The organism is Pseudoflavonifractor sp. HNCC25GI2 (assembly GCF_058136395.1).
On the sequence record NZ_JBYUOW010000003.1, the window covers coordinates 282,960 to 335,632 of the forward strand.

At 57.8% G+C, this 52,673-nt stretch carries 63 protein-coding genes and 2 pseudogenes (2 of these 65 cut by a window edge); 15 read left to right on the top strand and 50 right to left on the bottom strand.

The window, feature by feature from the left end; all coding sequences use genetic code 11:
• The 3 genes in view from AC3YUO_RS06210 to AC3YUO_RS06220 are tightly spaced (at most 13 nt apart) and all read right to left on the bottom strand, a layout consistent with a single transcriptional unit that may run on beyond the window.
• Positions 1-785, bottom strand: the 5' portion of a protein-coding gene (locus AC3YUO_RS06210; protein ID WP_489962164.1) for an alpha/beta hydrolase. 190 nt of this gene lie to the left of the window's left edge; only the first 785 of its 975 coding nucleotides appear in the window; its start codon is at positions 783-785; its stop codon lies beyond the left edge, outside the window.
• 13 nt (positions 786-798) lie between these two features.
• Positions 799-1,338 (bottom strand): flavodoxin family protein, encoded by a 540-nt coding sequence (locus tag AC3YUO_RS06215; protein ID WP_489962165.1) that lies wholly within the window; start codon positions 1,336-1,338, stop codon positions 799-801.
• Positions 1,335-1,916 (bottom strand): sugar O-acetyltransferase, encoded by a 582-nt coding sequence (locus AC3YUO_RS06220; RefSeq protein WP_489962166.1) that lies wholly within the window; start codon positions 1,914-1,916, stop codon positions 1,335-1,337. Before AC3YUO_RS06220 ends, AC3YUO_RS06215 begins: the two co-directional genes overlap by 4 nt.
• A 141-nt stretch (positions 1,917-2,057) precedes the next feature.
• On the opposite strand from AC3YUO_RS06220, the gene AC3YUO_RS06225 reads away from it, so the two are divergent.
• Positions 2,058-2,954, top strand: a complete 897-nt coding sequence (locus AC3YUO_RS06225; RefSeq protein WP_489962167.1) for a LysR family transcriptional regulator — start codon at positions 2,058-2,060, stop codon at positions 2,952-2,954.
• A gap of 115 nt (positions 2,955-3,069) precedes the next feature.
• Here the strand turns inward: AC3YUO_RS06225 and AC3YUO_RS06230 are convergent, their stop codons facing one another.
• A complete protein-coding gene (locus AC3YUO_RS06230) occupies positions 3,070-3,831 on the bottom strand; it encodes an EFR1 family ferrodoxin (RefSeq protein WP_489962168.1) in 762 nt (253 codons plus the stop codon).
• A 200-nt stretch (positions 3,832-4,031) separates the two neighbouring features.
• On the opposite strand from AC3YUO_RS06230, the gene AC3YUO_RS06235 reads away from it, so the two are divergent.
• Entirely contained in the window at positions 4,032-4,484 is a 453-nt protein-coding gene (locus AC3YUO_RS06235) for an Rrf2 family transcriptional regulator (RefSeq protein WP_489962169.1), read from the top strand.
• A 96-nt stretch (positions 4,485-4,580) separates the two neighbouring features.
• Here AC3YUO_RS06235 and AC3YUO_RS06240 read toward each other — a convergent pair whose 3' ends face one another.
• The 8 genes and pseudogenes from AC3YUO_RS06240 to AC3YUO_RS06275 all read right to left on the bottom strand — a co-directional run bounded on the left by AC3YUO_RS06240 (position 4,581) and on the right by AC3YUO_RS06275 (position 14,303).
• Complete coding sequence (locus AC3YUO_RS06240; RefSeq protein ID WP_489962170.1) at positions 4,581-5,459, bottom strand: DUF4261 domain-containing protein; 879 nt, start codon at positions 5,457-5,459, stop codon at positions 4,581-4,583.
• 15 nt (positions 5,460-5,474) lie between these two features.
• The gene (locus tag AC3YUO_RS06245) at positions 5,475-6,518 is read right to left on the bottom strand and encodes a suppressor of fused domain protein (RefSeq protein ID WP_489962171.1); all 1,044 of its coding nucleotides are present in this window, start codon (positions 6,516-6,518) and stop codon (positions 5,475-5,477) included.
• 290 nt (positions 6,519-6,808) lie between these two features.
• Positions 6,809-10,066 (bottom strand): annotated as a pseudogene (locus AC3YUO_RS06250) (DUF4253 domain-containing protein); the annotation flags it as partial.
• Between the two features lie 117 nt (positions 10,067-10,183).
• A complete protein-coding gene (locus tag AC3YUO_RS06255) occupies positions 10,184-10,633 on the bottom strand; it encodes a C-GCAxxG-C-C family protein (protein ID WP_489962172.1) in 450 nt (149 codons plus the stop codon).
• A 503-nt stretch (positions 10,634-11,136) separates the two neighbouring features.
• Positions 11,137-12,207 (bottom strand): FUSC family protein, encoded by a 1,071-nt coding sequence (locus tag AC3YUO_RS06260; protein ID WP_489962173.1) that lies wholly within the window; start codon positions 12,205-12,207, stop codon positions 11,137-11,139.
• Positions 12,188-12,634 (bottom strand): transcriptional regulator, SarA/Rot family, encoded by a 447-nt coding sequence (locus AC3YUO_RS06265; RefSeq protein WP_489962174.1) that lies wholly within the window; start codon positions 12,632-12,634, stop codon positions 12,188-12,190. Before AC3YUO_RS06265 ends, AC3YUO_RS06260 begins: the two co-directional genes overlap by 20 nt.
• 208 nt (positions 12,635-12,842) lie before the next feature.
• Complete coding sequence (locus tag AC3YUO_RS06270) at positions 12,843-13,796, bottom strand: S1C family serine protease (protein WP_489962175.1); 954 nt, start codon at positions 13,794-13,796, stop codon at positions 12,843-12,845.
• Positions 13,797-13,991: 195 nt separating this feature from the next.
• A complete protein-coding gene (locus tag AC3YUO_RS06275) occupies positions 13,992-14,303 on the bottom strand; it encodes a sensor histidine kinase (RefSeq protein WP_489962232.1) in 312 nt (103 codons plus the stop codon).
• Here AC3YUO_RS06275 and AC3YUO_RS06280 point away from each other — a divergent pair.
• Both AC3YUO_RS06280 and AC3YUO_RS06285 read left to right on the top strand, forming a co-directional pair.
• On the top strand, positions 14,206-14,862 hold the full coding sequence (locus AC3YUO_RS06280; protein WP_489962176.1) for a response regulator transcription factor: 657 nt from the start codon (positions 14,206-14,208) through the stop codon (positions 14,860-14,862). The genes AC3YUO_RS06275 and AC3YUO_RS06280 overlap by 98 nt on opposite strands.
• Positions 14,859-15,986, top strand: a complete 1,128-nt coding sequence (locus AC3YUO_RS06285; RefSeq protein ID WP_489962177.1) for a sensor histidine kinase — start codon at positions 14,859-14,861, stop codon at positions 15,984-15,986. The genes AC3YUO_RS06280 and AC3YUO_RS06285 overlap by 4 nt, the downstream gene beginning before the upstream one ends.
• 101 nt (positions 15,987-16,087) lie before the next feature.
• Here AC3YUO_RS06285 and AC3YUO_RS06290 read toward each other — a convergent pair whose 3' ends face one another.
• The 4 genes from AC3YUO_RS06290 to AC3YUO_RS06305 form a co-directional block, all read right to left on the bottom strand.
• Entirely contained in the window at positions 16,088-16,507 is a 420-nt protein-coding gene (locus AC3YUO_RS06290; protein ID WP_489962178.1) for a DUF2871 domain-containing protein, read from the bottom strand.
• A gap of 13 nt (positions 16,508-16,520) precedes the next feature.
• Entirely contained in the window at positions 16,521-17,186 is a 666-nt protein-coding gene (locus tag AC3YUO_RS06295; protein WP_489962179.1) for a hypothetical protein, read from the bottom strand.
• A 14-nt stretch (positions 17,187-17,200) separates the two neighbouring features.
• Entirely contained in the window at positions 17,201-17,641 is a 441-nt protein-coding gene (locus AC3YUO_RS06300) for a hypothetical protein (RefSeq protein WP_489962180.1), read from the bottom strand.
• A 69-nt stretch (positions 17,642-17,710) separates the two neighbouring features.
• Positions 17,711-18,268, bottom strand: a complete 558-nt coding sequence (locus tag AC3YUO_RS06305; protein WP_489962181.1) for a TetR/AcrR family transcriptional regulator — start codon at positions 18,266-18,268, stop codon at positions 17,711-17,713.
• Positions 18,269-18,505: 237 nt separating this feature from the next.
• Between AC3YUO_RS06305 and AC3YUO_RS06310 the strand changes: the two genes are divergently transcribed.
• Positions 18,506-18,856, top strand: coding sequence for a DUF2200 domain-containing protein (locus tag AC3YUO_RS06310; protein WP_489962182.1), 351 nt, complete (start codon positions 18,506-18,508; stop codon positions 18,854-18,856).
• Between the two features lie 69 nt (positions 18,857-18,925).
• Here the strand turns inward: AC3YUO_RS06310 and AC3YUO_RS06315 are convergent, their stop codons facing one another.
• The gene (locus AC3YUO_RS06315) at positions 18,926-19,375 is read right to left on the bottom strand and encodes a helix-turn-helix transcriptional regulator (protein ID WP_489962183.1); all 450 of its coding nucleotides are present in this window, start codon (positions 19,373-19,375) and stop codon (positions 18,926-18,928) included.
• A 154-nt stretch (positions 19,376-19,529) separates the two neighbouring features.
• On the opposite strand from AC3YUO_RS06315, the gene AC3YUO_RS06320 reads away from it, so the two are divergent.
• Genes AC3YUO_RS06320 through AC3YUO_RS06330 form a run of 3 tightly spaced genes read left to right on the top strand, consistent with a single transcriptional unit; the run spans position 19,530 to position 21,093 of the window.
• Positions 19,530-20,048 (top strand): pyridoxamine 5'-phosphate oxidase family protein, encoded by a 519-nt coding sequence (locus tag AC3YUO_RS06320; protein WP_489962184.1) that lies wholly within the window; start codon positions 19,530-19,532, stop codon positions 20,046-20,048.
• A gap of 37 nt (positions 20,049-20,085) precedes the next feature.
• Complete coding sequence (locus AC3YUO_RS06325; RefSeq protein ID WP_489962185.1) at positions 20,086-20,862, top strand: hypothetical protein; 777 nt, start codon at positions 20,086-20,088, stop codon at positions 20,860-20,862.
• Between the two features lie 24 nt (positions 20,863-20,886).
• The gene (locus AC3YUO_RS06330; RefSeq protein WP_489962186.1) at positions 20,887-21,093 is read left to right on the top strand and encodes a hypothetical protein; all 207 of its coding nucleotides are present in this window, start codon (positions 20,887-20,889) and stop codon (positions 21,091-21,093) included.
• 53 nt (positions 21,094-21,146) lie between these two features.
• Here AC3YUO_RS06330 and AC3YUO_RS06335 read toward each other — a convergent pair whose 3' ends face one another.
• The 17 genes and pseudogenes from AC3YUO_RS06335 to AC3YUO_RS06415 all read right to left on the bottom strand — a co-directional run bounded on the left by AC3YUO_RS06335 (position 21,147) and on the right by AC3YUO_RS06415 (position 37,244).
• The gene (locus AC3YUO_RS06335) at positions 21,147-21,590 is read right to left on the bottom strand and encodes an arsenate reductase ArsC (protein ID WP_489962233.1); all 444 of its coding nucleotides are present in this window, start codon (positions 21,588-21,590) and stop codon (positions 21,147-21,149) included.
• Positions 21,582-22,265 (bottom strand): annotated as a pseudogene (locus AC3YUO_RS06340) (DUF5714 domain-containing protein); the annotation flags it as partial. The pseudogene AC3YUO_RS06340 and the gene AC3YUO_RS06335, both read right to left, overlap by 9 nt.
• Positions 22,244-22,933 (bottom strand): alpha/beta hydrolase, encoded by a 690-nt coding sequence (locus tag AC3YUO_RS06345; protein ID WP_489962187.1) that lies wholly within the window; start codon positions 22,931-22,933, stop codon positions 22,244-22,246. The pseudogene AC3YUO_RS06340 and the gene AC3YUO_RS06345, both read right to left, overlap by 22 nt.
• Positions 22,930-23,448: a DUF6933 domain-containing protein gene (locus tag AC3YUO_RS06350; RefSeq protein WP_489962188.1), complete on the bottom strand. Its 519-nt coding sequence runs from the start codon at positions 23,446-23,448 to the stop codon at positions 22,930-22,932. Before AC3YUO_RS06350 ends, AC3YUO_RS06345 begins: the two co-directional genes overlap by 4 nt.
• Positions 23,448-23,906: a metallophosphoesterase family protein gene (locus AC3YUO_RS06355; protein ID WP_489962189.1), complete on the bottom strand. Its 459-nt coding sequence runs from the start codon at positions 23,904-23,906 to the stop codon at positions 23,448-23,450. Before AC3YUO_RS06355 ends, AC3YUO_RS06350 begins: the two co-directional genes overlap by 1 nt.
• The gene (locus AC3YUO_RS06360) at positions 23,903-24,370 is read right to left on the bottom strand and encodes a flavodoxin family protein (protein ID WP_489962190.1); all 468 of its coding nucleotides are present in this window, start codon (positions 24,368-24,370) and stop codon (positions 23,903-23,905) included. Before AC3YUO_RS06360 ends, AC3YUO_RS06355 begins: the two co-directional genes overlap by 4 nt.
• The gene (locus AC3YUO_RS06365) at positions 24,367-25,080 is read right to left on the bottom strand and encodes an SDR family oxidoreductase (protein WP_489962191.1); all 714 of its coding nucleotides are present in this window, start codon (positions 25,078-25,080) and stop codon (positions 24,367-24,369) included. Before AC3YUO_RS06365 ends, AC3YUO_RS06360 begins: the two co-directional genes overlap by 4 nt.
• Positions 25,081-25,092: 12 nt before the next feature.
• A complete protein-coding gene (locus AC3YUO_RS06370; protein WP_110440847.1) occupies positions 25,093-25,407 on the bottom strand; it encodes a TIGR04076 family protein in 315 nt (104 codons plus the stop codon).
• On the bottom strand, positions 25,404-25,814 hold the full coding sequence (locus tag AC3YUO_RS06375; protein ID WP_489962192.1) for a peptide deformylase: 411 nt from the start codon (positions 25,812-25,814) through the stop codon (positions 25,404-25,406). The genes AC3YUO_RS06370 and AC3YUO_RS06375 overlap by 4 nt, the downstream gene beginning before the upstream one ends.
• Positions 25,811-26,383 carry an SGNH/GDSL hydrolase family protein gene (locus AC3YUO_RS06380; protein ID WP_489962193.1) on the bottom strand — a complete coding sequence of 191 codons (573 nt, stop codon included), beginning with the start codon at positions 26,381-26,383 and terminating at the stop codon, positions 25,811-25,813. The genes AC3YUO_RS06375 and AC3YUO_RS06380 overlap by 4 nt, the downstream gene beginning before the upstream one ends.
• A gap of 13 nt (positions 26,384-26,396) precedes the next feature.
• The gene (locus AC3YUO_RS06385) at positions 26,397-27,128 is read right to left on the bottom strand and encodes an AlkZ-related protein (RefSeq protein WP_489962194.1); all 732 of its coding nucleotides are present in this window, start codon (positions 27,126-27,128) and stop codon (positions 26,397-26,399) included.
• 220 nt (positions 27,129-27,348) lie between these two features.
• Entirely contained in the window at positions 27,349-27,516 is a 168-nt protein-coding gene (locus AC3YUO_RS06390; protein ID WP_489962195.1) for a hypothetical protein, read from the bottom strand.
• 18 nt (positions 27,517-27,534) lie between these two features.
• Entirely contained in the window at positions 27,535-30,300 is a 2,766-nt protein-coding gene (gene mgtA, locus AC3YUO_RS06395) for a magnesium-translocating P-type ATPase (RefSeq protein WP_489962196.1), read from the bottom strand.
• A gap of 211 nt (positions 30,301-30,511) precedes the next feature.
• Positions 30,512-31,006 carry a winged helix-turn-helix domain-containing protein gene (locus AC3YUO_RS06400; RefSeq protein WP_489962197.1) on the bottom strand — a complete coding sequence of 165 codons (495 nt, stop codon included), beginning with the start codon at positions 31,004-31,006 and terminating at the stop codon, positions 30,512-30,514.
• Between the two features lie 17 nt (positions 31,007-31,023).
• Positions 31,024-33,678: a magnesium-translocating P-type ATPase gene (gene mgtA, locus AC3YUO_RS06405; RefSeq protein ID WP_489962198.1), complete on the bottom strand. Its 2,655-nt coding sequence runs from the start codon at positions 33,676-33,678 to the stop codon at positions 31,024-31,026.
• 229 nt (positions 33,679-33,907) lie between these two features.
• Entirely contained in the window at positions 33,908-36,562 is a 2,655-nt protein-coding gene (locus tag AC3YUO_RS06410; protein ID WP_489962199.1) for an ABC transporter permease, read from the bottom strand.
• A gap of 13 nt (positions 36,563-36,575) precedes the next feature.
• Positions 36,576-37,244, bottom strand: a complete 669-nt coding sequence (locus AC3YUO_RS06415; RefSeq protein ID WP_489962200.1) for an ABC transporter ATP-binding protein — start codon at positions 37,242-37,244, stop codon at positions 36,576-36,578.
• 202 nt (positions 37,245-37,446) lie between these two features.
• Between AC3YUO_RS06415 and AC3YUO_RS06420 the strand changes: the two genes are divergently transcribed.
• On the top strand, positions 37,447-37,815 hold the full coding sequence (locus tag AC3YUO_RS06420; RefSeq protein WP_489962234.1) for a PadR family transcriptional regulator: 369 nt from the start codon (positions 37,447-37,449) through the stop codon (positions 37,813-37,815).
• Entirely contained in the window at positions 37,778-38,425 is a 648-nt protein-coding gene (locus tag AC3YUO_RS06425; RefSeq protein WP_489962201.1) for a hypothetical protein, read from the top strand. Before AC3YUO_RS06420 ends, AC3YUO_RS06425 begins: the two co-directional genes overlap by 38 nt.
• A gap of 71 nt (positions 38,426-38,496) precedes the next feature.
• On the opposite strand, the gene AC3YUO_RS06430 is transcribed toward AC3YUO_RS06425, so the two are convergent.
• Together AC3YUO_RS06430 and AC3YUO_RS06435 are read right to left on the bottom strand one after the other, a co-directional pair.
• Complete coding sequence (locus AC3YUO_RS06430) at positions 38,497-39,402, bottom strand: sensor histidine kinase (protein ID WP_489962202.1); 906 nt, start codon at positions 39,400-39,402, stop codon at positions 38,497-38,499.
• Entirely contained in the window at positions 39,399-40,082 is a 684-nt protein-coding gene (locus tag AC3YUO_RS06435) for a response regulator transcription factor (protein WP_489962203.1), read from the bottom strand. The genes AC3YUO_RS06430 and AC3YUO_RS06435 overlap by 4 nt, the downstream gene beginning before the upstream one ends.
• Before the next feature lie 182 nt (positions 40,083-40,264).
• On the opposite strand from AC3YUO_RS06435, the gene AC3YUO_RS06440 reads away from it, so the two are divergent.
• Positions 40,265-40,882 carry a CatA-like O-acetyltransferase, family 2 gene (locus AC3YUO_RS06440; RefSeq protein ID WP_489962204.1) on the top strand — a complete coding sequence of 206 codons (618 nt, stop codon included), beginning with the start codon at positions 40,265-40,267 and terminating at the stop codon, positions 40,880-40,882.
• A gap of 59 nt (positions 40,883-40,941) precedes the next feature.
• Positions 40,942-41,700 (top strand): MerR family transcriptional regulator, encoded by a 759-nt coding sequence (locus tag AC3YUO_RS06445; protein ID WP_489962205.1) that lies wholly within the window; start codon positions 40,942-40,944, stop codon positions 41,698-41,700.
• A gap of 97 nt (positions 41,701-41,797) precedes the next feature.
• Here AC3YUO_RS06445 and AC3YUO_RS06450 read toward each other — a convergent pair whose 3' ends face one another.
• The 9 genes from AC3YUO_RS06450 to AC3YUO_RS06490 form a co-directional block, all read right to left on the bottom strand.
• Complete coding sequence (locus tag AC3YUO_RS06450) at positions 41,798-42,163, bottom strand: hypothetical protein (RefSeq protein WP_489962206.1); 366 nt, start codon at positions 42,161-42,163, stop codon at positions 41,798-41,800.
• A 322-nt stretch (positions 42,164-42,485) separates the two neighbouring features.
• Entirely contained in the window at positions 42,486-43,085 is a 600-nt protein-coding gene (locus AC3YUO_RS06455) for a TetR/AcrR family transcriptional regulator (protein WP_489962207.1), read from the bottom strand.
• 19 nt (positions 43,086-43,104) lie between these two features.
• Complete coding sequence (locus AC3YUO_RS06460; protein ID WP_489962208.1) at positions 43,105-43,464, bottom strand: dihydropteridine reductase; 360 nt, start codon at positions 43,462-43,464, stop codon at positions 43,105-43,107.
• A 102-nt stretch (positions 43,465-43,566) separates the two neighbouring features.
• Positions 43,567-44,082, bottom strand: a complete 516-nt coding sequence (locus tag AC3YUO_RS06465) for a helix-turn-helix domain-containing protein (protein WP_489962209.1) — start codon at positions 44,080-44,082, stop codon at positions 43,567-43,569.
• Between the two features lie 83 nt (positions 44,083-44,165).
• Positions 44,166-44,561, bottom strand: coding sequence for an SRPBCC family protein (locus tag AC3YUO_RS06470; protein ID WP_489962210.1), 396 nt, complete (start codon positions 44,559-44,561; stop codon positions 44,166-44,168).
• 4 nt (positions 44,562-44,565) lie between these two features.
• Positions 44,566-45,123 (bottom strand): DUF3795 domain-containing protein, encoded by a 558-nt coding sequence (locus tag AC3YUO_RS06475; RefSeq protein WP_489962211.1) that lies wholly within the window; start codon positions 45,121-45,123, stop codon positions 44,566-44,568.
• Positions 45,120-45,755: a GyrI-like domain-containing protein gene (locus tag AC3YUO_RS06480; RefSeq protein WP_489962212.1), complete on the bottom strand. Its 636-nt coding sequence runs from the start codon at positions 45,753-45,755 to the stop codon at positions 45,120-45,122. Before AC3YUO_RS06480 ends, AC3YUO_RS06475 begins: the two co-directional genes overlap by 4 nt.
• A gap of 2 nt (positions 45,756-45,757) precedes the next feature.
• Positions 45,758-46,078 carry a TfoX/Sxy family protein gene (locus AC3YUO_RS06485; protein ID WP_489962213.1) on the bottom strand — a complete coding sequence of 107 codons (321 nt, stop codon included), beginning with the start codon at positions 46,076-46,078 and terminating at the stop codon, positions 45,758-45,760.
• 1 nt (position 46,079) lies between these two features.
• Positions 46,080-46,988 (bottom strand): helix-turn-helix transcriptional regulator, encoded by a 909-nt coding sequence (locus AC3YUO_RS06490; protein WP_489962235.1) that lies wholly within the window; start codon positions 46,986-46,988, stop codon positions 46,080-46,082.
• Positions 46,989-47,117: 129 nt separating this feature from the next.
• Between AC3YUO_RS06490 and AC3YUO_RS06495 the strand changes: the two genes are divergently transcribed.
• Genes AC3YUO_RS06495 through AC3YUO_RS06505 form a run of 3 tightly spaced genes read left to right on the top strand, consistent with a single transcriptional unit; the run spans position 47,118 to position 48,857 of the window.
• Entirely contained in the window at positions 47,118-47,648 is a 531-nt protein-coding gene (locus AC3YUO_RS06495) for a dihydrofolate reductase family protein (protein ID WP_489962214.1), read from the top strand.
• A 6-nt stretch (positions 47,649-47,654) separates the two neighbouring features.
• A complete protein-coding gene (locus AC3YUO_RS06500; protein WP_489962215.1) occupies positions 47,655-48,404 on the top strand; it encodes a GNAT family N-acetyltransferase in 750 nt (249 codons plus the stop codon).
• A gap of 9 nt (positions 48,405-48,413) precedes the next feature.
• On the top strand, positions 48,414-48,857 hold the full coding sequence (locus tag AC3YUO_RS06505) for a GNAT family N-acetyltransferase (protein WP_489962216.1): 444 nt from the start codon (positions 48,414-48,416) through the stop codon (positions 48,855-48,857).
• Positions 48,858-48,900: 43 nt separating this feature from the next.
• On the opposite strand, the gene AC3YUO_RS06510 is transcribed toward AC3YUO_RS06505, so the two are convergent.
• The 5 genes from AC3YUO_RS06510 to AC3YUO_RS06530 all read right to left on the bottom strand — a co-directional run.
• Complete coding sequence (locus AC3YUO_RS06510; protein ID WP_489962217.1) at positions 48,901-49,620, bottom strand: alpha/beta fold hydrolase; 720 nt, start codon at positions 49,618-49,620, stop codon at positions 48,901-48,903.
• Positions 49,617-50,063, bottom strand: a complete 447-nt coding sequence (locus tag AC3YUO_RS06515) for a hypothetical protein (RefSeq protein ID WP_489962218.1) — start codon at positions 50,061-50,063, stop codon at positions 49,617-49,619. The genes AC3YUO_RS06510 and AC3YUO_RS06515 overlap by 4 nt, the downstream gene beginning before the upstream one ends.
• A gap of 13 nt (positions 50,064-50,076) precedes the next feature.
• Positions 50,077-50,820, bottom strand: coding sequence for an EFR1 family ferrodoxin (locus AC3YUO_RS06520; protein WP_489962219.1), 744 nt, complete (start codon positions 50,818-50,820; stop codon positions 50,077-50,079).
• 265 nt (positions 50,821-51,085) lie between these two features.
• Positions 51,086-51,928, bottom strand: coding sequence for a PhnE/PtxC family ABC transporter permease (locus AC3YUO_RS06525; RefSeq protein WP_489962220.1), 843 nt, complete (start codon positions 51,926-51,928; stop codon positions 51,086-51,088).
• Positions 51,925-52,673, bottom strand: the 3' portion of a protein-coding gene (locus tag AC3YUO_RS06530; RefSeq protein WP_118642100.1) for a PhnE/PtxC family ABC transporter permease. The gene runs 52 nt beyond the window's last position; 749 of the gene's 801 nt are visible here — the last part of the coding sequence; the start codon falls outside the window, past its right edge; its stop codon occupies positions 51,925-51,927. Before AC3YUO_RS06530 ends, AC3YUO_RS06525 begins: the two co-directional genes overlap by 4 nt.

Consider the following 52,673-nt stretch of genomic DNA (forward strand, 5'->3'; position numbering starts at 1 on the left):
ATGACCAGCACAGCACTGCGAATCTCGTTGCTGTAATGGAGAATGGGCATGTTGAGGAAGGACAGGGAGGAGGTGGTGTTCCAGCCGTCGTTGGAGTTGAGGGAGCGCTCGGTATAGCCCCGCTCCGTCTTATAGTAGTCATAGTAGTCCTTCACAAAGAAGGGGACGTCCTCGGGCAGGGGGTCCACCACACCGCCGGCCCGGGCGTAGGTGCCTGCTTTGTAGTCCTCGGTCCGCTGGGCGTTGAGGGCCTTCTTTGTCTCATACCGGGCGTCGGTGTTGTCGGCAGAGTCAAAGTAACCTTTGGCGTTCACCCGGGTCATGTCATACATGGTGGAGGTGACGGTGGCCTTGATGCGGGTGTCCATGGCGGCCGCGTTGAGGGCCATGCCGCCCCAGCCGCAGATGCCCAGAATCCCCACCTTCTCCGGGTCCACAAAGTCCCGGGTGGAGAGATAGTCCACAGCGGCGGAGAAGTCCTCGGTGTTGATGTCGGGGGAGGCCACATTCCGGGCCTCGCCGCCGCTCTCTCCGGTGAAGGAGGGGTCAAAGGCCAGTGCGGCAAAGCCGCGGGAGGCCAGCTCCTCGGCGTAGAGCCCGGAGCACTGCTCCTTCACGGCGCCGAAGGGGCCGGACACGGCCACGGCGGCCAGTTTGCCGGAGGCTCCCTTGGGCAGGTACAGGTCGCCGGCCAGCTGGATGCCGTAGCGGTTGTGGAAGCGCACCTTCTCCCGGGTGACCGTGTCCTGCAGAGGGAAGGAATAGCCGTTGTATCTGGATTTCATAGGGGAATCCTCCTTACATCTGTTTGCCCATTTCGTAGGCCTGCTTCAAAGCGGGATGTCCCTGGATTTCGCCCACGGAGGTCACGCCGCCGGCAAACACCGTTCCGGCCAGACGGGCCTTTTCAAAGCAGTCAATCCAGCCCTGCAGGCCGGCGACGGCGCCGTCCGGGGTGTGTTCGTCCTCCTCGGCCGCCGCGGTGAGCAGGTAGATGTCCCGGAACCGGTAGTCGGCGGAGTAGAGGGGATTGGCGCGGTCCAGCATGGTTTTCATCTGGCCGCTCATGCCGTAGTAGTAGATGGGGGTGGCAAAGACGAGAACGTCGGCGTTCAGCATCTTTTGGGCAATGGTGTCGGCGTCGTCGTGGATGACGCAGCGCTGGGTGCTCTGACAGGTGAGGCACCCCTTGCAGAACCTGATGGTTTTATCGTACAGCGTGACCTTTTCCACGTCGTTCCCGGCCTCGCGGGCGCCGCGGATCAGTTCCTCCGCCAGCATATCCGAGTTTCCGCCCTTCCGGGGGCTGGTGGAGATGACCAGAATCTGTTTGCTCATTGCAGTTCCTCCTTGCTTAAGTGTCGGATGATCTTTGCGGGCGTACCGCCCACAATCGTGTTTTCCGGGACGTCCCGGGTCACAACCGCCCCAGCGGCCACAATGGCGCCGTCGCCGATGGTCACGCCGGGCAGTACCGTGGCGTTGGAACCAATCCAGACGTTTTTGCCGATGTGGATGGGAGCGGGAATCATGCTGTTGCGATCCCGGGGAGACCGGGCGTGATTCAGAGTAGCCAGCACCACGTTGTGGCCAATGAGAGCTCCGTCGTCAATGTAAATACCGCCCTGATCCTGGAACTTGCAGCCCATGTTAATGAAAACATGTTTTCCAATGTGAATGTTTTTTCCGCAGTCGGAATAAAAGGGCGGGAACAGTCCAAAGCTCTCGTCCACCGGCTGGCCGATCAATTGGGAAAAGAGGGCGCGCAGCTCGGGCGGTTCATGGTAGCTGCCGTTGATCTCCACCGTAATGCGCAGTGCCTCCTGGCTCACTCCGTGCATGAACAAGTGGGGCTCGCTGCCGCCCTGTACCGTTTTTCCGCTGTTCAAATGCTCCAGAAATGTTTCTAACTCCATTGCTTGCTCCTGATACATAAAATTTACAGCCTTATTCTATCACCTTGAATTTTGGATAACAAATACCTATATAGAATAATTTACTATGCTTGAAATCTATATCTGGGCTGTGGTATCATCAGCCTGACCGGAGGTGGCAGGATGGAATTGAGAGTGCTTCAGTATTTTCTGGCGGTGGCGCGGGAGCAGAATATTTCGGCAGCGGCCCAGTCCCTGCATCTGACCCAGCCCACCCTCTCCCGGCAGCTCAAGGAGCTGGAGGAGGAGCTGGGCAAGCAGCTGATGGTTCGGGGGAGCCGGAAGATCACCCTTACGGAGGACGGCATGCTGCTGCGCAAACGGGCGGAAGAGATTCTGGAGCTGGTGGATCGGACGGAAAAAGAGGTTATGCAGTCCGACGAGGCCATCAGCGGAGACGTCTACATCGGGACCGGGGAGACGGATGGGGTGCGTCAGCTGGCCAGAGCCGCAACTAGGCTTCAGACGCACTATCCCGCCATCCGCTTTCATATTGCCAGCGGAGATGCCACAGATGTGTGCGAGCGCCTGGACAAGGGGCTGCTGGATTTCGGGGTCCTGCTGGGTGACATCGATAAGACCAAGTACCACTATATCGAGCTGCCCATGAAGGACATCTGGGGTGTTTTGATGCGGCGGGACAGTCCCCTGGCGCGGCAGGAATCTGTCAGCCCCCGGGATCTCTGGGACAAGCCGCTCATTCTCTCCCGGCAGGTGAATAACAAGAGCGGGCTGTACCGCTGGCTGCAGAGAGAGCCCTCTCAGCTCCACACCGCGGCGACCTACAACCTTATTTACAACGCCTCCCTGATGGTGGAGGAGGGGATGGGCTATGCCTTTGGACTGGACAAGCTGGTGAATACCACCGGCAGTGCCCTCTGCTTCCGGCCCCTGAAGCCGAAGCTGGAGGCGGAGATGTATCTGGTGTGGAAAAAGTCCCGGATCTTCTCCAAGGCCGCGGAGCTGTTTCTGGAGTACCTGCAGGAGCATCTGTCTACGCTCCAGGAAAAGCAGGGGTGAGCCGGGCTTGCTGTGCCCGGAAGTCCGTCCGGATCTGCGAACAGAGAACAGCATCATAAAAGGCAGAAAAAGCCTGAGACCATCGTTGGCCTCAGGCTTTTTAGATTCAGAGATTTTAGAGATAGAGCTCTCCTTCCTTGCGGTCGGAGCATACTTTTTTCAGTGCCACATCAATTGCAGCCAACCGCAGCGAGTCTACCTTCCGGGCAGAGTGGGGACAGACCGAGACACACCGCATACAGAAGATGCACTTGTCCTCGTCCGTATGCTTGGGGTCTTTAGGGTCAATGGCCTGGACGGGGCACTTGGCCGCGCACAGACCACAGCTGACGCAATTCTTGGTGGGCTTGGGCATCATACTGATGACGCCGAACTTCTTGTAGGGGCGGTTTCCGGGGATGGTGGGCTGGGTGGTGTCTCCGGCGGCCAGCTTTTCCTGGATTTTTGCAGCAAAATCCAGAAGCTGCCGCTCATCTTCAGCGTCAGGCCGTCCGGCGGCATATTTGTGGGCGATGGAGTGCTCGGCGATGGCGGCCACAGCGGCCACCACGCGGAACCCCGCCGCCTTGGCGGCGTCCTCCAGCTCCACCAGGGTGTCCTCATAGGCCCGGTTGCCGTATACACATACCAGAACCGCCCGGGCGCTGCCGCCCTTCACGGCACTCAGCCGCTGGACCGCAATTCCCGGTACCCGTCCGCCGTAGGAGGGGACGGCAATGACCGCAACATCCTCCTCGGTAAGGGCCACGGCGGAAAAGTCCGCCTGACTGTCCGTCAAATCCACGGCCACCGGCTCGCCTTCCAGACCTCGGATCAGCCGGTCGGCGACCTTTTGAGTGCCGCCGGTGGGGCTGAAGGTGATCGCATAAAGTTTCATGTCAGAGTACCTCCTCATAAAGCTGTGATGCTTTCGTTCCTGCCCCGGGATGTCTGGTTAGGCTTGCGTTTGGGCGGGAAGAACGGTAAAATAGAGATGTAACGTTTTACATTACAGGCTGAAACCAGTGTACCACCTGCTAGTTGTAATGTCAAGAGTTACAACGAAGATGATTGATTAAACCGGAAAGGACCATGACTATGCAGCTGAGTATGAAATGCTCTGTGGCCGTCCACTGCCTGATTTTTATTCATGAGGCCAGGGGAACAGCCAAAGTGACCAGTACCCTTCTGGCCCAGAGCACCGGTGCCAATCCGGTGGTCATCCGGAACATTCTCAGTTCCTTGAAGAAGGCGGGGATTATCACAGTAGCCCGGGGGACCGGAGGGGCAGAGCTGTGTCGGGAGCCGGAAGAGATTACCCTGTATCAGATTTACAGCGCCCTGGAACCAAAGGGGCTCACCTCTTTAATTGGAATTCATCCCTGCGGCCAGCGGCCCTGTGCCGTGGCCCGGAACATCCAAAAGGTGCTGAAGGGGCCCTACCACAACATTGAGAATGCCATTCGCACGGCCATGGAGGAAGTTACGCTGGCGTCCATGCTGGAGGAGTTCCACCGGTGTCTGGAGGAACATTCAACACAGAAGGAATAAGCAAGAGGGGGATGCGCGGTTGGCGTCATCCCCCTTTTATGTTGCTGCCGATTGCGAGAAAAAGCGGCCCTTATCTATCTGGAGATTGTCATTGTGTCAGCGTTGGCCGGAAGAAAATTCGCCCATGTTGATGTCCAGAACCGCTCTGGGTGGCTGAATCAGTGCGTCCTCGTACTGACATTTCCATTGAATGTCCCGGCTCATCCTGCCGTTTTCTATGCCGTCTATGGTCTCATCGTCCTGAATGGGATTGTCGTGTTCCAGAATGTAAGAGGCGACATTGTAGGCATGGTTCACCACCCAGTTGGGGTCCATTCCGTGGAAGTGGTACTGGAGGTCCGGAAGGAACAGAGTGCTCATGCCCACCGTGTCGATAAGCATATCCTCGGTGCCCTGAATGTTGAAGAAACGGACGTTGACTCCAAAGCGAATAAACCGGTCCGGCCCTTTGATTTGATGTGTGCGTACGTCCTCTGCTAGAAACAGCTTTCCGCAGTTCTGAAAGTAGAAGGCCTCGCAGGTAGGATACAGCTCCGCCAGAGCATCCAGAAAGTCCGCATCCAGATTTGCCCGTTCCAGAGCGGGGAGCGCCGCCGCCAGCATATCGATGGCCACCACCTGGTATTGGCACTCCCGGAAGATCCGCTCCCGATCCTCCTGGCAGTCCCACATCTGGCTTATCAGAAAGGCGTCGAATCCCTCGCCTTCAAAGCTGGTACACCCCATCACCATGAGCTGTACCGGGGCCTTGCCGTCCTTGAATTCCGCGATGTGATCCAGAGCGGCGAAGCCCGCCGTCTTATCATCGTGGCAGAAGCAGTCCACGGCTCCGACGTGCCTCTGAATTACCGCGGTCATTGTCGCTTGATCCGGCATGGCCACCGGCTCTTTGAACAGCATCTGAATCAGAAAGGGACCGCCGGGCCAGGGGCCGTCTTCATCCGTTCGATTTTGCTGAAATACCTCTTCACCCATGGCTTGTCCTCCTGTCTATTCGATCACATTTACCACATTCCCGTCCCCATCGGTAATTCGGGTGGGCACCAGCTCCACGGTCAGAGGGAAGGAAGTCAGCGGGCAGATTTCGGCGTGGGGCTGGAGCATTGAGCACAGTTCCTCCAGAGCCTTCGTCTGCAGAGTCAGAGTTGGAACGCCATCCTCTTCTCCCATCCCAGCCTGTTCGCCCGGCCGGAACAGGACCGCCTGATTGCTGCCCTGAAGGAACAAGCTGCGCCCCTGTCCCACTCTGGCCCGAAGCATGCGGGACAACGTCTGGCTGTGTCCTGCGCCTAAGCGGAGGAAGGCGTGGTTGTTTTCCAACCGGATCCCCAGTTCGTCCATATAGAGAAAGCTGGTGGATGAGCCGTCCCGTTCCATGCCCTCCTGCCAGACTTGGCGGAAGGCGGGGCGCTCCATCATGGAGGAGCGGGAAAGGTCAGTGATGCACAGGGGGAGCTGCTGTTCCAAGGCGGCCAGGAATTTTTCTCCGTTCCAACACATCATGGCCTCCATTTCATCCTCGGTAAGGCCCACCACCTGCAGAAAGGTGAACTGTCCGTTGGGAGAATCCAGTTTGCCCAGCTCCGGGTCAATCCGGAACCCCAGGGCGGTGAGCCGGGTGTCTGTCTCCAGCGCGATGGGGCCGTTGGCGTTCATGTGGTGGCCGGGGCCGAAGACATTTCCGGTGGAAAAGACATAGCGGGCCAGATTCTGCAGCAGGCTGATGGGCCAGACGGGAGGCTGATCCTCGTCTCCCCGCTTAAGCCGGAAGGTCAGCTCAAACCCGTAACCGCTCTCTGCCGGGTTGTCGCTCTCTTTTTCATAGAGCTCAGTAAATCCATATGTAACGTAGTGCCAGTGGGGGACACCGCGCTCGCTTTTCCATATCTCCACACCGTCCAGGGGGTCATTTCCGCCCAGGGCGTAGGGAATGATGGTGCCGTAGTAGAGACCCTCCTGATTTGGGTAGAGCTGCTTCATAGCATGGGAAATAGCATCGAAGCCGGCCTGGGTCACTTCCGTTTCATCGTGCATGATTCATTCTCCTTTTCGTGGTAATGGGCAATCTGTAATCCAATCACACGGGCACCTGCTGCTCCTGTGCAAACCGTATGGCCTGCAGAACATGGAGAAGGCAAGCTTGGCCGGGGATGGGGTGCCGTACCGGGTGTGCCACGGAGTGTCCGCGTTGCTGCTTTTTTATCCGGCCCGATGACGCCGTCCATGGGGTGTCTTTGCTTTTGCAGGACAGGAGGTCAGCTTATCCGGCAATTCATCCCAGTATTTCTGGCCCTTCATGGAAAACAAGCCCATCCCTTCACATATCAGTCCCACCAGAAATACCAGACGGTAGACTGCCACAAGACATCCGCCAGGCTGCCCACAGTGGCATTCTCCGGCTCTTGATCCACAATATCGGGGCAGAACCCGTACTGTTCCGCAGCTGCCTCCATGGCGTTCTCCTTGGAGACCGGGGAGGGAAGCTCGAATTCCAGTTCGTCGTGGCTCATGGCCCCAGGGATTGCTCCGTACTGCTCGAACCAGTATTTGGCTACTGCCATCAGGCTCGGGGTGTCGGGGCATTCGTTCCAGTTGCCGAAGGGCAGGTGTGCAAAGATGTCCCAGGGATTCTGCACCGGGATTTTTGCCAGAATGAGGGGATAGGTCATCCCCGTGTCATGGTTCCAGTAGCTGGAAAAGCGGTCATTGTCATAGCCGCCTTCCATCTCGCCCAGAATGTCGTCCTCCCAGTCCAGATCGTCGTCCTCGGCCTCTGCTTTGCGCTGGCCTGTCAGTTCTGCCAGGATCGCTTTTCCGTCCTTCACGGGGGCGGAAAGTATGTTCCTGCGGTACTCCGCCACCTGCGCCGGGTCAAAGGTGTAGTCATCAGCACCGTCGCTGTCCGGGTCGGAATTCATCACGAGGCATTCCCACAGGGTTTCATCCACCTTGACGAGTACCGGAACATAGCCCTCGTGAGTGCCGTCCCGCCTGGCGCAGCGGTACGCCGACATGATGGGATCGTCATCCTTCATGGAGGGGAAATAGGTGCATTCGCAGTCCAGGTAGTCCATCATGACCTGGGCCAGTTGGGAGGGCTCCAGGGTATCCTCATCAAAGACCTGATCCTCAACAGAGTAGGCTTCCAGCTGCCCGGTGCTCTCCTCACCCTGGGCATCCAGGCCGCCGTCTAACGGTTCCCAGGAGATTTTCAGGGTCATCTGCTCCTCCGGCAGGGCCACGCCCTTACTGCGGGTGATGGTGTGCTTGTCCTCCTCCGAGAAACCGATGGTCTCTCCGTCGTGGAGTTCCACATCGTTCTCCAGTACGTAGGAGACAAGGCTGGCCAAGAAGTCCCGCAGGTCGCCCGGCTGGGCATTGGTGTTCAGTACCTCCATCTCGTCCTTGCCGAACACATCCATACCGTAAGTGTAGGCACTCATTCCGCCCTCATCCTGGTACAGGCCGAACCAGATCCAGTTGAAGATAGGCAGCGCGTCCGACTTCATCATGTCGGCAAAGCCCTCATAGAACCGAGGCTCAAATACCACGCCGCTGGTGTAGACGCCGGAGGCATATTTCTGGCGGCAGCAGGCGGCTACCAGCTTGGTGTAGAGCTTGCCCCGTTCCAGAATGGTTTCCTCCTTGCCCAGCACCGCCACCATAATGTGGGCGCTGTGCTCCTTGGCCGCCTTCACGGCACCCGGCCACATGTAGTTGTTTTCCGCGTTCAATTCGGCCTCGCCGTCGGGAATGGGGTAGGGCATCAGGCTGACGGCGGCAATCAAATCGCCCACTTGGAACACCACCGCGTCGTCGCGCTTGTCCTCGTCGTCCTCTTCCACGGTAATGTCCCACTTTTCCTTCATATCCCGGATGAACTGCTCCTTGTCCCACTGCCCCTTGGACAGAAGAACAAAGCCGGCGAAGGTGCCCTTGTGGTCTGCCTGGTCATCCTCTTCGTCATCCGAGACCTCCTCGCTGTACTTGGTGCCCTCCTCATGGGTCCGGAGCACTGTGGGGGCGCTTTCATCCTCAGGTTCCTCGCTATCCGACGCATCATCCTCCGGCTTTTTCAGACAAACTGAGCCGGCCTCCCGGCGGAACACATGGAAGTTGGCCCAGGGAATATCGCTGTCCTCAAAGAATTCCTTTGCCAGGTTAAGTGCCGTGCCGAGGTCCCAGGCGATAAAGTCCACATAGCCGCAGTAGAGGCCGGTGGCCCCTCCGGTGAGGGTGAGGGCCTCGGGGCCGTCCCCGGCGGTGAGTGCTTCCTCCAGCTTGTCCCGAAAGTCAAAGAGCTTCTGGCTGCCTTCCTCCTCACGCAGAGTATCCAGAGGGTAGCAGAAAAAGCCCGCTACCGCGCCGTCGGCGTGGAGGTCATCCATGTAGTCGTTGTCATTGCCCAGATAGCTGTTCATGAGGGGCGGGCAGCAGGTGGAGCCGACAATGGTGTCCAGCCGCCAGTCGGCCTCCGGATCCTCGTTGGGCTCCATTTGATAGCCGGTGTAGCTCTCCAGATAGGCGTCCGGGTCCGTGGAGAGATCCAGCCCCATGTCCTTCAGTTTATCGGGCAGCGTTGAGAGGAGAATGGGCGATGCCTCCTTGGGTGCCTCCAGCACGTCGAAGGAGTCGATGTACCGCATGTGGGGAATCTCGCCCAGCACCTGGTCAGTGAGGGTGGTGAGCATCCACCAGGCCCGGCCTTCCTCCTCCCGCAGCAGGGGAAGCAGCTTTTCGCAGTAGGCAGACAGGCCAAAGCTATTCTTGTCCAGCTCTTCCACCCAAATCTGCACATCGTCGCCGGAAACCTCCCAGCGGTCTGAGCGCAGGCCGATATTCTCAACTGGCTGGCGGCCCACCAGAATATTCCAGTGCTCCAGTACCTTCTGGGGTGCGTGCTTTTGGAAATAGACCAGCTCAAACAGACGGACCTTGTCCCCCTCCGGCGTGAGGACCAGCTCATACTTTTCTCCGTTATAGCCCATCTCGAAGGAGACGCTGTCAAAGGCCAGGTTGAGGATGGCCTCACACTGCCCGATCAGCTCTTCGCCCCGCTCGTGGTTTTTGTCCTCGTCCATCGTACGGCGCAGTGCGGCCTCTTGCTCTGCAAAGGCTTCCCATGCCGTCTCCGTCCGCTCCTGGAAGCACTCGGCAAACCGGGGAAGCGAGGTGCGCCGTGTGCAGTCCTCCAGCAACTCTTCAATATCCTGCCGGGAGTTGAGCTTGGGATCGTCGCCGGGGTGAAGCTCCAGTGCCTTGCGGAGATAGGGGATAGCCCGTCCCTCCTGATCCAGGTAGTACCAGGCGTACCCCATGCGGAAGTTCCAGGAATAGGTTTCCTTCAGCTCCTCCTCATGGGTCTGCATGAGCTCGATGGCGTGCTTGAGCATCCGCCGCCCCTCTGGCTCGCCGGGAGCCCCCAGATTGTTATAAGCGCGGGCCAGCTCCATGTCGATGTCCGCTGTATGCGCCTCCTGGGGAATCGCCTCCAGGGTGTCAATGATTTTCTGGTGTTCATTATTTTCGTGCCACTTCTGGCACTGCTGCAGAATGTCCATGGTTACGTCCTCCTCTTTCTGGCCTTCCAAAATGCCGTAAGGTTCAAGCGTTGCCTGTGGATATACCCGTATGTACCTCCGTTTATCCCGGTCAACCCTTGCTGGACCGGGGAATGGAGAATATCTGCAATTTGCGTCTCAGGAGCTGAAACGGCCCGCCTTTACCGGGGGAAAGGCGCTGTGCTTGGAGAGCAGGTCCTCCAGCTTTTTTGCCAACGCCTCGACAATGGCATGGCAGGGGTTCTCATATCCCACGACCTCCAGGCGCTGCAGCTCAACACAGTGGAGCGTCCCATAGAATCCAAGCATGAACTCGGTCAATTCCGCGATCATCCGATAGCCTTCCATGTTGTTTGCATCGGTCTGGTTTTCCTTCGCGGTCATCAGTCCGATGATGCCAACTGCCACCGTGAAGGCACCGCAGCAGGACTGCTCCGTCTGCATGCCCAGACCCATCACAGAGAACATCTTTCGCGTCTCTTCGGAGAGATTCAGATGATAATATTCGTTGCATGCCAAAAACATCGCCTCGGCGCAGGTCAGCTCGGTGCCGACGTGATAGTGGTTTACCAGTTCGTAAAGTCTCATGTGGCCCATACTGTACTCCAATCACACATTCTTTCGTCTTCGGTAACACGGTCCAGTGGTGCGTGGATGGTGCTCTGTGCAAGAAAAAAGCCTTGCGTCATCCTGCCATTTGGGCAGGCTGGCGCAAGGCGTGAAAAGGCCGTGAAGAAACGCCACATCTGTACTTGGATGTGGTTTCTTTCCCAGAAAAACCATACTTTTTACATAGAAACGCGGTAATTATAGTCTGCTTTTTTCTTTTTGCACTCATTCCAACTTCAGTTTGTTCTGCACCTGCTTCTCCTCGGAACGGTACGTCTGTTATACCATGACTGGCCCCGGGCGGAGCTCTGCTCTGTATCAGCACCGGAGCGTGTCCATGGCACTACCGTTCTTTACCATGATACCGAATTCAATGGAGATGATCAACTGAAATTTTGTGCGTTTTTTCTCGTGAGACAGTGGGGCATGGAGCGGGGATTTGATACCGGCTGGAATATGGTGTTTGGGCAGAAGGTATGCCTTTACTCGCCCTCCGGATTGGGCAGGAGGCGGACCGCCGCCAGATGGTGAAATACGGCGGCAAAGACCAGGGCAAACGCTACGCCCAGGAAGGTATCCACGATACGCAGCAGTACCGCCCCATGGAGCCCATAAATTCCGGTGCCCAGCATCAGAGCCCCGAAACAATTCATAGCTGTCTTATACCGGTAGTCGGTGCAAAAGCCCAGACACAGTCCGCCTAAGGGCCCCATGAAGGAATGGAACGCCTCCGGCGTCACCAGATAGAGAACAAAAAATGCGCCGCAGCCTGCCACGGCCCCTACGATCCGCTGCCAGAAGCGGGAGACGGTATTTCCGGAGTATGGATATTCAGACAGCAGCGAGGCGCAGGCAAATCCCATCCACATAAAGCGCTCCACACCGAATACCTGCCCTGCGGTCAGGACCAGGCTGACACCAAGGGCCATGCGCAGCTGCCACAGATGGACCGGGGTGGAGGGATCAAACCTCCGCACGACATGGTGAAACCGGGTTGTGCGGTGCTGGCCCCGGTGTTTGGCAATCAGAATCCCACCGCAGATCAGATACCCTACCAAAGCCAGAAGACCGCGGCGAATAAGAGCCTCACCCAAGACGGGGTTACCGGTCAGATAGACATAGGCGAAACTGTATAGGCCGCCGTTGCCCATTTCGGGCCGCTGGGTAGTCATATAGAGCAGGGCAAAAAAGGCTGCGAAATGAAGCGGAACTAAAAAAACGGAAGGGAGTACTGCAGCTGCACTGGGGACCAGTACCAGAATAGCCAGCACCGCGGCCAGGGTTATCAGAGAATCCCCAATGCAGTATTCGAAATTGACAAAGCGGATGCCCAGCATCATGCAGAACAGCGCTACGGCCAAAGGGGTGTTGGCCGCGCCGAACAGGCCGGACAAGAGGCTGATGAATATAATTGCAAAGGCGACAATCAGCGCAGAGCGCACCGCCATGGCGATCCAGTAATATGCCTTCTCCTGCCTGGTGTCACAGGCGGCGATCTTTCGTTTCAAAATGGCGGGGTCCATCTGCAGTGCGTCATAGAACTTCGTGGTCACGGGTCGTTTCCTGTCCTTTCTCAATGTGCGCGGCGAGCTTATCCGCGTAATACATAAATGCCTCAAAATCTGCGCCGGAGCTGCGCCACAGATCGTAGAAGGGCTGCAATATGCTCTCGTATCCCTTCTTCAGCTCGGCAAGTCCGGTTTCTGTGATAAAGAGCTGATAGCTGCGCTCATCCGACGTCTGCCGCTGCTTCCGGATGCAGTTTTTTTCATAGAGGGATTTCAGACAGCGGCTCACAGCCTCTTTTTTCATGCCGCTGCCCTGGCTGAGCAATATAGGCGTATTTTGCTCCGGCTGCAGATACAGATGTGCCAGGAGCTCGCATTCACTGGCCGTCAGCAACGATTTTCGTACGGGCAGCAGGGAGCGCATGACTTTCTGCATCTGCTGCTGGTAGTGCATCATGTCCGTCCATTCCATAGTAAGTTCATTCCTTGTCTATATAGTTAACAACGTTAAGTATATGCTGGAATGTGGTACCTGTCAAGCACTGCACAGTTGAGCAGCTGTAAGACTTTTGCAGGAGTGGCTGAAAACGGGGTTTGAGGCAACAAACAAAAGGCGGACCACCTTGAGGTGGTCCGCCTTTTGTTTGACCAAAGCGATTCCATAGAGAAATTTAACGGTGTTATGCCCGGGCCTGACCGCCTCCCCAGCCTGGGATGACGGTTCCGGATGACTGGGTGGTGCTGGAATTTGTCTGGGACAGATCGGTGGTCTGGGTCATGAGCTCGGCGATCCGGTCAATTACATCGGAAATGGGAATGGCGTACCCCATGCCCTCCACATCGGTGTCGGACAGCTTGGCGGTGTTGATTCCAATGAGTTCTCCGTCCAGATTGAGCAGGGCCCCGCCGCTGTTGCCCGGGTTGATGGCCGCATCAGTCTGGATATAGGTGGAGGTGGTGCCGCTTTCATTGGTGATGCTGCGGTCCAGGGCGCTGACGATACCGGTGGTTACCGACTGACCATAGCCCAGGGCGTTCCCGATAGCCACCACCTGTTCTCCAACCTCAAGGGCGTCGGAGTCTCCCACAGTGATGACTGCAATCTGGGAGAGCGTGTCATCAGTCAGGTCGGAGACTGCGACCTTGAGTACAGCCAGGTCGATATCCGTGTCGGTGCCGCATAGCTGAGCCTCATAGACGGAGTTGTCCACAAAGCTGACGGAGAGGGTGGTTGCATCCTCTACCACGTGTGCGTTGGTTACGATATACAGATAAGTGCCGTCATTGGCGATGATAATGCCGGAGCCGCAGCTGGTGGTCTCCTGCAGTTCGGTTTGACCAGAACCGTTTGGTCCGAAGCGGTGGAAAAAGCTGGTCACTTCCTGAACGGAGATGTTGGTAATGGCAACGACACTGGGCAGGGCGGCGGCCGCGATGTCAGAGACGTCCATACCATACCGGACGCCGGAATAGGTGGTGCTGGCCAGGCTGGTTAGGACGGCACCGGAGGACTCTGCGACGGAAGTCCCTTGGTCCTCCTGGGGCAGGAGCTGATTCACACCATAAAAGGTTCCGGCTGACACGGTTCCAAACAAGACCGCGCTCAGCGTCAGTGAGGTCAGCCTCCGCAGCATGCCCTGTCTTTTTGAACGGGGCTGCTGCGCCGGGTCGGAATTTGTACTTGCTGTGCGGGATAACAGTTTACTCCAAATCGATTTATAATTCATATTCTTCATATGGCAGGCTCCTTTTCTTAGCGGTGTTCCCTGATTTCTGGTTCCTGCCATAAGGATATAAAACGAACCATAATTGAAGTTAAAAATAGCAAATTAAGTTGGAAGTGTGACGATTACCGACAGGGACATGCCGTCCGGACTTTCCGCCCGGATCTTTCCCTTGTGGGCCAGTACGATGCTTTTGGCAATGGACAGCCCCAAACCATAGCCGCCGGTTGAGCTGTTCCGGGATTGGTCTGTGCGATAAAAGCGATCAAAGAGATGGGGCAGCTTGTCCCGATCCATGGGCTGAACCGTGGTGTTGGACATGGTGAGAAGAACGGTCCGTCCCTGTTTTTCCAGGCGCAGCTCCAGATGCCCTCCGGCGGGGGAGTATGACGGAGCTGAGGCGTACGAGCAGCTGATTGCGGAGCCCTATGACTTGCTGATTCTGGATTTGAACCTTCCGGGAATGGACGGCCTGGAATTGCTGCGGCGCGTCCGGACGGAGCGGCCGGAACTGCGGGTGCTGATTCTGTCTGCCCGAGCCGGAATGTCAGACAAGGTAACAGGGCTGGATCTGGGGGCGGATGACTATCTGACCAAGCCCTTCGCATTGGAGGAGCTGGAGGCCAGGGTGCGTACCCTGCTGCGCCGGGAGTTTGTCCGCCGGGAATCTGTGGTGCGGGCGGGGGAATTGGCGCTGGACACCATCACGCGGGAGATTTCCGTGGCCGGCGAACCCCTTTCCCTGACACCCAGAGAATTTGAAATTTTGGAGCACCTGATGCTTGCACAGGGACGGTGGCTCAGCCAGGAAGCGCTGATGGAACATATCTGGGAGGCGGATGCCAATCCCTTCAGCAACGTCATTCGGATGCACATCTCGTCCCTGCGGAAAAAGCTGCGGGAGCGGCTGGGCTACGACCCCATTCAAACCAAGGTGGGCCAAGGCTATCGCCTGGCCGGGGAGAGAACGCGATGAAACGAACTGTATCTCTGCGACTGCAGGTCACGCTGGTGTGCGCGGCTCTGCTTGCCGTGTGCTGCCTGCTGCTTACCCTGACCAACGGCCTGTCCGCCATGCGGATGGCGGACAGCATCCAGGCTCTGCCTGTCCAGCCGGCACAGACTGTGCAGGAGGACAGCAATCTGCCCATGGTGGATCTGGAAGGAAGTGAACCCGTGCTCCAGGCGCGGCAGACCTTTCATGTTCAGAGTGTTCTGGCCGCTGCGGCCGTAGTGGCTGTGGGAGTTATACTGATCTATCTCCTGGTGGGGCGAACCCTCGCCCCGCTGGAAGCGCTGACCCGGCAGATTCGGGAACGAACCGCAGAGGACTTGGACAAGCCGCTGGAAATCTCCGGCAGCAGCGGCGAGGTGGTGGAACTGGCCCAGGCCTTCAACCAAATGTCCCGTCGGTTGGACCAGGTCTTCATCATGCAGAAAAACTTCTCCCACAATGCAGCCCATGAATTCCGCACCCCGCTGGCGGTGTTAAAAACCAGAATCGGCCTGTTTCGCAAGAAGGGGGACATGGGTCCGCAGGCAGTTCAGAAGTTTGTCCGGACCGTTGAGGGAGAGGTGGATCGCCTCTCTGCCATTGTGGGCAGCCTGCTGGAACTGACCAATCTGGAACAGAATGGGCATGAGGAACAGGTCACGGCCGATGGGCTGCTTCGGGAGGCCGTGGAGGAGATGGCCGTGCAGGCCAGAGCGCGGCGAATCTCCCTTTGCCTTGCGGTGGAGCCCTGCGAAGTAACGGGCGACCGGGCACTGCTCCGGCAGGCCGTGTCCAACCTGGTGGAAAATGTCGTCAAATATAGCCCGGATGGCAGCGAAGTGCAGCTCATCGCCCGCCGGGGAGAGGACTGTGTCATATTGGAGGTGACGGACCAGGGGCCTGGTATCCCGGAGGAATTGCAGGAGAGAGTGTTTGAGCCGTTCTTTCGGGTGGACGATGCCCGCTCCCGCCAACAGGGTGGTGCGGGACTGGGGCTTGCGCTGGTGCGGGCCATTGTGGAGGCGCATGGCGGTACGGTGTGTGTGGAAGAGAACGACGGGGGAGGAAGCCGGTTTGTGGTGAAGCTTCCAGCTGCCTGGAAATGATGGATTCGGCAGAGCCCGTCCGCAAGCGGCCCGCCAGAGCAGAAACACAAAGAAAGGGCAGGTACTGCAGCGCAGTACCTGCCCTTCCTGTTTCCTTTCTTTTATTCCTGCGCCGCTGCCACACGTTTCCTGATTTGCAGAAGCAGCAGTACCAGGCTGACGCCCAGCAGAATGTGTCCGATTCCGGCCATGCCGGAAATGGCTGCGCTCATGCCGGAGGACAGCGGAGTGCCCAGAACCTGAGTTATCCCCCGCACCACCAGCATCACAGCAGTCAGGTTCAGTCCCAGATGATAGAGAAACAGCACCCGGCCCGTTGTTGTTCCGGTGAAGGAAAGATTCTTCTCCAGCACAAGCAACAGCAGAAAGAACACCATACCCAGCAGGAAGTAATGGGTATGTACCACTGAGAGGGTGGTTTTGGCGGTAAAGCCGCTGAATTTGGTGAATTCCCGGTAGAATACGCCGCCTGCCATGGCGAGGATGGCATACAGCAGCGCGGCGTTGATATAGCGCTTCATGTGGGTTCCTCTCCTATCTGCATTCGTTCTTCATGGCGAAATATCCGATGAGCACCGTCCAGACGTAGGCGCAGGTCTTGGGAATCATCAGCATGCCGATGGGGGGAACAGCGTCCGCCCACAGCACCACCGGAATGTAAAAGCCAAAGCTCAATACGATGGTCAGCCACATCCAGCGGAACGCCCTGTCCCCATGCTCCCTGGCGCTGCGGTAAAACAGCACAATGACAAGAAGGCCCAGCAGGGCGAAGGGAATGTTGCGGTAGATGCCCCAGGAGAGGGGGGCGTCGGCGCTGAGCCACTGATTTTGCGGCATCATGCACAGCAGGATCCGCAGACCGGCCAGAATGTAGACTGCGGCGGTCAGGCCGCTTTGACCCTTGACGCGGTACCGCTGCCGCCACACATAGTAGAGCAGCACGTAGAAAATGGTCATGGTGACAGAGGTAATCCATTTCCCGAGCCCCAAGGCAGCGGTGTAGTGTTCCAGGCCTGTGGTGCAAAGAGCCACCGCCCGGGGGACCAGATGAAACGCGTCGCCCGCGCCCAGTACTACCGCCATAAGGCCGAACAAACGGAACTGCCGGTTTCCTTTGCTGCCCCGAATCATCCGGATTCCGATGGTAATGACGGTGATCAGATAGACCGCATCAAACAGAGTTTCCATAATTGCCTGCATGATTTACACTCCTTTTACTCCATTTTTGATTGGGTTGTGGCTGCGGCGAAAGCTGCCTTGCCGTAGTTCCGGCCAAACAGCAGCCCGGCCAGCAGAAGCGAAGCGCCCAGCCCGGTATAGAAGACGGCGATAAAACGATCCGGCGCAAATCCGCTTGCCCGCAGGCCGATACCGCCCGTCATCATGACGGCCATAATGGCAAAGGCCTTTTGGTCAAAGAATTTCAGAAAAAAGTGCCGTTCCTCCAAATAGTCGTGGATTCTGGCTGTATGCTTTTTCACCAGCTTTCCAAAAATAAACCGCTGAAACACAGCGAAAACCAGGATAGACAGCAGCGTGTTCAGCACCGTGAGATAGGCCGGGTAGGCCATCAAACCAATGCGGAGGATGTTGAACCCCGCTGCGCTCCACACCAGACAGGCCAGAAGCAGCAGGGTATTCCGTTTTACTTTCATTGTTTTGCTCCTTTAAGTGAACGATGTTCAATTTCTGGGGTATAAAATTCCCACAGCTTGGTGGGAATTTTAATAGAGGGTCCTGCGGACAATCTCCAGTACGGCCGAGGGGTCATAATCCTGCCGCAGCAGCGCGGACAGCATCAGGGAGAACAGGAGATCCGCAAATTTTTCCGCGGTAAATTGCTGGGTAAAGGCATCCAGCCGGACTTTGGTATCCCGCTGTAAAACAGAGCACAGCCCATCTAAAATGTGCTGCCAGGTCTGCTGCATCTTCTGTCTCCCGTCCGATTTGTCCTCCCCCAGGAAGCCCAGGGAGTGGAGGGTAAAAAAGCCGGGATACTGTTTGCAGCCGTATTCCATCCGTTCGTACAGCCAGGTAATACAGGCCTGGGTGTCCTGAAACACGGACCCATCCTCCGGGCGGTGGAAAATCTCACACCAGACGCTTTCCACCGTGGCGCTCATCAAAGCAGCTTTGGAATCAAAATAGTTATAGATGGAGCCCACCGAAACCCCGCAGGCCGCCGCCACCGAGCGGATATTGACAGCCGACCAGCCCTCCCGCTGGATCAGTTCCCGGCTGGTCTTCAGAATTTCCTCTTTGGATGTGACAATGGTATTCATCTGATCACCTCAATATGAACATTGTTCATTATAGGGATTTGTGTCTTCTTGTCAAGTGCTTTGTCAGTTTTGTGTTTCGGCAAACCGAGGATGTCTGTAACCTTTGGGGCGAAGAAGGCGTTCCTCCATGCGGCGCTCTTTGATTGTCAGATGGGGGTGTTTGTGATAGGATAAAGCCATGAAGAAACCCAATGAAGCAGAGCCGCCAGACGGGTCTGGCTTGGAAAGGAGAGCTATATGCCCCGTACAGACGTGACGCAGATGCCGTTTGCCAAACTCTACCCGCTGCTGGTGAACAAAGCCGGGAAAAAGGGCCGCAGCAGGGAAGAGGTGGACCAGGTGACCGCCTGGCTCACGGGTTACACCTCGGAGGACATTGCCCGGATGGAGCAGTCCGACCTCAGCTACGGGGACTTCTTCCGCAATGCCCCGGCCATGAATCCCAACCGGATGCGCATCACCGGCAAGGTATGTGGCGTCCGGGTAGAGGAGATAGAGGACCCGCTGATGCGGGAAATCCGGTACCTTGATAAGCTGGTGGACGAGCTGGCCAAGGGGAAGGCGATGGACCAGATTTTGAGAGCATAAATGAAATCCCCCTGTACTTCGACGAGCGAAGAGCAGGGGGATTGTTTGCGCTTTGGCTGGCGGAAGCAGTTACATCTGTCCCTTCCATACCCGGGCCAGAATGTCTTTGAGCACCAGCAGGGCGTCGGTGCTGTTGTAGCCGTAATCCACCCGCAGCTGGGTAAGCATCTCCCGCAGTCCGGGGGCGTAATCGTTGATGCGCACCGTGTTGTGATAGGTGGCCAGCACCGGGTACTTTTTGCTCCACACCTTGTTCCAGTCAATCCGGGCCTGGGCCTCGTCGCTGACGCTGTCAATCATCTGCTGGGCCTGTTGCTCGTCAAAGTCGTACTCAATGAGCTCGTCCAGAGTCATGTGGTAGAGCATAGCCAGCCCCTTGGACTGGCGGATGTCGGGCAGGGTCTCGTTGGTCTCCCACTTGGAGATGGTCTGGCGGCTGACCCCCAGCTTTTCCGCCACATTTTCCTGGGACAATCCGCTCTTTTTCCGGGCGTGATACAAACTGCTTCCCAAACTCATGATGGGTTCCTCCTGATGTTCCATATTCTGCGTCTCAGTATAGCGCCCGGGCGGCAAAAAATCCACCAAGAAAACCTGTCATCTTCGCCCGGTTTCCTGACATTTGCGCTGCGGGTGTGCTATACTGGAGAAAACGAAGCTGGGAGGGAACGGAATGACGAAGGAGGAATATCAGGCTGCCGCCCGCTATTGGGAGGAAAAGGACGCGGTCAGCGTCAAGCTGGAGCCGGGCAAGCTGCGGGCGATGGCGGGGGAATACATCCGGGCCAATAACACCTGCGCCCTGGCCACCGGGACCGGGGACTATGTACGCTGCACCCCCATTGAGTACGGCTGGCACGACGGAAGCTTCTGGATGTTCAGCGAGGGCGGAAAAAAGTTCATCGGCCTTGCGGAGAACCCCCATGTGTGCCTGGCCATTTATGACCGGTATGAGGGGTTTGGAAAATTGCATGGGATGCAGATCATGGGCCTTGCGGAGCTGGTAGAGCCCTTCAGCGAGGCGTACAAGGCCCACGCCGCATGGAAGAAAATCCCTTTGGACGCCCTGCGCAAGCTGCCCAGTCCCATGCACCTGATACGGGTCCGGCCTACCCGCATCGACTGCCTGTTCTCCGACTTCAAGGAGCTGGGCTGCGCCTCGCGGCAGACGCTGCTGCTGGAGGAAGGGTAGGAATCATCGCATTCCGAAAGGGAGAGAGGAGCGGACCATGATGCTCAAACAGATCTGGATGTCCCCGGACACCCGACGAAAAAGCCGGTACGGACTGCGCACGCTGGGCGGTATTTTGGGAATTGCGGTCCTGGTTCTGGTGCTGGTTGGCGGCGGGACGGTGCTGGGCTTTGCCATGGGCTGGCCGGCGGAGGCGTTTTCCGTGATTCTCTGCGTGGGGGTCACAGCACTGGGCGTCCTGTTGGCGATAAGGCTGGGCCACCGGGCCGTGGGGGATGCCACTGTCTTCTTTCTCACGGAGGAGGATCGGCTTTTTGCCATGGACGCCAGACGGCTGTCCTACCATGGCGGGAATGTCATTTCCTATGCGGAAGGGACGCTGGAGACCCAAAGCTTTCTGCGAACGCTGGCAAAAGCGCCCGGGATACCCGCCGGGGCGGATGAGATTCTGCGGGTGGAGCAGATAAAGGAAAACCCGTCCGACTACGCCTTGGTCTGCCGGGTCCGCCACCCCAACCGGCAGATCATTCGCCGTACCTATTTTCTGGCGAAGGGGATGGAGGACCAGGAACTGCTGCTGCGTCAGCTGGAGCGTCGGGAGCAAGGTGCCGGAGTGGAGGGGACGGAGAACCGAAAGCCCTTTTACATCCTGCTCAGTGGCCTGATCTGCTGTGGCTTTGGCGTCTTGTGTGTGCTGAGCCACCCCGCTGTGGACCAGCTTCCCCGAAGCATTTACTTCCCCTGCCTGGGTGCGGCCTTTGCGGCTTTGTGCTGTACGGTCTGGTTTGGAATCCGGCAGCACCGGGGCGAGTGAATTTCATCCTTCAGGAGGCAGAGCATGACCTATTCCAAGGAAGAACTGTTGGAGGCCAAACGGCAGATTGACTCCACCCTGCACAAGCTGCGGGAGACCGTCAAAACCCTGGGGGGCAAGGAAAATCCCACCCGCTGCAAGGCTCAGATTACCCTGGCCAAACGGCGCATCCAGGCCTTTACCATCGCGTGTTCGCTCATCCAGCGGGAGCTGGAACAGATGCCGGAATAACAGAAGAAACGCCCGGAGCCCCTGTGCTTGCAGAGACTCCGGGCGCTTTCCATTTATTCCAGGGTTCCGGCCTGGATGCGGCGCTTCAGGTCAAGGACCTTTTCCTCGATCCGGGCCATGACGGCGAGAAATTCCTTGTCCTCCTTGCCGCTGGGGTCCTCCAGCCCCCAGTCCTCCCGGTGGGAGCAGGGGAAGGTGGGGCACTGGACGTTGCAGCCCATGGTCACCACGATATCCACCGCCGGAAGTTCGGAGAGGGGCTTGTTGCGCTGGGTCTGCTCCATGTCGATGCCGTAGACCTGCTTCATCAGGCGCACTGCGTCGGGGTTAATCCGGGCGACGGGCTCCGTTCCGGCGGAGAAGCTTTCAAATACGTCCCCGGCCAGCCGTCTGCCCAGTGCCTCCGCCATCTGGCTGCGGCAGGAGTTGTGGACGCAGAGAAAGGCCACCTTGGGCTTTTTGTGATTTGCGGCCGAGAAGGGGCAGCGCTTGCCGATACACTGGTTGTTTTGGCCGCTGTAAGAGCAGACCGGGACGGTCCGCTCCATCTCCACCCCCAGATGGGTCCGAACAAAGTCCACGGCAGCCAGAATGGCCAGGAAGGAGTCCCGTTTGCAGCACCGGGGACCACCCGCCTTGCCGATGCGGTCCAGAGCCAGGGCGGTCATTTGATTGCTCAGGCCCCAGGGCTCCTGGGCCAGGGGGGTGGACTGGGTGACGATTGCCAGAAATTGCCCCGCGCTGATCCCCGCTCCGCAGGCGCCCCAAAAGCCGCAGGCCCCGCCGGGGACGGCTTTGCCCCGGTGATACATTTCGTGAAGTGCTGGCTCCAGGTCCACGCTGCCTCCGGTGTTTTTGTACGCCGTGAGCAGAGCCGCGCCCACCATCACATGGTGCTCCGGTCCGTGCATGTGACAGAATGGCTGGTCCATCATCCGCCGGACAATGGCCACGGGGTCGCTAGAAGTTTCAGAGAGGCAGAGCCCGAAGATGTGGTCCATTCCCTGGGTGTGGCAGTCATTGCACACATAGTGTCCCTTTATGCAGCGGGCTTTGCTGGCTTCCTTTTTGTGGCAGATGGCGCACTCCATCACCTGGTCCTGGACCAGGTATTCCAGCGGCGCCTTACAAATCAAACATTCTTCCTGATTCAAGTCTCCTTCTCCTCCCATTCCCGCAGAACGGCTAATTGCTGGGGCGTGTGAAACCAGTGTTCTCCGCACTCCATCACGGTGAGCTTTGCGTTGTGCTGACGGACATATTCTTCCGCCATTCGGCGGGGTGTCATGTTGTCCTGGCTTCCATAGAGAATGCGGACGGGGCAGGTCCAAGATTGGACCGGATGCTCCCGCACCCAACACAGGTACTTCCAGGACAGAGTCTGGCCGAAGGTGGTGGGGATCTCACCGTGCTCCTGCAGCAGCTCCTCCGTCACTCCTGCCCAGCCCATCATGGTCAAAATCAGACTCTCCATGTCCAGAATGGGGGAGACCAGCAGGGCGCGCGCCGGGGCGGCCCAAGCCAGCATGGCGAAGTAAGCACCGATGCTGTTGGCACGGAGAGAGACGGCCTTCCAGCGGTGCTTGGCCCAGTCCAGCGCCGCGCGAATGTCCGGCACCGCCGTCCATGGAGCAAATTCCTCACCCCGGTCCCGGCGCTCTCCGTGGCCGGGCAGGTCTATGGACAGTACCGCCATTCCTTTGGGGCAGACCACCTGGGCGAAGGCTTCCGCCTCCTCCTTGCAGCCCATCTGTCCATGGAGAAATAAATATCCTTGCTCCGCAGGTTCCCCATATAAAACGGCGGGAACCGTGCCGATTTGAATGTGCTGTGTTTTCATGGGCTTGCTGTTCCTTCCGTTAAGGCTGTAAGGATTCGCTCCAGCCCTGTCCCAAGGCCCTCAAAGCCTGCGCACCGGCTGGGGCGGGTATTGACCGCATGGTCTAACAGGGGTTGAGCCTGGTTGGCGGTGTCCAGACACAAATCCAGGGCCAGCACGTCCTCCCACGCCCGGTTGAGAAAGGCCACCTCCCGGCGGCCGTGGGTGCGGGTAAGCTTAAGGCCTTCCGCCCGCTCCAGATAGTCCTCTGACTGTGTGCGGGAAAAACCTGCGGCGGTGAGGCTCTCCAGCGCCCCCTCCCGGAATAGCCCGAAGACATCCGTCCACTGAAGGGGCGTCACATCGTAGCGGACAAAGGTATACCGGCTGTGGCAGTGGACCGCCAGCAGGCTCTTGCGGCCCCGCAGGTCAATGACATGGAGGTCCCAGCAGAAGCGCCGGTCCGGCTCAGTGCCATAGTCGGGCGTGCTGCACTTCAAAAATCGCTGCAGGGGAAAGGTCAGTCCCAGCTCCATCACGTCACCTCATGGGGGATGGTGATCTTCTCCACCTGAATGGTTCCGTCGGCCACGTCTGCCATCATCATGGTGATCTCCTGATGGAAGCGCCGGGGGCCGCAGGAGCCGGGGTTGAGCCAGAGCATGCCGCCCTTTTCCTCCTGTGCATATTTGTGGGAGTGGCCGAATACCACCACGTCCACGCCGGGGAGGTCCGCCGGCACCTCTTTTCGGTTGTGGACCATGTAAAAGGTCACACCGCCCAACGTCACGGTGAGGTCGTGGGGGATGGCCTCCGCCCACTCCTTGTCGTTGTTGCCACGGACGATGTGGAGCGGGGCGTACTGCCGCAACTCGTCCACAATGCTCTGCCGGTTGATGTCTCCGCCGTGGAGAATGGCATCAGCGGTTTTCAGATGCTCCACCACCTCCGGCCGCAGCAGGCCGTGGGTGTCAGAGAGAATTGCAAGCTTCATTTCTGTGTACCTCTGTCATAGGTTTCTATGAGATTTCGGTAAAATGTGCGGGCCTGTTCCAGGTCACGCTCGTTGGGGTGCCCCTTGGCGATGCCGCCCACCAGCTTGAAGGGCCCGAAGGTGTCGTAGCCCTTGCAGGAGAACTCGCCCAGCACCGGGCAGTGCTTTTCTGCGGCAATCTTTTCCAAAGCCTTGGAACCGCCGCCCTTGGCGCTGCCGTAGGTATAGACGAAGAACACCGGCTTTCCCTGGGGCAGATACTGACGGGCGAAGTCCAGAACGCTGGCGTGGAATTTCCCAAAGTAAATCCCGGAGGCAAAGCCCACGCAGTCGTAGTCCTCCAGCCGGACGGTTTGGCGAGCGGTCACGTCAATGAGGTCAATCTGGCCCTCCCGGGCCATTTCCTCCAAAACCTTCCGGGTGTTCCCGTGGTGGCGGGAGTAGCAGCAGATGGCAGTCTTCATGCGTGTTTGCCTCCCAAGGTCCAGCCAAAGTCGTTGTGGTAAATCATCTGGCGGGTCATGCCGCCGTCGATGCAGATGTTTTCTCCGGTGAGGAAGCCCGCCTTGTCCGAGCAGAGGTAGAGTACCATGTTGGCGATGTCCATGGGATTGCCCACCCGGCCGGCGGGATGCTGGGCCGCGTCAGAGCCCTGGTAGACGGTGTAGTCGGTGTCAATCCAGCCGGGGGAGATGGAATTGACCCGCACCTTGCCGGCAAGGCTTACCGCCAGCGCGTGAGTCAGGGCAGAGATGCCCCCTTTGGCGGCGGTGTAGCTCTCGGTTTGGGGCTGGCTCATCCGGTCTCGGGAGGAGGAGATGTTTACGATGGCCCCGCCGGGCGCAAAATGGGGTGCAAACAGCTTGCTAAGGTAGAAGGGGGCGGTCACGCCCACCCGCAGGGCGTAGTTGAACTCCTCGTAGGTGCAGTCTTCGATGCCCTTCATCAGGGGCAGGGCATTGTTGACTAAAAAGTCCACATGGCCGTAGTCTGCGACGACCTTGCGGGCGAAATCCTCCAGAACCGTTTGGTCGGAGAGGTCCCCCACATAGTAATCGTTGGGGAGCAGGTCTATGACGCAAACCTGGGCACCTTCCCGCCGAAATTCGTCTGCAATGGCTTTGCCGATGCCCCTTGCGCCGCCGGTAACCACGGCAACCTTGTGTTCAAACATGACAGCACCTCCTCACTCTGCGTCCTCGTCCAGGGCTTCCACCAAAAAGCTGACCGGACGGAAGCCGTCGTTGCAGGAGAGCATGGCGGACTTGGGGTTCTTCATCCAACCGTCGTAAAAGTTCTCTCCGCCGTGGCTCAGGGCCAGCACGAAGGGGGAGAGGGTGTCCCAGGCGCTTTGACAGAAGCCATCCGGCTTTTCCCAGCCGTTGGCGATGAAAACCTGTCCCACCTTCATGTCGCAGGCGTGGGAGATGGGATTTTCATACTGGGCCATCAGGTCCTCATATTGGGTTATGCGCATGACGGTAATTTTACATTTTTTCATATAAGGATGCCCTCACAGTGGTCGATTTCGTGTTGGATGATCTGAGCGGTCCAGCCGGTAAATGTTTTCAGCCGCTCCTGGAACTTCTCGTTCTGCCAGCGCACCTTGATGGACTTCCACCGTTTGGTCGGGCGGATGCCGGTGAGGGAGAGGCATCCTTCCTCGGTATGGTAGGGACCGGAGGTTTTGAGAATTTCCGGATTAAACATGACCATGTAAGTGCCTTCGTTGTCAAAGGCGATGATGCGCTTGTTCACGCCGATCATGTTGGCTGCCATGCCCACGCAGCCGTCCTTGTGGTGTTCCAGGGTCTCCAGCAGGTCGGCGGCAATCGGAAGATCATCCGGGGTGGCGGGCTCCGCCTTTTGGGCCAGAAAGGTCTCGTCTCTGCAGATTTCTCGAATCATGGTTGGTTCTCCTTGTGTTGTTGAATAACTTCCGCAATACTCTGGGCCGCAATGCGCGAGCCCAGTTCGTTGGGGTGAACGCCGTCGGCAGCATAGAGGTCCTGGGTTTTGGAACACTCATAAAACCTCCGGCCTGCATCGGCAATGAGAGCGTGGTTCTCACGGGCAGCTTTGTGGTAGACCTCAGATAGTTTTCGGGCCATCTCGTCATAGTCCCAGCCCTTGGCCGTCAGCTTTGTCCCGCCCTTCTGATAGGCCCAGGTGGCGTAAAGAATGGGAACAGCCCCATTTGCCCGAATCTGTTTGCAGAGCTGCTCCACGCTGGAAAAGAAGCTTTGGGAAGCAGTAATGGGGCCGTGGCTCATCTCCTGGAGGACCACATAGTTCCAGTGCTCATCACGCAGCGCTGCCTGTGTCTGTGCACCCAGTCTGGTTTTGGGGTTTAGCTGCTCCGACAGCCGCGCCCCGCCCCGGGTGTGATGCACCACTTCCGCACCGGTCAGCTCAGCCAGCATCTGAGGCATATGGTTGGTGGAGGTAAAGCTGTTGCCCAGCATTAAAATCCGCATGGTAACACTCCTGTCATCTGTCCAAACCCAGCACCGCCCGGAGCGCAGTCTCTGTAGCCCCCGGAAAATTTCTGCGTATCTGCTGGCCGATCAGTTCTCTGGACTGGGCAGGCTCCACCGAATAGGCGGAGGAGATGTGCTCATAGCCCCAAAGAGCCTCTGGTGTGCTGTAGACGGAGATGGGCCATCCGTAGGGCTGCCCCTTTTTGTTGCGGCGCTGCCGGAAGTCCCGGATCAGAAGATACCCTCCCATCTGCAGGTCCGTCACGGTGCCCTCAAAATTCTTTTCGCCCTCTTTGCCGAATCCGGCCAGGCGCTTGAGCTCAAAGGAATACAACTCATCCGGAACGGTAAACTGGTCCATGATATGCTTCTGGCGCAGACTGGCCAGTCCCTCGTCCCAGCGGCTGTCAAAGTCATAGCCGTCCCGCCGCCAGTTGGCAAAGTGGGGAAACCAGGCTTTGGAGATAAACCCGGCCTTCCGGCCAAAGAACTTGCCGTAGGCCACCTGTCCGCTGCGGGCAATGAGCTGCCGCCACTCCCAGGGGTCCTGCTCCGGGTCGCCGCTCCACCAGTAGAGGTCAGAGGTGTGCTCCTCGGCGGAAAAGCCGTCAATTTCATTTTTGAAGAGGGGCAGAAAACCAACTTCATCAATCCAATGGACCAGCTCCTGCCAGCTGCGGATGCGATAAGGGTCATCCCAACGGAGCCCGCGCATGATCCATGTGCCGTTTTCATTGGCCATGGTGCACACCTCCCTGTTCCGCTCGTTAAAGGCATTATAGCACGGCAGCGACGGAAATGCTATGGAGGCTGGATGGAAGAAGCCGCAATTCGGATACGGAGTACCCGAATTGCGGCTTTTCTTCGTGGTCAATATGTGCTTCGCGTCCGACAAGCGGCGGAGTGTTCGGAGGACAAGCTTGTGCTTGGTTCGTGTGCAGTGGGCGAAACAAAGAGGCCCCTCAGTCCTGTTTGCTGCCGTCCTGTGCTTTGGGCTTCATCCCCCAGAACACGACATTCATCACAATGACAATGAGCAGCACCACGGACATGGCCACCCAGAATCCCATGTCGATTCCCAAAAAGGAAGTGCGTCCAAACAGGTCCATCCACAGCTTAGACCAGAACATAGAAAATTCCTCCCAACGTCAAAGTAATTCGCCATAGTGGCGTACATAAGCTTTTTTCAGACTGGTGGCCAGCACCATATAGAGCAGAATACAGGGGATGAGGTAGGCAAAGTAGGCGGCAGGCAGAGCGACAAATCCCAGCACAGCGCCGAAGGGAGTGAAGGGGATGATGGTCAGCACGGCGATGCCGGTCAGGGTGAGCAGGGTCAGGGGAGCGGAGGCCCGGCTCTGGAGGAAGGGCAGCTTGGGGGTGCGGATCATGTGGATGACCAGGGTCTGGCTCCACATGGATTCCACAAACCAGCCCGCCTGGAAGAGACCAATGTACTTTGCCTGCATCAGGAGCAGCTCCGCGCCGCTGAAATGGGCGGCCAGGTCGTTGAAGAGCACGCCGCCGGAAACAAACATGGGGCAGAAGACAAAGTACATGAAAAGATAGGTGGTAAAGTCGAAGATGGAGCTGGTGGGCCCGAGCCAGAGCATGAAGTTGCCCACACTGGAGGCGTCCCACTTCCGGGGTTTGGAAATAAACTCCTCATCCACATTGTCCCAGGGAATGGCAGTGCAGGACAGGTCGTAAATGAGATTGAGGAAGATAAGGTGTACGCTCATCATGGGCAGGAAGGGCAGCAGGGCAGAGGCGGCCAGCACTGAGAACATGTTGCCGAAGTTGGAGGAAGCGGTCATCTTGATGTATTTGATCATGTTGGCGTAGGTCTTGCGCCCCTCGATGATGCCCTGCTCCAGCACCATCAGGTCCTTTTCCAACAGGATGATGTCCGCCGACTCCTTGGCCACATCCACCGCGGTGTCCACGGAGATGCCGATGTCGGCAGCCTTCATGGCGGCGGCGTCGTTGATGCCGTCCCCCATAAAGCCCACGGTGTGTCCGCTTTCCCGCAGCACCGAAACTACCCGAGCCTTCTGGTCGGGGGTGAGCTTGGCAAACACATCGGTGGACTCGGCCGCCCTTGCCAGCTCCTGGTCGCTCATGGCGTCCAGGTCGGAGCCCAGCAGCATGTTGCGCACCTTCAGGCCCACCTGCTTGCAGATGGTACGGGTCACCTTGTCGTTGTCACCGGTGAGAATTTTGGTGGTCACACCGTGGCGCTTCAGCGCCCGGATGGCGTCGGCCGTGGACTCCTTGGGCGGGTCCAGGAAAGCCAGGTAGCCAATGAGCACCATGTCCCGTTCGTCCTTGACCCCGAAGGCTCCTACAGGAGAGGGGTTGCTCTTTTGAGCGATGACCAGCACACGAAAGCCCTTGTCATTGAGAGCATCCACCGTCTCGAGAATCCGCTGCCGCACCTCGCCGGTCAGCGGCTGGACGCCGCCGTCGCACTCAGCAAAGGAGCAGATGGAGAGCATCTCCTCCACAGCGCCCTTGGTTACCATCTGGGTCTTTCCGGCCCGGTCCTGAACCACGGTACTCAGCCGCCGGCGGGCAAAGTCAAAGGGAATTTCATCCACCTTTACATAGTGCTCCGATAGGTCCACCAGCCGGGGGTCCTCCGCCTCGGCCTCCTCCGTTTTGCGGATGATGGCCAGGTCCATGAGATTCTTGTAGCCGGTCTGGAAATAGCTGTTGAGGTAGGCGTGGCGAAGTACCCGGGTGTCGTCCTCGCCGTTTACATTGAGGTGGTATTCCAGCACCACCTGGTCCTGGGTCAGGGTTCCGGTCTTGTCGGTGCACAGAATGTCGATGGCGCCGAAGTTCTGGATAGAGTTGAGGTTCTTGACGATGGTCTGCTTCTTGCTCATGGACACCGCGCCCTTGGCCAGGCAGGTGGTCACAATCATGGGCAGCATTTCCGGGGTCAGACCCACGGCGATGGAGATGCCAAAAAGGAAGGCATCCAGCCAGTCCCCCTTGGTGAGGCCGTTGATGCAGAAGACCAGGGGAACCATCACCAGCATGAAGCGGATGAGCACCCAGGAGACGGCGTTTACCCCCTTTGTAAAGCTGGTTTCCGCCGCTTCTCCCGCCACTGCGGAGGCCATGGAGCCAAAGAGCGTGTCGTCTCCCACGCAGACCGCCACGGCGACGGCGCTGCCGGAGACCACGCTGCTGCCCATAAAGGCAATGTCGGTATAATCCGTAGTGCTCTCCTTGACCTCATTTGCCTGGGGCTGCTTCTCCACCGGCTCGCTTTCGCCGGTGAGGCTGGCCTGGCTGACAAACAGGTCCTTGGCCTCCAGAATGCGTACATCGGCGGGAATCATGTCTCCGGCGGACAGGTGAACAATGTCGCCCACCACCAGCTCATCCATGGGAATTTCCACGTGTTCCTGTCCCTTGCGGGTCACCGTGCAGGTGGTGGTGATCATGGCCAGCAGCTTTTCCGCCGCGCTGCCGCTTCGGGATTCCTGAACAAAGCGTAGGGTGCCGGAGATGATGACCATGGTGAGGATAATGACCACGGTGAGGCAGTCAAAATCCTCCGGCACACTGCCGAAGAGGGAGAACATTGGAAATACCATGTCCGTCATGGTGGACACCAGGGCCAGGCAGAGCAGAATGGCGGTAAAGGGATTGACAAATGCGCCTGCCAGCCGTCTGGGCAGGGATTTTTTCTTCTCGTGGGTCACCTTGTTGCTGCCGTATTTGGCCCGGCTGGCGGTGACGGCCTCCGGGTCAAGCCCGCTCAGCGGCGCTTGAAGCGCACGGAGAAGAGCCTTCACCGGGGCGGTTGCTGCGTCCTGAATGCGGCGGTTCTGTTCATCACGGAGGACAGCCTGCTGGGCTGCCTGGCGCGCCGAACGGCGCGTTTCATTTCTGTTCATGGTTTCTTACCTCCTTGTATGGGTTCAAGGCGGTACAGTGGATGGGAGCCGGAACTCCATGTGCGCTGCACTGTACCAAACTTCGCGGACTGCCGTCAGAATCCATGTTGTTCCCTCCCTTCCTGCGTCCTAAATGAGTATAAAAAAACCGCAAGAAAAATCACATGGTCAAAACCTTGCGATTTTCTTGCGATTTGGTCAGAATTTGAATTTACAGCTTGTCGCTGAATTTGTATCCGATGCCCCAGATGGTCAGGATATACCGGGGGGCGTCGGGGTTGGGCTCAATTTTCTTCCGCAGCTTTCGGATGAAGGCCATAATGTTGCTGTCATCCAGTAAGTAGTCGCTCTCCCATACGGCCTGGTAAATCTGTTCCTTGGTAAATACCTCGCCCCGGTTGCGGGCCAGAAAATACAGAATATCAAACTCCTTGGGCGTTAAGGAAATTTCTGTACCGTCCCGGCTGACTCTGCGAAGCCTCAGGTCGATGGAGAGGTCACCGCAGCGGAGGATGTCCTCGGACACGGCCTCATGTTCGCCATCTCCCAGCTCCAGCATGAGGGACTCGGTGCTGCCGGTCATCAGGTCCCCCAACCCTTCCAGCAGATCCTGAGCGGCGCGGGAGCGGGGCGCGGTGGGGAGTGCATCGGCAAGCCAGCGCGCAAGGGAGAAATCCAGCGTGATAAATCCGATGTGTTTTTTCATCACAGATTCCTCCTCTCTTACAAAAGCTCATGGCAGCGGCGGATATACCAGCCTTTGGCCAGCGTGACCCAAAGCAGATACAGGGAGACAACGGCGGCCAGAAAGCCGAAATAGACTGGGGGCAGCGGGGTGAGGCCCAGCAGTCTGCCCGCCGGGGTAAAGGTCAGAACGGTAAAGAACAGGGTGCCCAGCAGGGTAACCCACATCACCGGACGGGAGGGCCTGCTTTGCAGCAGCGGCACCTTGGGTGTGCGCAGCAGATGCAGAATCAGCACCTGGGTCCACATGGATTCCAGAAACCACCCGGTTTGGAAGAGAGCAATGAAGGAAAGCTCCCTGCCGCTCCCCACCAGGGAGGCGAAGCTTCCCCCGCACACGGCGGGACACAGCACAAAGAACAGATACGAAAAGGTGAGGATGTCAAAAAAAGAGCTGATGGGGCCGAAGAACCGCATAAAGCGGCCCAGGGTCCTGCCGGACCACTCCAGGGGCCGGGCACAGGTCTCCTCGTCCACATGGTCCCAGGGGAGAACCAGACACAGGATATCATAGAGGAGGTTCAGCAGCAAGAGCTGCAGCGATGTCATGGGGAAGAAGGGCAGAAATACGCTGGCAACCACAATGGAGAGAATGTTGCCGAAATTGGAGGAGGCCGTAATCTTGATGTACTTGGACACGTTGGCAAAGGCCCTGCGGCCCTCCTGAATTCCCTCCTCCAGCACATTCAGATCCTTTTTCAGCAGAATGACATCCGCGCCTTCCTTGACGGCCTCCGCTGCGGTGTCCACGGATATGCCCACATCCGCCTCCACGATGGCGGGCAGGTCGTTCATGCCGTCCCCCAAAAAGCCGACCGTATGTCCATTGGCCCGGAGGTGCTGCACGATCTGTACCTTCTGTTTGGGGGACAGCTCCGCAAACAGGGTGGTGCGCTCAATTTTGATGGGGAGCTCATCCTCACCCAGCTGCTCCAGCTCCCGGCCGGTCAGTGCCTGAGCGGTGTCGATGCCCAGTCTCCGGCACACGGAAACGGCAATATCCCGGTGATCTCCAGTCAGCACCCGCACGCCCACATGGAGCTGCTGCAGCTTTTGAATAGCTCCGGCGGCGCTCTCCTTGGACGCGTCAAAAAAGGCCAGATAGCCCAGCAGAATGAAGTCGTGCTCGTCTGCCGGTGACAGTGTCGTCTTTCTCAGGGGCTTATAGGCCACTGCCAGTACCTTCATCCCGTCTTCCAGCATCTCGTCCACAATGGCCCGGACACTTTCGGTTTGGTCACCGGATATCTGGTGGCGCTCGCCTTTGTACTCCACGCTGCTGCACCGGCGGCATACCTCGTCAATGCTGCCCTTGATGAGCAGCAGGTTTTCGTCCCCGTGCTGCACCAGAACGCTGGCAAACCGCCGCTCATAGTCAAAGGGCAGCTCGTCCAGCTTGCTGTGGCGGGCAGCCAATGCCTGAAAGTACGGCTCTCGGCCTGGCATCCGGCGGCACTGGAGAAGCGCGCTGTCCAGGTGGTTTTTTACTCCGGTGTGATAGAGGCTGTTCAGATAGGCAAAATCCAGAACCCTTTGGCTCTCGTTGCCCAGGATATCCATGTAATATTCCAGCGTGATTTCGTCTCCGGTCAAGGTACCGGTCTTATCCACACAAAGGATATCCATGCTGCCGAAGCCCTGCATGGCGTTGATGTTCTTTACCACGGTCTGCTTTTTTCCCATAGCCGCGCTGCCTTTGGCCAGACAGGCGTTGATGACCATGGGGAGCATTTCCGGCGTCAGACCCACGGCAACCGACAGAGCGAACAGAAATGCGGAGACCCAGTCACCCTTTGTCAGGCCGCAGGCAATCAGCACCACCGGAATCAAAACCGTCATAAAGCGGATGAGGACCCATGCAATGGAGTTGGCACCCTGGTCGAACCCGTTTTTTCGGGGGGATTCCGCCCCGGCAAAGCCGCCGTAAACGGTGTCTTCCCCCACGGCCAGAACCACGCCCTCGCCGCTGCCCCCGGTGAGGGCGGAGCCCATAAAAACGAGGTTGCGGTACCCGGCATAGGATTGGGCCTGCCCCTGGGGGAGTGTGTCAGTGTTTTTTTCCAGAATTTCGCTCTCGCCCGTGATGACCGATTGGGAAACAAACAAATCCTTGGCCGCAGTCAGCCGGATGTCGGCCGGGACACGGTCTCCGGCGGACAGACGGACCAGATCGCCCACCACCAGCTCGGTGGAGGAGACTCTGGTCCACGTTCCGTTCCTGCGCACCAGCACCGTGGAAGCGATCATCCCTGTGAGGCGGTCCGCAATGCGCTTTGCCCGCAGCTCCTGAGTGAACCGTACCGCACCGCTGGTGAGCAGCATACACAGAATAATGACGACGGTGGTGATGTTGCGGCTGAAGTTGGAGGCCAATACCACATCGGTCAAAAAGGAAATGCAGGCCAATACAAATAAGATGATGGTGAACGGGTTAAGAAAGGCCCGCCGCAAACGGTAGAGTACTGTGTCCGAGGCCCGGCCTGAGAGACGGTTTGTCCCGTATTGTGCCCGGCTTTCTTCTGCCTGAGCGTCGCTGTAACCTTGATCAGAAATGTGAAAATCCCGGTACAGCGTATCGATGTCCATGTATGCATACTCAAGGACACGCCGATGGGCGATTGGACTTGCTTTCATAGCCTCACCTCCGCAGGATTTTTCTATCATACCATAGAATGGCCTTGCTGCGAGGGGGAAAATCCTTGCTTTTTTCTTGCTTTCCCCGAGACTCGTACGTATAGCACATCAACGTTCTGTCAGTGTGCAAAGCTACTGCAGAGGAAAAGAAGCGTTTCATAGCGTAAAAGAGGCCGGAGAGCACGTTGAACGGAAGTGCTCTCCGGCTTTTTGTATTGGACTTTGTACCTTATTCCTGACGCAGGCGCTCTACCACGGAATAGCGCTGAGCGGCGCGGCAGCTCAAAACCGGGATGAGGATGCCCAGCGCCCCGAACAGGGGCAGCACCACGGCGATGGGCCAGACGGTAAAGTGATAGGTGAAGAACCAGATGAGCCGGTTGAGGGCGGGCCCCAAAAAGGGCGCAGTGACCACAATCAGTGTTAAAGCCAGAAGAGCCGCGCCCACCGTATAGAACAGCCCCTCCAGGGCCAGCATGGTCCGCAGCTGCCGGGATGTCATGCCGATGGACTGGAGCACCGCCAGCTCCCGCCGGCGGGCGGTGATGCCGGTGAGGATGGCGTTGAAGAAGTTCAGCACGCCCACCAGCCCAACAATGAAGCTCAGAGCGCCTCCCAGGAGAAGGAACATGCTCCTTGTGCTCGCAAATTCCCCGGCATAGGTGGACTTGCTCTCGCAATCAAACTGAGGGTTCACATTCTCTGTGTAGTCCTGAAGGAAGGCTTCCATGGCGGCGTTGGTGTCATCCGTGGTGTCAAAGGCGTAGTACATGACAAAGTCCGTTCCCGTATCACGGAGAAAGGCCTCCGATCCCATGACAAACTCGTCGGCGCCGTAATAGCGGTAGCTCAGGGCGGAGGGCACCGTCACCAGGGCGGCCACGGTATAGTCTATGTCCCGGTACTTTACCGCCCGCTCGACGTAGGGGGCCCCGTCCGGTACATTTTCCAAGGGGCCGTAGACCTCGCCGGTATCGGGATTGTAGTATTCAAACTCCTCCACATAGCGGATGGTCACCGTATCACCCAGCCGGGCCCAATGGCTGCCCATATCCGGATTATCATAGTCATCGGTGCCGTAAACAGCGGCAATGTAATTGTGGTCAGGGTCATTGAGCTTTGTCAGGTCCCCATCCAGTACGGTCAGATAGTCAAGGGCGAAGGGATCCATGCCGTAGAGCTGCACCCGGTCCACCAGAAGCCCGTCCTCATTTCGGTCTTTAAAGGCCACCATGCTGTCCAGCTGTTCTTGGGTGTTCCAGCGTCCCCACATAGAGCGGTAGTATTCCTCCGTGACGAACTCCAGCGCCGGGCCGGTCTTGCCGTACACGCGGCCGCTCCCGGTAATGCCACCCTGGGCATCCACGGCGTCGATCACCGCCTCCGGCACCCCCATCTCGTCGTTGAAGCCGTCCCCGCCCGTCTGGAACTGGCCCGCGTCGGCCAGGATAAAGTCGCTGGCGGTAAAATTGGCCACATATTTGTCTATGTCGAAGCCGTTGGTGAAGGTGACGGTCAGGGTTAGCAGCACAACAGCGAGGGTCAGGGACAGCACGGTGAGGAAGGTCTTACCCCGGCTGCGGCCCAGGTTGGCCCAGGCCATGGACAGCAGGGACACGCCCTTGCCGTCCCGCTTTCCCTTCTTCTTTCCTGCCTTGCCTTCGGTGTAGCGCACCGCCTCCACCGGGGAGACCTTGCCCGCCAGACGGCCGGGACGGCGGCAGGAGATGAGCACCGTCACCAGGGCAAAAAGGGCCGAGCCCACAAATAGAAGGGGGCTGACGGAGACCACGGTGGTCACCCCGTTGAGCCGTGCGGTGATGACAGGGGTGAGCACGCCGCCCAGCAGCCAGCCCAGCAGCAGGCCGATGGGGATGCCGATGAGGGAGAGGAGCAGCGCCTGGGTGCGGATGATACGCCGCAGTTGCCGGGGCGTGGTACCGATGGTTTTCAGCAGCCCATAGAAGCGGATGTCTCCCGCCACCGAGATTTGGAACACATTATAGATGATGAGATACCCGGTGAGCAGAATGAGGGCCAGCGCCCCCGCAATGATGGCCACCACGGTGGGGTCAAGCTTCTCAGAGAGCTGCGCTCCGGTGTAGCCCCAGTTGACGCCGATGGAGATGTAATTTTCTCCCGGTGTTTCTGACTGATAGCCGTGGTTTGCCAAAATTTCCTCCATGTCGGAGGCAATGGAGCGGGCGCCGTTTTTCAGCATCACATCCAGATTCCACTCGCCGGTCATGCCGTCGCTGCCCGGCGGATTGACGCCTACTTCCTGCAGCACCGCATCCACCCGGCTCTCGGGAATGAGAATATGGTTGGCCACAATGGCCTCGTCATACTCCCACCAGCCGCACAGGGTAAAGGTCTGGGTGGTCTCATGGCCGTCCACCGAGAAGGTGACGGTAAATTCTGTGCCGATTTCCGGCTCTACGCCCAGCAGATCCAGCACATGGGTGTCGGTGGCGGCCTCGTCGGTACCCTCCTGGGGAAGACGGCCCTCTACAGGGTCACAGTACATCCAGTGGGCGTTATTGGCGTCGGAATAGCCGATCTCCACATGGGATTTGTTGAAGGGGACGTCCGTAGGCATGCCTAAAAATCGGCGCAGGCCCCAGGACTCGATAAGAGGATCGTCTTTCAATTCCTCAAATTGCTCTTCCGTCAGGTACTTAAAGGTGCCGTGGCTCCAGCCCCCGGCCTGGCGGAAGTTATTCTGTTGGATTCCCTCGTTGATGGAGAGGGCGATGGTAAAAAGCGAGGTAAACAGCACTGCCGTCAGGGCGATGGCCAGCACCGCTACGATGTTCCGGGTGCGGCTGGCCAAAAGGGCGCGCAGGCTCAGGCGGCGGATGCAGTTGCGGTTGGAGACCTTCATACGCTTTGCCCCCTTACCGCGTCACGATCCGGCCGTCCTCGATGCGGACGATGCGGTCGGCCATCTGAGCGATCTCCTCGTTGTGGGTGATCATCACCATGGTCTGGGCGAACTTCTGGCCGGTCACCTTCATGAGACTGAGCACGTCCTGGCTGGTCCGGCTGTCCAGGTTGCCGGTGGGCTCGTCAGCCAGAAGAATGGCGGGTTTGGTAGCCAGAGCCCGTGCAATGGCCACACGCTGCTGCTGGCCGCCGGAGAGCTGGCCCGGCAGGCTCCGGAGCTTTTTCTCAAGCCCCAGAGTGGCGATGACCTCCTCCATATAGGTCTCGTCTACCTTCCGTCCGTCCAGTTCCACCGGCAGGACGATGTTTTCCCACACGCTGAGCACCGGCACCAGGTTGTAGGATTGGAACACGAAGCCGATTTTCCGGCGGCGGAAGATGGTCAGGGCTTCGTCCTTCAGGGCGAAGATGTCCCTGCCGTCCACGGTGACGGTGCCCGAGGTGGGCCGGTCCAGTCCGCCCAGCATGTGCAGCAGCGTGGACTTGCCGGAGCCGGAGGTGCCCACAATGGCCACAAACTCGCCCTGCTGGATGCTCAGGTCCACGCCGTCCAGGGCCTTTACCTGGGTGTCCCCGGCGCCGTAGTATTTTTTCAGATCCTTGGTCTGTAAAATAACCATACTTGATTCCTCCTATGAAAAGAGCGTGATTGTCTTTCTTACAGCACCGACTTTACCACAGAAATCTGTCCAGGCGCTTTCGAGGATGTGACAGTTTTGAAAGAATTGGAGTGGGGGGATAAAGGGGATTGACAGAGATGCTATCTTGCATTACAATATAGCAAACACCTACCTTGCAAAGCAAGATAGCGGAGGTGATACTGTGATTCCGTCTCAGATGCTCAAAGGGACGCTGGAGGGCTGTGTGCTGGCCATCCTCCGGCAGGAGGAGCGCTATGGCTATGAAATCTCACAGAAGCTGGAACGCTATGGATTTGGCCGGATTCCGGAGGGAACCGTCTATCCGCTGCTGCTGCGGCTGGAGAAACGAGGCTCCATCACAGCCAGCTTCCGGGCCTCACCGGAGGGACCACAACGAAAGTATTATGCCTTGACAGACCTTGGCCAAAAGGAATTAGAGGAATTTTTTTATCATTATCAGGAACTGACCCAAGCGGTGGATCAGCTGATTCAAATGACAGGAGGTTATCCCCATGCGCAAGAAGACAAAGCTGCTTTTGGAGGAGAATAACCGGGCGGAAGAGGCCCTCAGCGAAAAGGGACAGACACTGCTGACCAATATTGTGGTGTATCTGCGGGGCTCCCGAATCAGCACTTGGGAGCAGGAGCAGGTGCGGCGGGATATCACCCGGATGCTGCTGGACGCAGAGAACCGGGGAGAGGATGCGGAAGCTGTCATCGGACGGGATCCCAAGGAATTCTGCGACAGCGTCATTGCGGAGCTGCCGCCCATGTCCCGGTGGGAAAGTCTGCTATGTACGATCCGGGACGGGCTGTTGGCTGCGACGGTCCTGGCGGCAATCTGGTTTGGATTTGGTGTTCTGGAGGGATTGCTTGGCATAGGAAGCTGGCCGGAGCTGACGCTGACGATTGGCCAGCTGATCTCGGGTGGGGGGATTTTGCTCACTGCCTGCGGCGTGGTCTACTGGATCTGCCGCAGCTCGTTCTCCGACGACGAGAAAAAGGGGCCGTGGGTGTTGTTTTTTCTGGTTTTCTGCGGGGTGCTCTGCGCAGGGTTCTTTCTGCGGCAGCCCGTTGCCACCCTTCCGGTTCCGGCGGCGGCCTGCGTGGTGGCCGGCTTGTTTGTGGTCTATAAATTGATGGATCTCAAGCTGGATTAACGGCTTCTGCTGCAAGTGAAAAGGCTGTGCCCGCAAGGGCGCAGCCTTTTTTGCGAAGTGGGTTTGTTTTCCTACGCCGTCTCATGGGGGAGATAGAGGGAAAAGGTGCTTCCCTTCCCCGGTGTACTCTCCACCTTCACATAGCCGCCCTGCTTTTCTGCGATCTGACGGGTGAGGTAGAGGCCGATGCCCACCCCCTCCGCCTGCCAGGCCCCGGAAGCGCGGTAAAACCGTCCGAAAACCTTGGCCTGCTCTCCCTCGGAAATGCCCGGGCCGGTATCTGTTACCCGAATGGCGGAGAACAACTCATAGTTTTTTACCGCCACCGACACCGTTCCGCCGGACGGAGTGTACTTGACGGCGTTGTCCAGCAGGTTGCACACTGCCTCTTCCGTCCACTTAGGGTCGAAGACTGCGGAGCCTTCCCTCTGCCCAACGGTCAGGGTGATGCCTTTTTCCGAAGCCTTGGGCATATACTGCGCAGCGGCACGCTCCACCACGGAGGAAAGCTCGCTAGGCTGGGGGTGGAGGGCCAGAATGCCCGTCTCCAGCCGGGAGGTTTTGACCAGAGCCTCGATGAGGGCCTGCAGCTTTTCCGCCTGGGCGGAGATGGCGGCGGCACAGTCCTTTCCCTGAGGTGTGAGGGGCTGCTCTGCGAGCAGCTGGGCATAGAGCTGAAGATTGGCCACCGGTGTCTTGGTCTGGTGGGAGATGTCGGAGATCAGGGCACTGATCTGGTCCTTCTGCTCCCGCAGATTCCGCTCAGACAGGGCACTGGCCGCCAGATACCGCTCCAGCCGGCTCTCCAGGGCAGAGAGTCGGCTCTCGTCAAAGGTTTCTGCAGAAAAGTTGCCGTTCATGGCTGCGGTGAGCATATCGTCCAGCTGCCGAAGAATGCAGGTGGTCCGCCGGCGGTCATAAACCACCACGGCAAGGGCCAGCAGCAGGGCTGTTCCCGCTATCACATAGCCCGTCATGGCTTCACCGCCCAGGTATAGCCGATGCCATACACCGTTTTCAAATACTCCGGCCTGGAGGGGTCAGCCTCCAGCTTGCTCCGCAGCCGCTTGACCGTGACGGACAGGGCGTTTTCCTCCACAAATTCCGCTCCGTCCGTCCATACCCGGTCCACCAGTGTGGCCCGGGGTACGGCGTGCCCGCGGTTTTCCACCAGTACCCGCAGCAGCTTCTGCTCGGTTTTGGAGAGCTCTACCAGCCTGCCGTCCCGGCGAAAGTCCATCCGCTCAAAATCAAAGGCAAAGGGGCCCACGGCCAGGGCAGGGGAGACCTTGGGGATGCTTCGCCGGAGCTGTGCGTTTACTCTGGCCCGGAGTACCGCCAGAGAGAAGGGCTTGGTGATGTAGTCGTCCGCGCCCGCCTCCAGCCCGGTGACCTCGTCCAGCTCCAAGTCGTTGGCGGTGAGCAGGATCACCGGCGTGGCGTCGCCCTCCGAGCGCACCTGGCGCAGCAGATCCAGACCGCTGCCGTCGGGGAGATTTACGTCCAGAATCAGCAGGTCGAACCGTTCTTCCGACAGCGCTTCCCGGGCCTTGGCCAGGCTGGGCTGGCAAATGACGGCTGTCTCCGGTCCCGTCAGAGCCATGGCAATTCCCCGCCCCAGGGTCCCGTCATCCTCCAAAAGAAAAATGTGTTTCATGTTCGGTCCTCATCGTTTGTTGTTCTCATTCAGAGTACAAGCAGTTTGCAATGCTTCATTATAGCACAAGTTACGGCGTTGGAACATGGGAATCAGTTGCTGGTGATGAGGCACTATGATATGATATGGATTACTTACCGCGGCCAACCGAACCGGATTTTACAAACAGAATGGAGAACGATATGAAAGAAGTAGATCCAAAAAGTACCTCCCGGGCGCTGGCCTTTGAGCTCTGGATGAAAGCCCCTATGCCTATGGTAACCTTGATGAAGACCCTGGATGTGACCCCGCTGGTGCGGCTGAACCGGAAGCGGGGCTGCAAATTCAATATGCTCCTTTGCTGGTGCATCGGAAAGGCGGCGGCCCGGACGGAGGATTTCTACCTGCTTCCGGTGGGAGACAAGCTGATGCAGTATGAGCGCCTGGCCGTCAATACGGTGGTGACCACCCAGGACGGCGGTATCGCCACCTGTGACATCCCTGTTTCCGCTGATTTGGAGCAATTTAACCGGGACTACCGGAAGCTTACCGGACAGGTCCGTGAGAGCGGGGAGAGCTATGAGTTGGGGGAGGACTATATGGTCATCGGCACCTCGGCTCTGGCGGGGTATGAGATCGACGGCGCGGTGAACATCTACGCCGGGTGTTATAACAACCCCTTCCTCATCTGGGGAAAATATCGGAAAAAGTGGCTGCGTACCACCCTGCCGGTGTCCTTCCAGTTCCACCATACTCAGATGGACGGCATCCCGGCGGCAGAATTTTTAGAGCGGCTGCAGCGGGAGATCCGCCAAATTTAAAAATTCCCCTTGACTCTGACGTTCCGTCAACTGATACAGTATCCCAGGAAGGGATGTTTATGGAGTATTCCATTCAGGAGCTGTCGCGCCTGTCCGGGGTGACCACCCGCACCCTGCGCTGGTACGACCAGATCGGACTGCTGAAGCCCAGTCGGGTGGCGGAGAGCGGCTACCGCTACTACGGCAGGGCAGAGGTGGACCGATTGCAGGATATTCTCTATTACCGGGCCCTCGGGGTGGAGCTGGCCCGCATCAGGGAATGTCTGGACGATCCCTCCTTTGACCGTCTGGCCGCCCTGCGAAGCCACCTGGCTGCTTTGGAGGCGGAGCGGGAGCGGTTGGAGCAGCTCATCCGGTCGGTGAAAGACACCATCGGAGCGGAAGAAAGGAATGAGATCATGAGCGACGAGCAGAAATTTGAGGCGTTCAAGCAGCGGGCTGTAGCCCATAATGAGGAAGTTTACGGAGCGGAAATCCGCGCCAAGTACGGCGACCAAGAGGTAGACGAGGCCAACGCCGCGGTGATGAATCTGAGCCGGGAACAGTATCAGGAGTGGACAGACCTGGACCGGGAGATCCAGGAGCGGCTGGAGGCTGCCGTCCAGGTTGGGCTGTCCCCGGAGAGCGAGGAGGGCAAGGAAATCACCGCCCTCCACCGCCGGTGGCTCACCCTCACCGGGAACCGGTACGACCCGGCCAGGCACCGGGGAATTGCGGAACTATATGTGATGGATGAGCGGTTCACCGCCTACTATGATAAGCGCCTTCCCGGCTGCGCCCGTTTCCTGCGGGATGCCGTCGTACACTGGGTGAAGTAAATATGGATGAAGATCCCGGCCTGCATCCGGTGAGCGGCCCATAGAAGAAAACCTCCCATGCTGTGTTTATCCAGAGGACAACACAGCGTGGGAGGTTTTATGTTTGTTTCCCATGAGCGAGTATACCTGCTTGTCTCAGACTCTTTTCCAGCATCCGCACGGTGATGGACACAATCACCACATAGATGATGGCACTGGAAGCGGCGGACACGGGCAGCATGGAATCTTCAGCCGCCGCTGTCCGGTTTACCATGATCAGCGTATTTTGCAGCGTTAAAATCGCCACCAACGCATCAATGAAGTTGACCGTCCGCAGCTCTGCGGCCAGAATGTTTCCACGGGCCCTGCGCCGCTGTCGTCCCATGTGAATGGAGGCCATGGTGATCTTCCAGGTGGTATAGGCCGCCATGGAAATGGCCGGAATTTGCCCTATGGAGACCGGCTTGTCTAGTATCACCATCATGGTGATGGGCCAAATCAGTGCAGCATCCATGACTAGGAGCAGTACGGAAGTAATGAGAAAGGTCCGGCGGCGGCAGCGGATTTGTTCTGCAGCGTGCCGGGCCTGGTTCCTCTTCTCCGTGAGAAGAACAGTTCCCCGAATCGACACAAGCAGGAGATAAAAGACGCCGATGCTCCCGTGCCACACTGAAGCGTAGCAAAGGCCCAAGTATCCATGGTATAGGGCGAAGAGTGCTGTGACACCCAAGGATGCAGCGGCGCTCAGAAAGGTCTGACCGATGTAATCCTCCCGCCAGGTCCGAAGCAAGCGTGCAGCCCTGTCCTTATTTCCCATCGCTTCCATCCCTGGGCCGCACGCAGGACTCAATGATGTCGGCGATCGTCTCCACCTCGTCCGCGCAGTCCTGATGCAGCCACTCCTTGACGATAGCGATGATACCCTCCACATAGTAGGCCATGTAATAGGGGCGACGGGCAGCGGGGATCTCAAACCGTTCCAGAACGGGGCCGAGGATATGCTGCTTCAGTTCCCTATATCGGGTATGAGCCTGCATGCTGCCCGGATTCCGGAATGCCGCACGATAGACCTTTTTGTTGTCCCGGATGAAGCGGAGATAGGGGAGAAGATATTCCCGGGTGACCAACACCAGATCCTCCCGCGCACAGCTGCCCATGTTCCCCAGGACTTCCTCTTCCTGCTGGGGAAAGTAGGAGAGGAATCGCTGGTTAATCATTTCCAATGCCTCGTTCACCAGGTCGGCGATGGTCTCATAGTGCAGGTAAAAGGTGGACCGGTTCACACCGGCCTGGTGACAGATCTCTTTCACTGTGATATATTCCAGATCCTTTTTCTCCAGCAGGGCCAGGAGTGCCTCGTCCATCCGCAGGGCGGTATTAAAGTATTTACTTTCGGATTTGTTCATCTGCCGCCCTCCTCGCGGGTTACTCTGCCGATTCGCTGATCTCCCGGGCCAGCTGCATGATTTCAAAGGCATACTTTTCCTTGCCGGTCCGGAGAAGCTTTTTGTAGACGGGATAGTTCAGGCCCACGCCGACGATGCCCAGAATTCCCAGGAGGACTCCGGCCCCCGTCATCAGAACGCCGCCACTTCCGATTACCTGCATGGAAAGACACATGCCCAGGCCAAGGACTAGAGCCATCCCGATACCGAAGCCATAAGCGAAGACAGTCGCTGAGCGCTTCGCCTTCCAATCCAGCTTTCTCAGTGCGACGACCTTGGAGGTGTCCTTGGGGGCGTATTCGTTGGCAATGGCTTCCGCAAAAATTTTATCCGTGTTCATGGTGATGTTCTCCTCTTATACTCAATTCTTCGCAGCTGCTGATGTGATCATAAGGGGTGTTGAGACAAAAGAGAACAACACAGTTTTCAATTTGTGCTGAATTCAAAGCTTATGATTTTTTCTTGTTAAACCGATTCCAACAAGTGCCGCGAGCAGTACAATGGGGGCCAACCGGACAAACAGCCATTCAAATGCGTGAAAAAACGTGCCGACAACGGCAAGTTCCGGATCACGAAAGTCCCAACCCAAGTAAGGACTATTGACTACGACCAAGGCCGCTGAGATTGCCACGATAACCGCGCATAATGCGATCAGCGACCAATGAAGGAACGCTTTTCGCATTGCCGTTCTCCGTGCAAACTGTAAGTTGATGATCTCCAGTTTTTCGGAGAGTGCTTTGACCGTATCTACCTCCGATTCCGCCACCGTCTCTCCCAGCAGCGTGCTCACAGGCGTCTCCAGGGCCTCCGACAGGGCGATTAACAGATCGGAATCCGGGACAGACAGTCCTTGCTCCCATTTGGAGACCGTTTGCCGCACCACATTCAGTTTTACGGCAAGCTCCTGTTGGGAAAGCCCTTTTGATTTCCGGATTGTTTTTATGTTTTCGCTTAACATGAGGGATAACTCCTTTCGCTCAGGTGTTACCGCCATTGTAGGGAGAACGGCCCGTTGCTGCAAGCAACGCAGATTAACACGGCCTATTTCAGCAATTCCTTCCGCAAATCGTCCAGATACAGCATTTGCTGCCGCTTCAGATAGCCGGGGACAAAGGGGAGCATCCACCAGTGCTTGGCATTGACGGTCTCAGTGCAATGGAGCCGGGTACCGCCCTCTGCCGCCTCGAAAATCCCTTCCCAGGAGCCGGACATGTTGCCGTTCTCCATGGTAAAGGCCCAGAAGCGGAGTGGCTCACAGGCCGTGACGGTGAAGTTTGTGGCATAGCCGCTTTTGGTGTGCTCTACAAAACGGGTTTCATCCAAAACTTCCACCCAGGCCAAATCGCTGCGCCAGGCGGTGTGGGCAAGGTCGGTCACGGCTTGCCATACCCGGTCCACCGGGCAGGAAAAATGGACGGTCACTTTAGACGTGGCCATGGGATCACCCCTTCTTTGATTTCTTGTTGAGTTTCAGGCTGATGCCCCGGCAATCCGCCGCTTCCTGAAGCAGTTCCACGGCAGCGAGGGCACGACTCTTAATCGGCTGTTCGCCCAGCTCCGGCTGGCTGTCCAGAGCGGCCATCACGGAGCGCAAATCCTCCAGAGGCAGGAGATAGACCGCTGTGCTGAAAAAGGTCTTGCGGCGGCCATCGTTGTAATGGGCCAGAAGTTCATTCAGAATTGACCGTTTTTCCTCCAGCTGGGCAAGGTAAGTGTCCAACCCCAGTTCCTCGGCCTGGGCAATATCCTGCTGTCGGTTCCGGTGCGGGACAAAGGAATCCCCATCGTCGAAGCCCTCATAGCGAGGACAGGGATACTCCGGGCATTCCCAGCAAAACGGAACGCCGCCGTGCTCCAGAGAGCATTTGGCTATCGGACAGCTCTGGTTGCCCGCCCCGCCGCCGCAGCCGGGACAGTAGTCGCCCAGGTGCATGGAGCACAGGGCGCAGTTGAGGCCGCACAGGGAGAAACGGGTTTCTGTACGGGTAAAGCCTTTCATAATATCCTCCTGATTGGGTGCCGGATCACCGTTTTCAGCCGCTCCGGCTTGCACCGTCGTACATCGCTTAAATAAATTTCGTGGTGGAAGCGGTCTTCACCAAAATCCTCTTCGAAACCCTTGGCCTTGGCGTATTCCGCCATTGCGGACACGGTGGCGGGCTCGTCGTCGTAAGGGCCGATGTGCATGCACTGGACGCACAGCCCCTCCTCCCAGGAGAAGAACTCCACCGGGGAGAAGTCCTGCTGTTTCTTTTCCGTGGCCTCCCGGATGGCCCAGTCAAAGGCCTCTTTTGTCACGAATTCCGGCAGGCGGATGAGGGAGATCCACTGAAAGTCCTTCTTCTGGGTGTAGTCCACCCCGTGGATATCCTCCTGCCACCACAGGCCTTCCAGGGGCGGCACCACATAGTCAAAGTAGCCCTCCAGCTTGTGTTTGCCCAGCTTGCTCATTTTGATGGTAAAAGCCACGGCATAGAGCATCCCCAGGGCCTTCTTGTATGCGCCATCCTCCTCGTTGGGATCACCATGACCCCGCACGGCCAGAAAGTTCATGGCGGGCACGGTGACGATGTCCGGTGTCCTGGGGGGCAGATAGAATTCCTTGTACTCTTTCTTGTAGTCAAAGGCCATGGTCAGTTCCGTCCTTTCTTGGGTTGGTTCTGAAGAGCCAGACAGGTGAGGCGGGTGAGGGCGGTCATGGTGTCCCGGTCATCCACGTCTTCCACCCAGATGTAATCTTTGGCCCCCTCATAGGGAGGTGCCTTGGGCAGAGTGGGGAACGCCGCTTCGCCCGCCGGAGTGACCTTTACAAAAAACTGATCGTCGCAGATAACAGCGAAAAACACATCGTTGCAGTAGAGGCCGTATTCGCCGAACATCTTCCGGCTGCGGATAGCTCCAGCCTCCCGCAGCTGCTCGGCCACATAGTCCACGAAGTCCTTATGAGATGCCATATCAATCCCCCTTGTAACGGTCGGCCAATGTTTTGGTCAAATTTCCAAGCTGTTCCCGCAATTCCTGCGGTTCCAGCAGCTCTGCCTTGTCCCCAAAGGTCAACACCCAGCTGAGTACACTGTCTCCATCGGGAAAGCCTCCGGTAAAGCGCAGTTTGCCGTCCGGCTCTGCGGTAAAGCGGTCTGCGCCGTATTCCTCCACCAGCCGCCAACGGCAGGTAGGGTCAAAGAGCACGGTGACCTGATATTTGACTGGAAAGACCCGCTCCGGCTCCAAGTTGGGCAGCGGTGCGGAATGAGGGATAAATGGTTCGCTGGTGGTAAGCTCCGTCATGCGGTTGAGCTTAAAAAGACGGAAATCCTTCCGCATCCGGCACCACCCCCACACATACCAGGTGGACCAGTGGAACACCAGATAGTAGGGATCCACGGTGCGCACCGACTCCTCTTTTGGGGAAAAATAGGTAAAACGGATGGTATGGTGATGCTCGATGGCGCCCTGAATCAGCTCGATTTTCGGCGGCAGGCTGGTCTTGTACCAGGAGGAGAGGTCGATGAGCATGTGGGCGCCGCCGGGTACCAGTCCGCCTGTCCCGGCGGACAGCTTCTCCATCAAAAGGGCATAGCGCCGGGTGCCGCTGACACTGTCCAGGCTCCGCAGCCCTGCCAGGATGGCCTGCATCTCCGGATCGGTGAGCACGGTGCGGTCCACCCGGTAGCCCTCCATGATGGAGATGCCGCCCCCCGCGCCCTGGGCGGTAGAGATGGGAATGCCTGCCCGGCACAGGGACTCGATGTCCCGCTGGATGGTCCGGCGGGACACCTCGAACTGCTCCGCCAGCTCCGGGGCGGTGACCTTTTCCCGTTGAAGCAGGATGGACAGAATGCCGATAAGCCGCTCCATCTTCATGGAAACTACCGCCTTTCGCATTTCTGTCTGCATTATAGCACAGGAACCGGACAACTGTCTGTCATGTTTCTTTTTGCCTTGTTCTTTTTACGACTCTTGGGTACAATAGGGGCAATGGAGGAAATGGTTATGGGACAGATTGTGTTATATCTCGCCATGAGTGTGGACGGGTATATTGCGGACGAACAGGGCGGCGTAGACTGGCTGGTGGGCGACAGCAGCGAGCCGGAAGCCCCCGGCAGTTACCCGGCATTTTTGAATACGGTGGACGCCATCGTCATGGGCTGGACTACCTATTATCAGCTCGTCACGGAGCTCTCTCCGGACAGCTGGCCCTATGAAGGCCGACCCTGTTATGTAGTGACCCACCGGCAGGAAGCGGATCAGAAGAACATTTTCTTCTGGAATGGGGAGCTGACTGACTTGGTGGACAAGCTGAAAGGGGAGCACGAGGGCAATATCTGGATCTGCGGCGGCGCGTCCGTGGCTGGGCAGCTGCTGAAAGAGGGCCGCATTGATAAGCTGTGGCTGTCGCTCATCCCCACTGTGCTGGGCAAGGGCGTGCGGCTGTTTCCGGAGTTGCCTCAGGAACTGCCGCTGAAGCTGGTGGGAACGGAACATTGGAACGGGATCGTGGATCTGGTATACGAAAAGCGGTGATAAGCGATGCGTGATCAATTTATCAATCTGACAGAAGATAATCTGGCCCAGGAGCACCTGTGCTGCATCATCCGCAGCAAGAAGCCCCACCCAGGTGTGGAGGCCAAGCGGGCCTGGCTCAGAGAGCGGCTCGGTGAAGGCCATGTGTTCCGCAAGCTGGATGCCAAGGGTGTGGTGTTCATTGAATACGCTCCGCTGGAGACGGCCTGGGTACCGGTGGAGGGAGAAAACTATCTCTACCTCTACTGCCTGTGGGTCAACGGAGAATTCAAGGGCAAGGGCTACGGCAGGCAGCTGATGGAGTACTGCCTGGCCGACGCCAAGTCCAAGGGGAAATCCGGCGTGTGCATGCTGGGTGCAGAAAAGCAAAAGGCCTGGCTCTCGGACCAGGGCTTCGCGGAAACATATGGGTTTGAAATGGTGGATACTACTCCGGATGGTTACCGGCTGCTGGCCCTCTCCTTTGATGGAACCACGCCTCGCTTTGCAAAGAATGCCAAGCGGTTGGAGATTGAACATCAGGGATTGACCATCTATTATAGTGCCCAGTGTCCCTACATCCATCAAAGCGTAGAACTGGTGCGCAAGACCTGTCAGGAGCTGGAGGCACCCTGTACCCTCATTCCGGTGGATACGCGGGAAAAGGCCAAATCTTTGCCCTGTGTGTTCAACAACTGGGCGGTATTTTATAGGGGGAAGTTCGTGACGGTGAATCTGCTGGATGCCGCCGCGCTGAAGCGGCTCCTGAAAAAGTAAGGTGCGCCCATGGAAATTAGAAAAGTGGAAACCAATAAAAAGCAGTACCTGGAGTTGCTTCTGTTGGCGGACGAGCAGGAGGACATGATCGACCGCTATTTGGAACGTGGAACCATGTATGTGCTGGAGGACGGCGGAGTCAAGGCTGAATGTGTGGTCACGGACGAGGGCGGCGGCCTCCTGGAACTGAAAAACATTGCTGTAAAACCGGACTGTCAGGGCAAAGGCTATGGGAAGACCCTGGTGGACTTCCTTGTGCGAACCTATAAAGAGCGGTATACCGTGCTGCAGGTGGGCACCGGGGACAGCCCCTCCACCATCCCGTTTTATGAAGCCTGCGGCTTTCGCAGGCACCATCTGGTCAAGAACTTTTTCACCGACTACTATGACCACCCCATCTACGAGTGCGGGGTTCGGCTGGTGGATATGGTGTATCTGCAAAGAGAGATGTGAAAAGCGGAGTGCCCTTGGGCACTCCGCTTTCTGTTCACTGTGCTTATTTTCTTTGTGCAAGGAAAGCTTGGATGGCCTCTACTGTCTGGGCCTGCTGCTCCTCCGCAGAGATGGTAGCCGGAAGGTCCCCCTTCTGGGGGCCATAGTTGCCGAATTGGGCGTGGTTGCCGCCCTCAATCTCCACAATGTTCTCCGTGTAGTCGATGTGGTCCTCCACGCTCTGATTGAGGGAACCGTAAATGGTCAAAGTCTTCTCATCCGGATAATCGCCGTAGATGTAGGCACCCATCAGGATGAGCCCATCTACCTGGTCAGGATGGTCTGAGGCAAACTTGGAAGCCATGGCGCCGCCCATGGAGTGCCCGGCAATATACCAATGCTGGAATTCAGGGAACTGAGCGATGACCGCTTCCGCCGCGTCGGAATCAAAAATCGCCATGTGGAAAGGCATATGTACCAAAATGCAGGCGACGCCGGTCTGCCGGATCTGATCCAGCAGAGGCAGATAGGCTTCGGCTTCCACCTTGGCGCCGGGATAGAAAATGATGGCGGTATCGGTGGGGGAAGAAGGGGAGAGGATGGTCAGATTGTCCTGCACTGTGATACCGCTGTCCTGAGCCAACACCTCAAGGGCCACATCCTCCGCTCGGTAGTAGTCAGACACATACCAGAAAAACACCCCTGCCAGAACGGCCAGGAGCAGAAGAACAACTCCTCCGGCGATGAGCCATTTTTTGCGCCGGGACACTCGATTCGCACTCATGCTGCAATCACCCCCACCAGAATATGCCCGATCAAGGCCAGGGTGAACATAATGAGGAACCCGGTGATCATCCAGCCCAGCGCCTTGGAATAACCCTTGGGCGTGATACAGCCCATGGCATCCAGCTTTTTGATAGTGGGATGCAGCCGCCAGAAGTAGGTGGCAATGGACAGGATCATGGCTACCACCGCCCAAAGCTTTACTTGCTCCGTACCGATAATCAGGATCACCGCCAACAGGAAGATGAAAATCAGCTTCACACCGGCCACCCAGTTCACCAGATAAGAGGTGAACAGCCGCTGCTCCTCACTCAGGGGGTTGAAATAGGCGTTGAATACAGCTACGCCGTTTCCCAGACGGCTTCCTGGACAGAAGTAGAGGATGGCCACATTGGCCGACTCCATAATGATAAAAACGATAATTGCGATTGACAAAAGATCCATGTTCCTGTGCTCCTCAGATTTGCTCGTCCTGGGGCAGATAGGCCCGGATGGTGTAGCGGCGCCGTCCGGCTGTGGCCTTTCCGTATTGGATGGCCTGCTTGGGACATTCGTTGATGCAGCGCAGGCACTGGTAGCATTGGGCCGCCCATACCGGCTTCCCATCCTGGAGGGAAATGGCGGACGCAGGACAGTTCCTGGCACACTGGCCGCATCCGTTGCAGCTATCCTCGGCAAAGAACGATTTTGCGCTTCGGGCAAATTTGTTGAACCCAAAGTTGACGAGATGGGACTTCAGCCCAGCCAGCGCCCCCTCATGGACCCGGTATACCCGTACCTGCCGCCGGAGCTCCTGGGAAATCCGGTCAAGCTCTTCACGGGCTGCGGCGATTTTCTGGAGAATCTCGCTCTCATTATCGATATCAGAGCCGATGATGTAGTTGTTTGGCATCAGCAAGCTATAGCTGCTGTCCAGATGGTACAGTTTGGAAAACTGCTTCATGGCCAGTCCGGCATCTCCGCCGCAGGTGCAGACACCGAAGGAGAAGGCTTGAGGCTTTGGGAGCTTCTTCACAAAGTTCACCATGATCTCCGGTACGCCCCAGGCATAGACCGGAAAGAAAAAACCGATCTGTTTGACCTCCTCCATATCCGGCAGCTCGTTCAGGTTGGTAATATCATAGGCTTCGTCGCCGGTGAGGGAGGCCAGATGACGGGCCGCCCACGCCGAGTTACCTGTTCCAGAAAAATAGAAAATCATCTTTTGCGCTCTCTTCCTCTGCCTGCCACGGCAGTTCGTTTTAAATATAAGGGTCAGATGGCCCTATCATACCGTCAGTATCCTGACCTGTCAATGATCGTCATCAAAAGGACATTGACAGGCGCGGCACATGGCATCGTAGTAAAATAAGATGGGTCTGTCGCAGTATTCCACATGAAAGAACAGCAAACAGACTTACTGGTTGAGAGATACCTCCGGTAAGCCTGTTTGCTGTTTTTAAATGAAATGTAATTTTGCCAGATTTTTAGTAGAATTTTTTCTTGACCCGAACGAAGAACCGCTCGATGCCGTAGGCCACCAGGAACACCAGCAGAATAGCCACACCGGCGGTGCCGTAGTCGTAGCCCTGGAGGCTGTTGGAGATGACGTAGCCTACACCGCCGGCGCCCACCATGCCCAGAATAGCGCACTCGGAGAAATTGGTCTCCAGGCGCATTCCGGCCCAGGCCACGATTTGGGACAGGGCGGCGGGCAGCACCGCGTTGACAAAGATAGACAGGCGGCTGGCGCCGGTGACCTCCAGGGCCTCGATGGTTTCATCCGGTATACTTTCAAAGCTCTGAGCAAAGGATTTGGTGAAGAAGGCAGTGGTGTGAACGCACAGACCCGCCACGCCGGCCTCCGGCCCCATGCCGAGGCACACCAGCATCAGGAGTACCCACACAGGCGTGGGTACCGCCCGCAGGAAGGTAAAGAAGGATTGAGTCAGCACCGACAGCCAGGGCAGACGGAAAATATTCCGGGCCGCCAGCATTCCGAACAGGATGCCCAGTATCAGGCTGTAAAGCAGAGAGAGTACCGCAATGGAAATGGTCTCCACCAGGGACGAGAAGATCAGGTCCATGTTGGAAAAGTCCAGGTGAAAAAGGTCCCAGAAAACGAGCCCGATGTCCGGTACCCGGGAAGCCATCTTGGCCCAGTCGATGTCCAGATACAGCAGACTGAGGATGGACAGCACCGCAGTCCCCGCCAGAAAGGCCGGAATAAACCGGTTGCGCCGGCGGCACTTTACCGGAATCTTTGTCCGCTCGCTCCGTGCCGGCCGAGCCGCGGTACCGGAGGCGTATTTCACCATTTCAGCGTTCATTTTAACAGCTCCTTCCGCAGTTTCCCGGTGATCTGGTCCACCACGATGACCATAGCGGCAATCAGCAGGATGATCGAGAGGGCGATATCGTAGTGGAAGCTCTTGATGTAGGAGAATAGCGTCAGGCCTACACCGCCGCCGCCTACCATTCCCACGATGGTGGAGGCGCGAATATTGACCTCCACGCAGTAGAGGAACCAGGAGAGAAAACCACTCAGACAGGAGGGTAGGATAGCCTGGGCCACCCGCTGGGGAAAGGTGGCTCCCACCGCCTGGAGGCTCTCCACGCAGTCCTGGGACACATCCTCCATGGTCTCCACAAAGGCCCGAACCATGAAGGCAAAGCTGGTGATGCACAGGGCCACAAAGCCCACACCGGTGCCGATGCCCAGGGAGGAAAACAGGATAAAGGCCCACACCAAGGCGGGAATGTTGCGCAGGAAGGTGGCAAAGCCCCGAACCACTTTGGCAAAGCGGGGGAAGGGGGAGACCTTTTCACTGCCGAACAGAGCCACGAAGAAGGCCAGGATGGCTGCCACTGTGGTGGCGGACATGGCCAGTGCCAGAGTCACCAGTACACTGGAAAAGATACCGGGAATCCGGCTGGCGGGGGGCAGGGCAGGGGGGAGGAAATCCTCTGTGATGAATTCCCAGAAAGCGTCCCCATTGGCCACCAGCACCATAGGATTAAACTCCGTCAGATAGCTGCAAAGCAGAAACAGTGCCACAGCTGCCAGCAGGAACC

Excerpts from the sequence above, each read along its gene's own strand:
- AC3YUO_RS06285 (WP_489962177.1), top strand. The coding sequence starts at position 14,859 with ATGAAACGAACTGTATCTCTGCGACTGCAGGTCACGCTGGTGTGCGCG.
- AC3YUO_RS06345 (WP_489962187.1), bottom strand. The coding sequence starts at position 22,933 with ATGAAAACACAGCACATTCAAATCGGCACGGTTCCCGCCGTTTTATAT.
- AC3YUO_RS06235 (WP_489962169.1), top strand. The coding sequence starts at position 4,032 with ATGCAGCTGAGTATGAAATGCTCTGTGGCCGTCCACTGCCTGATTTTT.
- AC3YUO_RS06255 (WP_489962172.1), bottom strand. The coding sequence starts at position 10,633 with ATGAGACTTTACGAACTGGTAAACCACTATCACGTCGGCACCGAGCTG.
- AC3YUO_RS06245 (WP_489962171.1), bottom strand. The coding sequence starts at position 6,518 with ATGCACGATGAAACGGAAGTGACCCAGGCCGGCTTCGATGCTATTTCC.
- AC3YUO_RS06310 (WP_489962182.1), top strand. The coding sequence starts at position 18,506 with ATGCCCCGTACAGACGTGACGCAGATGCCGTTTGCCAAACTCTACCCG.
- AC3YUO_RS06430 (WP_489962202.1), bottom strand. The coding sequence starts at position 39,402 with ATGACGGGCTATGTGATAGCGGGAACAGCCCTGCTGCTGGCCCTTGCC.
- AC3YUO_RS06505 (WP_489962216.1), top strand. The coding sequence starts at position 48,414 with ATGGAAATTAGAAAAGTGGAAACCAATAAAAAGCAGTACCTGGAGTTG.
- AC3YUO_RS06290 (WP_489962178.1), bottom strand. The coding sequence starts at position 16,507 with ATGAAGCGCTATATCAACGCCGCGCTGCTGTATGCCATCCTCGCCATG.
- AC3YUO_RS06460 (WP_489962208.1), bottom strand. The coding sequence starts at position 43,464 with ATGAACACGGATAAAATTTTTGCGGAAGCCATTGCCAACGAATACGCC.
- AC3YUO_RS06415 (WP_489962200.1), bottom strand. The coding sequence starts at position 37,244 with ATGGTTATTTTACAGACCAAGGATCTGAAAAAATACTACGGCGCCGGG.
- AC3YUO_RS06225 (WP_489962167.1), top strand. The coding sequence starts at position 2,058 with ATGGAATTGAGAGTGCTTCAGTATTTTCTGGCGGTGGCGCGGGAGCAG.
- AC3YUO_RS06240 (WP_489962170.1), bottom strand. The coding sequence starts at position 5,459 with ATGGGTGAAGAGGTATTTCAGCAAAATCGAACGGATGAAGACGGCCCC.
- AC3YUO_RS06440 (WP_489962204.1), top strand. The coding sequence starts at position 40,265 with ATGAAAGAAGTAGATCCAAAAAGTACCTCCCGGGCGCTGGCCTTTGAG.
- AC3YUO_RS06375 (WP_489962192.1), bottom strand. The coding sequence starts at position 25,814 with ATGATTCGAGAAATCTGCAGAGACGAGACCTTTCTGGCCCAAAAGGCG.
- AC3YUO_RS06230 (WP_489962168.1), bottom strand. The coding sequence starts at position 3,831 with ATGAAACTTTATGCGATCACCTTCAGCCCCACCGGCGGCACTCAAAAG.
- mgtA (WP_489962196.1), bottom strand. The coding sequence starts at position 30,300 with ATGAACAGAAATGAAACGCGCCGTTCGGCGCGCCAGGCAGCCCAGCAG.
- AC3YUO_RS06520 (WP_489962219.1), bottom strand. The coding sequence starts at position 50,820 with ATGATTTTCTATTTTTCTGGAACAGGTAACTCGGCGTGGGCGGCCCGT.
- AC3YUO_RS06510 (WP_489962217.1), bottom strand. The coding sequence starts at position 49,620 with ATGAGTGCGAATCGAGTGTCCCGGCGCAAAAAATGGCTCATCGCCGGA.
- AC3YUO_RS06455 (WP_489962207.1), bottom strand. The coding sequence starts at position 43,085 with ATGAACAAATCCGAAAGTAAATACTTTAATACCGCCCTGCGGATGGAC.
- AC3YUO_RS06525 (WP_489962220.1), bottom strand. The coding sequence starts at position 51,928 with ATGAACGCTGAAATGGTGAAATACGCCTCCGGTACCGCGGCTCGGCCG.
- AC3YUO_RS06365 (WP_489962191.1), bottom strand. The coding sequence starts at position 25,080 with ATGTTTGAACACAAGGTTGCCGTGGTTACCGGCGGCGCAAGGGGCATC.
- AC3YUO_RS06470 (WP_489962210.1), bottom strand. The coding sequence starts at position 44,561 with ATGGCCACGTCTAAAGTGACCGTCCATTTTTCCTGCCCGGTGGACCGG.
- AC3YUO_RS06500 (WP_489962215.1), top strand. The coding sequence starts at position 47,655 with ATGCGTGATCAATTTATCAATCTGACAGAAGATAATCTGGCCCAGGAG.
- AC3YUO_RS06295 (WP_489962179.1), bottom strand. The coding sequence starts at position 17,186 with ATGCAGGCAATTATGGAAACTCTGTTTGATGCGGTCTATCTGATCACC.
- AC3YUO_RS06515 (WP_489962218.1), bottom strand. The coding sequence starts at position 50,063 with ATGGATCTTTTGTCAATCGCAATTATCGTTTTTATCATTATGGAGTCG.
- AC3YUO_RS06495 (WP_489962214.1), top strand. The coding sequence starts at position 47,118 with ATGGGACAGATTGTGTTATATCTCGCCATGAGTGTGGACGGGTATATT.
- AC3YUO_RS06445 (WP_489962205.1), top strand. The coding sequence starts at position 40,942 with ATGGAGTATTCCATTCAGGAGCTGTCGCGCCTGTCCGGGGTGACCACC.
- AC3YUO_RS06450 (WP_489962206.1), bottom strand. The coding sequence starts at position 42,163 with ATGATGGTGATACTAGACAAGCCGGTCTCCATAGGGCAAATTCCGGCC.
- AC3YUO_RS06490 (WP_489962235.1), bottom strand. The coding sequence starts at position 46,988 with ATGAAGATGGAGCGGCTTATCGGCATTCTGTCCATCCTGCTTCAACGG.
- AC3YUO_RS06350 (WP_489962188.1), bottom strand. The coding sequence starts at position 23,448 with ATGGAGCTGGGACTGACCTTTCCCCTGCAGCGATTTTTGAAGTGCAGC.
- AC3YUO_RS06320 (WP_489962184.1), top strand. The coding sequence starts at position 19,530 with ATGACGAAGGAGGAATATCAGGCTGCCGCCCGCTATTGGGAGGAAAAG.
- AC3YUO_RS06380 (WP_489962193.1), bottom strand. The coding sequence starts at position 26,383 with ATGCGGATTTTAATGCTGGGCAACAGCTTTACCTCCACCAACCATATG.
- AC3YUO_RS06270 (WP_489962175.1), bottom strand. The coding sequence starts at position 13,796 with ATGCTGCGGAGGCTGACCTCACTGACGCTGAGCGCGGTCTTGTTTGGA.
- AC3YUO_RS06400 (WP_489962197.1), bottom strand. The coding sequence starts at position 31,006 with ATGAAAAAACACATCGGATTTATCACGCTGGATTTCTCCCTTGCGCGC.
- AC3YUO_RS06425 (WP_489962201.1), top strand. The coding sequence starts at position 37,778 with ATGCGCAAGAAGACAAAGCTGCTTTTGGAGGAGAATAACCGGGCGGAA.
- AC3YUO_RS06370 (WP_110440847.1), bottom strand. The coding sequence starts at position 25,407 with ATGAAAAAATGTAAAATTACCGTCATGCGCATAACCCAATATGAGGAC.
- AC3YUO_RS06330 (WP_489962186.1), top strand. The coding sequence starts at position 20,887 with ATGACCTATTCCAAGGAAGAACTGTTGGAGGCCAAACGGCAGATTGAC.
- AC3YUO_RS06325 (WP_489962185.1), top strand. The coding sequence starts at position 20,086 with ATGATGCTCAAACAGATCTGGATGTCCCCGGACACCCGACGAAAAAGC.
- AC3YUO_RS06410 (WP_489962199.1), bottom strand. The coding sequence starts at position 36,562 with ATGAAGGTCTCCAACCGCAACTGCATCCGCCGCCTGAGCCTGCGCGCC.
- AC3YUO_RS06315 (WP_489962183.1), bottom strand. The coding sequence starts at position 19,375 with ATGAGTTTGGGAAGCAGTTTGTATCACGCCCGGAAAAAGAGCGGATTG.
- AC3YUO_RS06435 (WP_489962203.1), bottom strand. The coding sequence starts at position 40,082 with ATGAAACACATTTTTCTTTTGGAGGATGACGGGACCCTGGGGCGGGGA.
- AC3YUO_RS06305 (WP_489962181.1), bottom strand. The coding sequence starts at position 18,268 with ATGAATACCATTGTCACATCCAAAGAGGAAATTCTGAAGACCAGCCGG.
- AC3YUO_RS06300 (WP_489962180.1), bottom strand. The coding sequence starts at position 17,641 with ATGAAAGTAAAACGGAATACCCTGCTGCTTCTGGCCTGTCTGGTGTGG.
- AC3YUO_RS06485 (WP_489962213.1), bottom strand. The coding sequence starts at position 46,078 with ATGGCATCTCATAAGGACTTCGTGGACTATGTGGCCGAGCAGCTGCGG.
- AC3YUO_RS06390 (WP_489962195.1), bottom strand. The coding sequence starts at position 27,516 with ATGTTCTGGTCTAAGCTGTGGATGGACCTGTTTGGACGCACTTCCTTT.
- AC3YUO_RS06385 (WP_489962194.1), bottom strand. The coding sequence starts at position 27,128 with ATGGCCAATGAAAACGGCACATGGATCATGCGCGGGCTCCGTTGGGAT.
- AC3YUO_RS06465 (WP_489962209.1), bottom strand. The coding sequence starts at position 44,082 with ATGTTAAGCGAAAACATAAAAACAATCCGGAAATCAAAAGGGCTTTCC.
- AC3YUO_RS06475 (WP_489962211.1), bottom strand. The coding sequence starts at position 45,123 with ATGAAAGGCTTTACCCGTACAGAAACCCGTTTCTCCCTGTGCGGCCTC.
- mgtA (WP_489962198.1), bottom strand. The coding sequence starts at position 33,678 with ATGAAAGCAAGTCCAATCGCCCATCGGCGTGTCCTTGAGTATGCATAC.
- AC3YUO_RS06360 (WP_489962190.1), bottom strand. The coding sequence starts at position 24,370 with ATGAAGACTGCCATCTGCTGCTACTCCCGCCACCACGGGAACACCCGG.
- AC3YUO_RS06215 (WP_489962165.1), bottom strand. The coding sequence starts at position 1,338 with ATGAGCAAACAGATTCTGGTCATCTCCACCAGCCCCCGGAAGGGCGGA.
- AC3YUO_RS06280 (WP_489962176.1), top strand. The coding sequence starts at position 14,206 with ATGGTGAGAAGAACGGTCCGTCCCTGTTTTTCCAGGCGCAGCTCCAGA.
- AC3YUO_RS06220 (WP_489962166.1), bottom strand. The coding sequence starts at position 1,916 with ATGGAGTTAGAAACATTTCTGGAGCATTTGAACAGCGGAAAAACGGTA.
- AC3YUO_RS06355 (WP_489962189.1), bottom strand. The coding sequence starts at position 23,906 with ATGAAGCTTGCAATTCTCTCTGACACCCACGGCCTGCTGCGGCCGGAG.
- AC3YUO_RS06480 (WP_489962212.1), bottom strand. The coding sequence starts at position 45,755 with ATGGCCTTTGACTACAAGAAAGAGTACAAGGAATTCTATCTGCCCCCC.
- AC3YUO_RS06265 (WP_489962174.1), bottom strand. The coding sequence starts at position 12,634 with ATGGAATGGACGGACATGATGCACTACCAGCAGCAGATGCAGAAAGTC.